Below are 55,574 nucleotides of genomic sequence, written 5' to 3'. Positions count from 1 at the left end.
ATTCTGTGGCTGGAAGATGTCGGTGTAGCTTGCGTAGGCGCTGAAGTGCTTGTTGAAATCGTAGATCAGGCCGGCGTAGGGCGTCAGCGAGTCATCGGGCTTGTAGCCGCCGCGCGTGGTGCCCAGCAGCTTGCCGGTGGTGTCGCGGTTGTAGCTCCAATTACGGGTTTCCCAGCTGCCGTAGCGCGCGCCCAGCACGGCCATCAGTGGGTCGGCCAACTGCAGGCGTGCGGCGACATACGCGGCGCGCTGCTTCAGTTCGTCCTCCGACGACAGCCAGTCATAACGATTGACCGGCAGCGGCGCGATGTCGCCGGTCCAGTTGCGCCAATCCGGCACTTTTTCGTAGCCATCTGCGTAGTCGAAATCCGAACCTGGGACTTCACCCTTGCGCACTGACTGGCCGATGCCTACCACCACCTCGTGTTCGCGACCGAACAGTTTGAACGGACCGCCGGCGTTGAGGTCGAACACCTGCATGTCGCTGCGTTCGCCGAAAGCGCCAATGAAAGCCTGCACGCCGGTGCCATCGGCGTTGGGGTAACCCGATGCGCCGTACCAGACCTCACCTTCGGTATCGCGCTTGGCGCGTGTGTAACTGGCCTTGATCGCCCAGTCGTGGCCCAGGCTCTGCTCAAGGCGAGCGAATGCGGTCTTCTCCACGATCGGCCACTGACTCCAGCGCGCCGAGAGATTGGTTGAACGCGGCAGGTTGGCCGGTTTGCCATCGGCCCCCCAGTACGGGACCACACCCCAGGTGACGCCGGAGGTTTCCGGCGACTGATACTCGTAGCCGGCTTCGAGCAGGGTGCTATCGGTCAGATCGGCCTGGACGATGCCGTAGAAGACATCTTTGTCCAAACGATACACATCGCGGAAGGAGTCGCTCTGCTGCTTGGCGGCGACAACGCGGGCACGAACGCGGCCATCCAGCGCGATCGGTCCGCCGATGTCCGCTTCCAGGCGCTGGTTGCCCCAGCGGCCAAGCACCAGGTTGGCGCTCATTGCAAATTCGTCGGTCGGACGCTTGCGCACGTAGTTGACGGTGCCTGATGGATCGCCCGCGCCGGTGGTCAGGCCGGTGGCACCGCGCACTACTTCGATGCGGTCATAGATGACACTGTCGGTGTTGGTCTTGATATAGCCACCGAAGGTGTTGAGCATGCCATCAACCTGGAAGTTGCTGATGTTGTAGCCCCGTGAAACGTAGTTGATGCGCTCGCTGTCGGTGACCGCGACATGCACGCCGGTCACCTGGCCCATGACGTCGGACATCGCATACAGGCCCATGTCATCCAGACGTTGGCGGGTGAGCACGGTGACCGATTGCGGGGTGTGACGCAGCGACAGATCCAGCTTGGTCGCGGTACGCGCCTGCTTGACGGTGTACGAGTTGGGGAGGTCGCCATCGGCAACCACCTTCACTGTATCCAGCGTGGTGGCGTTGGCCGGCGCGGCTTCCGCGTGGGCGGTGGCGGCTTGGCTGGCAAGGGCGACTGCCAGCGCGATGGACAGCAGCGAAAGCGATAGCGGGGAGGTGGCACTTGGACGAAGCATGGGCGTTTCCTGAGTGGCGAAAAGGGAGCGGCCAACAGAGGAGTGCCCACGGCTTCGCCACACGCCAAGCGTGTGCGCTGCCGGGTAGGAGTTCCCGCGTGCTGCCCGCATGCACGACGCGATCGCCTTGGGCGTCGCGCGGCAAGATTCTTTTGTGGGGGTACACGGGGCTGTGCGGGGGATGCGTTGCATCCCTGTCGCGAGAGGCTGGGCGTACGGCCTAGTTCGTAACGATAACCATTCTTATTTGTGAGGGCAAGCTAAATTGGCATGCCGCCACATTGAACTTCTGTGCAGGCAAGCATGAGTGGTTGCGGATGCAGCTGCATCCGCAATCGACAGTTGCCGCAATGCTGCTCTTTACCGAGCACTTCCTTTCTGCGAAGGGCAGAAAGGCTTTGCCTCTGCAATTGCGTGTGTGGCTTCAACCCATATGCATTTGGGCGGCGCTCGGGAGAACAGGTTGCCGGCGCGGCGAGGGCTGAGCCACGGCTTTCAGAAGTGCAGCCAACCGGTGATCGCGTGCAGCAGCAGGCCGATCAGGCCACCCACCAAGGTGCCGTTGAAGCGGATGTACTGCAGGTCGCGGCCGACACTCAGCTCCAACTGTTCGACCAGCTTCCGCTCATCCCAGGCTTTCACCGTCTGCGCGATATGCGTGGTGACGCCGCTGCGCAGGCGGTTGGTGAGCTTCTCCGCGCCGGCCAGCATGTGCTGGTTGAGTGCCTCGCGCAGTGCCGGGTCGCTGCCGATGGCTGCTCCCAGCTTGCCGAGGCTGCGTTCAAGGTGACCGGCGAGTGCCGAGTTCTCGTTGGAGAGATCGTCGCGCAGATAGTCGTGCACGCGCTGCCACAGACCCTGGACGTAGTCCTGCACGGCGGGGTGGTCGATGACCTGCTGCTTGAGCGTGTCGACCTTCGTCGCCAGTGCCGGGTCGTGACGCAGGCGTTGCATGTAGTCGCCGAGCCAGCGTGCGTAGTCCTGGCGCAACGGATGTTCGGGTTCGGACAATACGGCCTGCAGTTCTTCCAGCCCGGCGCGTGCCAGACGATCGGCCAGGGTGTCGCCGATTTCATCGATGGGCTTGACCCAATCCACGGTGCTGGCGAGCTTGGGCCATTCCTTGCGGATGTAGCGCACGATCAAGGCCGAGGCATGCTGGCGCACGCTGTCCTTGTCGAGCCAGCCGGCAACCCGCTTGAGACCTTCGTCGAGCACGCGTTGATGCCGGTTGTCGGCGGTGAGCAGGCCCAGCAACTCGCCTGCGGTTGCCGCGGCATTCCACTGCCGCAGCTGTTCGACCACAAAACCCTGGATGGCGCGGCGCACGGCCGCTTCATCGAGCAGATCCAGAGCCTGCACTGCCCAGCCACGCGCCAGCCCGGCGAGCATATGTGCCTGCTCGGGTTGTGCCAGCCATTGCCCCAGGCGGGCAGCAGGGTCGAACACCTTGAGCTTGGCCAGCAGTGCGTCCGGTTCCAGGAAGTGGTCGCGTACGAACACCGCCAGGCTGTCGGCGATGCGTTCCTTGTTGCGGGGGATGATCGCGGTATGCGGGATCGGCAGGTTCAGCGGTCGCCGGAACAAGGCAACCACCGCGAACCAGTCGGCCAGCGCGCCAACCGTGGCGGCCTCGCAGAACGCGCCAACCCAGGCCCAGACGCCACGCTCGCCGTTGAGGTGGCTGACAATGAAGCCCACCAGCATGGCCAGCAGCATCGCCAGTGCGTACAGCTTCAGGCGGCGCAGCTGCGCGCGGCGTGGGTCGTCCTGCATGTCCACGTACTACTCGTTGTCCTTTTCGCTGATCGCGCGACGGAAGCAGTGGTTACCGGCTGGGTGCGCCCATTCGTTGACAAGGCCACGGCGCTGTCCGTCAGCACTGTCGGTGGCGAATTGGGCGCAGAGCTCGTAGTGCGTGGCATCCAGCGGCCGGTAGCGATAGTCCGGGCCGCCGGCCGGGTCTTTCCACGTCAGCTCCATGCCCGGCTGCGATATCAGCGTGCCGATGTTCGGCGGCAGCGTGTCGTTTTCTCGCCAGTAGTTGCGGGCGGCGATTTCCAGCGTGCGCAGGTCCGACACGCGTGCGTCGTCCATGCGCTTGAGCCGTTGTTGCGAGGGGGAATCAATCACCCAGACGCCAGCGGCCACCGCCAGCGCGGTGACGATGCCGGTGGCCCACAACACGCGGGTACCCCAGGCGGTGCGGCTCATGCTTCCACCTCTTCCTGGCGCAGGTCCCACAGGTAGTAACCGAACACCGTTCCCGCAATGGCACCCACCACCAGCACCTTGAGCACGAAACGCAGGCTCAGATCACCGCCGAGCAGGTTGAAGACCAGCGCGGTGAGATCGCCGATCAGCACGGTGGCAGCTACGAACAGGGTCAGGTAAGTCAGCCATCGGCGTACCGGTGACAAGCGTTTGATTGGATTGCGCTCCACGTCGCGGCTGACATTGCGGGCGACGAAGACGAAAACGGGGAAGGCGATCAGCAGCGCCGAGATCGCCCAACGGATGCCGCCACCGAGGCGCACCAGTTGCCAATCCGCATCGGCCGGATCAGGCAGGGCGTACTCGATCAGCTGGAACAACAGGCTGCCCAGGTTCCAGGTGAAGAAGTACAGCGTGCTGAACAGCACCAGATAGAGAAAGGCTTCGCGTGCGGAAAGCGAGGCGCGCGGGCGCGGCACCGGCAAGGCGAAATCCACCTGCGCCCAGCCGTCGAGCACGCCGCGTATCTGCTGGTCACTCCATCCGGCCGCCAACAGGGCCTGGTTGACCTGTTGGCGGCTGTGGCCGCGCATCAATGCTTCGCGGACGAAGAGTTCCAGTTCCGGGGACGCTGAGGCCATCGCTCATTCCTTGCAGGGCGTGGCCGCAGGGTAGGGCGTGGGCGTGGGGCGATCAAGCGTCCGCGGTTTCGCTGAACTCGGCCGATGCTGCGGGCAGCAGGCGCGCGCGCAGTGCATCCAGCTCCATGCGCAGGGCCTGGTTCTCGGCGGTGAGTGAGGCCACGCGCTGACGCAGGGCTTCCACTTCCGGATGAACCGCAGCGCTATCGCCCGCCGCTGCGGCCGAATCTTCGTCCTCGAACTCGAACTCCTTGGCCGGCTTGGGCTTGCGGCGCGATTCGCGGACACGCTTGGCCGCTTCCTTCAGCTCGCTCTTGCCGCCTTGCGCGGCAGCGCGCTGCTCTTCTTCGGGCAGGCTGGCGACCACGGCGGCGGCGCTGAGCGAGATCTCGCCGGCCTTCACCGCTTCAATGACTTCCTGCGCGGCATGGGCGCTGATCTTCTCGATCAGATTCACCTGGCTGGCACTGAGCTTGGCCTCGCGTGCCAGGTCGGCCCTGGACAGCTTGGGTGCCGGGTCCCATGGTGGCGAATCACCGTCGGCTTCGCCATTGGCCAGGGCGGTCTCACCTTCGCTCTCGCGGCGCAGCTGCTCCTGCTCGGCACGGTGGCGCGCCTCGACGATTGCCCGCTTGCGCAGCGCCAGCACACCGCGCTGGAAGTCGGACACGCTGCGGCGGCCCAGGTGCTGCTCGATCATCCATAGATGCACGTCGTCCATCGACTGGAAACGGGTGTTCTGCACGGTGTTGAACGGAATGTTGTGCTTGGTGCAGATGCCGTAGCGGTTGTGGCCGTCAATCAGCACATCGCCCCAGAGCACCAGCGCATCGCGGCAGCCCTCGGCCAGCAGGCTGCGTTCCAGTGCGTCGTGTTCGTCCTGCGTGAGCGGGTCGATGTAGGCCTTGAGTTCTTGGTTGACGATGATGTCCATGCGGCTGCCGGTTGAAACGTGGGTCGGCATTGTAGTGACCCAGGGCCATGCGCGGCCAATGCCGTCCGCTCAGGAAGCGGGCCGGATTCATACCGGTTGTGTACATCCGGCGGCGTACCATGCAGGCCTGCGGCGCAACCGCCTTGCCGCATAACAGGATCCGGTCATGAGCACTCCCCACCTCCGCGAACAATGGCAGACGCTGGCCGCCAGCCTGACGCTGCGAACCCGCGCATTCATTGATGGCCGCCACGTGGATGCGGTCTCCGGTGCGACCTTTGATTGCGTCAGCCCGATCGATGGCCGCGTGCTGGCACAGGTGGCCGACTGCGGCCAGTTGGACATCGATCACGCGGTGGCCGCTGCGCGGCGCAGCTTCCAGAGCGGCCATTGGTCGAACCTGAAGCCCTCCCGTCGCAAGCATGTGCTGCTGCGGCTGGCCGCGCTGGTGGAGCAGCATGCCGATGAGCTGGCGCTGCTGGAAACGCTGGACATGGGCAAGCCCGTGGGCGAGGCGCGCAATGTCGATATCGCCGGGGTGATCCGCTGCATCCAGTGGACCGCCGAGGCGGTGGACAAGCTTTACGGCGAGGTGGCACCGACCGGCAGCAACGAGCTTGGCTTGATCACGCGCGAGCCGTTGGGCGTGGTCGGCGCCATCGTGCCGTGGAATTTCCCGCTGCTGATGGCGGCATGGAAGATCGCTCCGGCCTTGGCAGCCGGCAATTCGGTGGTGCTCAAGCCTTCGGAGAAGTCGCCCCTGAGCGCGTTGCGTTTTGCCGAACTGGTGGCCGAAGCCGGCCTGCCCGAAGGCGTGTTCAACGTGGTGCCAGGCAATGGCAAGGGCGCCGGCGAGCCGCTGGCGCTGCACATGGACGTGGATGGGCTGGTGTTCACCGGCTCCACCGCGGTGGGCAAGCGCTTGCTGCAATGTGCCGGCCTGTCCAACATGAAACGTGCCTACATGGAATGTGGCGGCAAGAGCCCGAACCTTGTGTTCGCTGATGCGCCCAATCTGGACAAGGCCGCCGAGGCGGCCGCCAGTGGCATCTTCTACAACCAGGGCGAAGTCTGTACCGCTGCTTCACGGTTGCTGGTGGAGCGCTCGATCAAGGACGAGTTCGTCGCGAGGGTCATCGAGCACGGCCGCCATATGCAGCCCCGGCATCCGTTCGAGCCTGACGCGCCGATGGGCGCCCTGGTCGACGAAGCACAGGCCGCGCGCGTGCTGGCTTACATCGAAGAAGGAACCGCTGAAGGCGCGCGTCTGTTGCTCGGAGGCAAGCGTGCCGAAGTGGTAGCCGGTGGCTGTTACATCGAGCCGACCGTATTCGATGAGGTGTCACCACAGCAGCGCATCGCGCGCGAGGAAATCTTCGGCCCGGTGCTGTCGGTCATCGCATTCGATGGTGAGTCACAGGCGCTGCAACTGGCCAACGACAGTGAGTACGGTCTGGCCGCGGGTGTCTGGACGCGCGACATCTCGCGTGCCCACCGCGTGGCCCGTGGCCTGCGCGCCGGCAGCGTCTGGGTGAATCAGTGGGACGGCGGCGACATGAGCGCGCCGTTCGGTGGCTACAAGCAATCCGGCAATGGTCGCGACAAATCACTGCATGCTTTCGACAAGTACACCGAGATGAAGGCGACCTGGATCAATCTCGCTGATTGAAGCCAAGGACCTGCAGCTGCGGGCTGGCCGGGGAGGCTGCGGCAGCTTAAGCGCGCCGCCCTTCAGCCGGCCGCTCTCCGTTTTCGGGAGAGCGGCCGGTACTGCTGCATCGCTAGTCGTTGTTCAATCCCGCTTTTCGGCGATCACGTCACCGCTCATCGGGTCCAGCCGTACTTCCACATTGCGGCCGTTGGATGCTTTGGCATCCGCCTTCCATAGGCCGTCGTCGAACTTCACGTCATGCACGTTGCTGTAGCCGGCGGTGGACAGCTTGGCGCGGATGTCGGCCTCGCTCAACTGTGAGACCGCTGTATCGGGATAGACCGTTCCGGTACGCGGGTCCAGTCGCAGCTCGGTGCGCTTGCCGTCGGCACTGGTGGCATCGGCCTCCCACATACCGCCGTCGAACTTGACGTCATGCACATTGGTGAAGCCCTGGGCTTCCAGCTGCGCACGCACCTGCGGAGCGGTCATGGTGTCCTGCGCTTGGGCAGCGCCTGCTGCAGCGAAGGTGATGGCCATGGCGAGCAGGCCGGAACGTACATGTCGGTGCATCATCGTGTTCTCCTTTCCTCTGCGGGAAGGCAATACCTGCCTTGGGTGTCCACCCTATCCATCGCCGCAGCATCGTTGCCGTGAAAGTCATGCGCATCACGGACCGGTGCTCGACCGCGGTTAATCGAAGTGCACGCGTACTGAACGTGGCGTTGAAAATACGTTCAGTACGCGTACGTCGCATTCACTCTTTGTCGTTCTTGCGCAACTGGCTGGCGAAGCGGTCGATCCACTGTGCAAAGCCCTGCAGTGCGAGCCCTCCCTTGTCGCGAAGGCTCGCCAGTTCTGATTCCAGGCGTGCGCGACGTGAGGATTCACCCTCGTTTTTTGGCAGCGGCGGCAGGATGTGGGCGAAATACGTGTCGCCCAGCAGCTTGTGCAACAACCCTTCGCCGATGAAAGGCTCGCCGCTGTTGAGCGCGCGTGCGCCCTTGAGCAGGTTGCGGATGTCGTATTGCGTAGGGCTCAGGTCCGGCACCTGCTTGGGCAGGTTCAATAGTGAATAGACCGCGATACGGGCGGTGCGCACCGAGCTTTCCATGGTGAACACCACATCGTTGGCGGTTTCCACGAACTGACCGACCAGCGCGAGATTGCTGCAGCCTGCCGGCACCACATGCGGACGATCACCGGCGGCGCGTGGCATGAACTGCGCGGTGATGTAAGGCATCAGCGCCAGGCGCACCTTGGTATGCGGAACAATCGCGTCCAGCTGGTCGGCGATGCCGAGGTGGTAGCAGAGCTCGGCCACGATCTCGCGGCCGGTGCACTCGGGCATGGTCTTCTTGACGAAGTTGCCGGGCTGGTCCATCAGCAGTGCATAGACCCACATCACCACCGTGTCCTTCGGCTGGCCGGGGAAATGCGGCTGCCGGTTGATGGTGACGCTGAGCACCCAGTTGGAATCGGTGAAGGTGATGATGCCTCCGGTTGCAGTCCGGCCGGAGGTGGGTTCGTTGACCGACAGCTCACGCAGCCTGTCCACCAGCGGTGAAGGCTTGCAGGTAAGCGTGGCCGATTCCCACATCGAGCGATCGATGTCGCCGCAGAACTTGTCCGGCTTGCCGAACACCGGCGAGTGCCTGGCCAGGTTCTGCCACAGCCCCCAGCTGCTGCCTTCGGCCGGCCCGCCATGGCGTTTCTTCAATACCGGCACGGTGTCCATGTCGCCATAGGCGGTGTCTTCGGTCATCGAGCCGGTGAGGGCGATGACCAGGTCACGTGGGTCCACTTCAATGCGGCCATCACCCCCCTTGGTGCGGGTGTGCAGGGCCGTGACGGTGCGCTGGTCGCCCTGCACGTCGAAGTCCATGTCCAGCACCTGCGTGGCCAATTTCACCTGCACGCCTTTTTCGCGCAGCAGGCGGATCAACGGCGTGACGAAGGTGTCGTACTGGTTGAGCTTGGGGAACACCAGCGCCGACATGTCGCCGAAGCCATCGATCGCATCGAGGAAGCGATGCATGTACAGCTTCATTTCCAGCAGGCTGTGCCAGTTCTCGAAGGCGAACATCGAGCGGAACAGGAACCAGAAGTTGCTGGCGAGGAAGCCTTCACTGAAATGATCCTGGATGGTCAGGTCGTCCAGCTCGTCCTTGCGCTTGAGCAGCAGGCTCACCACTTCCCATTGCTGCTTCCGGGTCAGGCCGAAGCGGGTGAAATCCGCCAGTACTTCGCCCTGCTTGTGCATCAGGCGCGCCTTGGACCAGTTCGGGTCGGCGTCGTTCACCAGCCGGTATTCGTCGAGCACGCTGTAGCCTTCAGGCAGCTCCAGCGCGGGCACGTCCTGGAACATGTCCCAGAGGTTGTCGTAATTCCAGTTCATCTCGCGGCCGCCGCGGACCAGGTAGCCGTCCTCGGGGTTGCCCGAGCCATCCAGCGAGCCGCCTTCAACGCCCAGCCCTTCAATGAGGGTGATGTTCTGTGCAGGCATGTGGCCGTCGCGGATCAGGTAGAACGCCGCCGCCATGCCGGCGATGCCACCGCCGACGATCCAGGCCTTGCGCGATGCGATTCCTTCGGTGGGAAGCGGTTTGAATCGCTGGTAGTTGCCGACCATATCCGGTGGCGGCAGCGTGTTGAGCGGTGCGTTGTGCCAATAGCGGCGCGTGGCATCGGCTTCATGCTCAAAACGCGGGGTGGGTTCGGTCATCATGATTCTCCTGTGGGGAAAGGAAGTGCTGCGAACGAAGGTGGCTGCCGTGAGCCTACTGGGCACGATGGACGCCCGAGTTACATGGGCGTGAAGCGTGGGCGATGGGCGTTATGGGACGGGGGGAAGTCATGGCCGGAACGGTGTCGGCTGCAACCAGACGTTGGCAGCAGGGAGCTGCATGGCAGACTTGGCGATAACGCTTTCCTGAAACCGAACCATGTCGACCGCCGCTACCCCTGTCCCGCTGAACTCTCCGCGTCGTGTGCTGGCTGCCAGCCTGGTCGGCACCACCATCGAGTTCTTTGATTTCTACATCTACGCCACTGCGGCGGTGCTGGTGTTCCCGCAGCTGTTCTTTCCCGAGAGCAGCAACGAAGCGGCGTTGCTGCAATCGCTGGCGACCTTTGCGGTGGCGTTCATCGCCCGGCCGGTGGGCTCGGCGGTGTTCGGGCATTACGGGGACCGCATCGGCCGCAAGGCCACGCTGGTGGCGGCCTTGCTGACCATGGGGCTGTCCACCGTGGCGATCGGCCTGTTGCCAACGCATGCCGAGATCGGGCTGCTGGCGCCGATCCTGCTGGCGCTGTGCCGCTTCGGCCAGGGCTTGGGACTGGGCGGCGAGTGGGGCGGGGCGGTGCTGCTGGCGACTGAGAACGCACCGCCGGGAAAGCGCGCCTGGTATGGCATGTTCCCGCAGTTGGGTGCGCCGCTGGGCTTCCTGCTGTCGGCCGGTACGTTCCTGTTGTTGGGCAAGCTGATGGACGATGCCAGCTTCCTTGCCTGGGGCTGGCGCGTGCCGTTCGTGGCCAGTGCGCTGCTGGTGATCGTCGGGTTGTGGGTACGTTTGAACATCCACGAGACGCCGGATTTCCAGAAAGCGGTGGACAGCGGCAAGCGGGTGCGGTTGCCGATGCGCGAGGTGCTGACGAACCATGGTTTCGCGGTGCTGGTGGGCACGTTGGCGGCGTTCGCCACCTTCGTGCTGTTCTACCTGATGACGGTGTTCACGCTGGGCCATGGCACGTCGGTGCTGAAATATGCGCGCGAGGATTTCCTGCTGCTGCAGATGATTGGAATCCTGTTCTTCGCCGCAGGCATCCCGCTGGCGGCGCTGTACGGCGACCGCCGTGGCACGGTGAAGGCGATGCTGTGGGCGACGACGGGCATCTTCGTGTTCGGGCTGCTGTTCCAGCCGTTGTTCCAGGCCGGGCATCCGTTGCAGGTGCTGCTGTTCCTGTCGCTGGGCCTGTTCCTGATGGGCCTGACCTACGGCCCGTGCGGGACCATGTTGGCCAGCCTGTATCCCGTGCAGGTGCGTTATACCGGTTCATCGCTGTCCTTCAACCTGGCCGGGATTCTTGGCGCAGCGCCAGCGCCCTATGCGGCGACATGGTTGGCCGGGAAATTCGGCATCGCCGCGGTAGGCGGTTACCTGTGCGTGACCGCATTGGTCACCGCCTGGGCGCTGTGGGCCATTGGCCAGCGGCAGAAGCGGGGGGCCGTAGGAACGCCGTAGCGCGGTGCCCTGCATCCCACACAAAGATGAAGGCAGTGCGGATCTGCGGCGTTCCTACAGCAAGGTGAGGCAGGAACGGCGAGGGAGCGAATCTTTCTGGAGGAGGGATCGCAGCCACACCGTTCCCGCACAGGCGGTTCAGTTGAACAATCGTTTCAACGTGCGGCCCAGCCAGCTGCCTTCTTCGTGTTCACGGGCAAACTGGTTGAGGTGCCGCTTGACCTGCTCGGCATAGGCCTTGTCGTCGCCACGGATATGGTTGAACAGCCAGCGCGAGAGCATGTTGCGCAGTTCATCGGTGACGTCCTCGCCGGCCTGGAAGCGCAGGCGGTACTCGCTTACCCGCTTGCCGAACACTTCATGCACGCGCTTGTGCGCAGCGCAGAACGGATAGCCGGCTTCCTCCATCAACTCCTCTTCGAAGGCGAAGTGCGACATGGTGTAGTCGACCAGTTCGTCGATCACCTCGGCCACCGCCATGCGTTCCAGGCTCTTCTGAGCCACATGCAGGTGGTTGAGCATCTCCACGATGCGCATGTGCTGATGGTCGATGACCTCGATGCCGGTGTTGAGATCATCCTGCCAAATCAGTAGTGCCATCGCCTAGATCCCCTGAGAAGTGCCATGCGACGCACTTTAGACGCGGGCTTTTCAGCGCGCGTTGATCTGGATCAATACGAAGCCGCGTTCACACCTTGTCGGCGCTGCACACGCGGTTGCGGCCGCCGGCCTTGGCCAGATAGAGCTGGCGGTCGGCCTCGGTGATGAGCTGGTGCAGGTTGCCCAGTCGTGACGGCATGCGGCACACGCCGATGCTCACTGTCATGGCCAGTGTCTTGCCGCCGAACTGCAGGCGCAGGGCCTGCACGGCTTGCCGCAGCTGCTCGAAATGCAGGGTGCTGGCGTCGTCGTCCAGGCCGCTCACCAGCAGGCAGAACTCCTCGCCGCCAAAGCGTGCGCTGATGTCCTGCGGGTGGGTATGCGCCTGCAGGATGGTGGCCACGGCACGGATGGCCTGGTCGCCGGCTTCGTGGCCGAAGCTGTCGTTGATGTGTTTGAAATGGTCGATGTCCACCATCGCCACGGCCACATCGTTGTCGGCGCTTGGCAGGGCCAGCTGGCGTTGGCTGTTTTCGAGAAAGCTGCGGCGGTTGGGCAGGCCGGTGAGGAAGTCGCGGGTCGCCAGGTCCTGCAGCGTACCGATCAACTCCAGCTGGTCCACGTTCTGCGAAACACGGCAGAAGAATTCTTCGCGCGAGAACGGTTTGCGCAGGAAGTCGTTGGCGCCGTTCTTGAGGAAGCGCGGGATCAACGACGGATCGGCATTTCCGGAAATGCCGATCACCGCCACTTTGTCGCGTGCACGCAGTGCGCGCAGTCTGCGGGTGAGTTCGACACCTTCCATGCCGGGCATTTCCTGGTCCACGATCACCAGGCGGATGGTCGGGTCGGCCTCCAGTGCGAGCAGGGCTTCGGCGCCGTCGGCGGCCTGGCTGACGTGGTAGCCGTACATGCCCAGCAGCGCAGCCGCATACGAGCGTGCCGACGGCGAGTCGTCCACCACCAGCGCGGAGATACGGCGGTTGCGTTCCATCCGCTGCACCAGCCAAACCAGGTAGTCGATGCTGCCGGGGGTGTTCTTCAATACGTAATCGATGATCTGCTGCTGCAGCACACGCTTGCGCAGGTCTTCGTCATAGACACCGCTGACCACGATGGTGGGCAGCCCGCGTTCAACGAAATAGGCCACCACCTGGTCGCGGTCACCATCGGCCAGGACCAGACCGGTCAACACCAGGAACCAGCCGTCCTCGCTGTCGAGCAACGCACCGGCTTCGGCCAGGCTCGAGGCTACGCTTACCGGCAGCTCCAGGCGCTGCTCGATGGCTTCGCGCAGCATGCTGGTGAACGTGCGCGAGTTTTCCACCAGCAGGATGCGCTGCGGAAGCGGCGCGATCGGCGGGCTGTCGAAGCAGGCCTGCGGCAGGGCGGCCATGGGTGGAAGGCTGATGGTCATCTGCAAGGAATATCGGGCAGATGTGCCGGAACTTTAGTCGCCCGGGCAGCGCAAAAGAACGGAGCACACAGCATTCCCGCCGGCGGTCATCGTCACGTCCGGCATCATCCCAGCAGGTCGCGCAGCTTGTACCAGGACATCGCCGCCACCAGCAGTGGCATGCGCAGCGCCCTGCCACCCGGGAATACGCGGTGTGGAATCTTCTCGAACACATCCAGCCGGGCTGACTGGCCGGCAATGGCCTCGGCGATCACTTCGCCGGCCAGGCCGGCGCTGGCCACGCCATGGCCGGAGAAGCCCTGTGCGAAATAGACACTTGGCGTGAGTCTTCCCCAGTGCGGGGCGCGGTTGCGGGTGATGTCGATGTAGCCTCCCCACACGTATTCCAGCTCCACGTCGGCCAGCTGCGGAAACACCCGGCGCATGCGTCGGCTCATGCTGGTGCGCAGGCCGGGCGGCGGCAGCGCGGAATAGTTGGCCTGGCCGCCGAACAGCAGGCGGTGGTCGCGGCTGAGGCGGAAGTAGTCCAGCGCCCAGTTCACGTCGGCCACGGCCATGTCGTTGCGGATCAGCGCCCTGGCGCGTTCGGCACCCAGCGGCTGGGTCGCACCGATGTAGGTGCCCACCGGCATCATCCGGGTTTCCAGTTCCGGGGCGATGCCCTGCAGCCAGGCGTTGCCGGCCAGCACCACGAAGTCCGCATCAACGCGGCCCTGGGCGGTGACCAGTGCCGGCCGCGGGTCGCGCTGCATCCGGATCACCGGTGAGTACTCATGAAGGGTCACGCCCGCTGCTTCGGCAGCACCTGCCAAGCCTTGTACGTAAGCCAGTGGATGCAGGTGGCCGCTGGCGGCGTCATACATCGCGCCGAGGTAGCGGTCGCTGGCCAGTTCCTGCTGCAGGCGGGGGCGGTCCCACCATTCCAGCGGATAGTCGTAGCGTTGTGCCATGCGCTCGATGTCCGCACGCAGGGCGCGTTCCTGGCGCGGATGGATCGGCACGCTGGCGTGGCCATCGCGCCAGTCACAGTCGATGCCGTGCCGCGCGATGCGCTGCTTGAGCTGGTGCATGCCGTCGCGTGAGAAATCGAACAGCAGGCGCGCATCGGCATCGCCGACCAGTTTTTCAAGCGTGTCCTGCTCGCAGCCGTAACCGACGATGGCTTGGCCGCCATTGCGCCCGGAGGCACCCCAGCCGACGCGTTCGGCTTCCAGCAAGGTGACCTTGTAGCCTTTTTCGGCCAGGGCCAGCGCGGCGGTCAGGCCGGTGTAACCGGCGCCCAACACCGCAACGTCGGCACGAGCCTGGCCGCGCAAGGATGCACGCGCGGGCAGTTGCGGTTGGCTGCTGGCGTACCAGCTTGGCGGGTAGGCGGGCTGTGGGCTGTCCACGGATATCAGGCAGATGGGTTTGGCAGAGGGCGGGGAGTGTAACGACCTGGCTGTGTGCGCCGAGCGCAGGCGCCGGTCGAACAGCGTCCATTGTGCCGCGTGGCGTTTGAATGACAGATGCGCTGCGGTTGCCTAAATGCAGGGCCGGGGGTAGCGTGCCCTCACGTCTTCCGAGCCAGATGCATGAGCACTTTGCCGCTGGTCGGCCTGCCAACCGACAGCAAACCGATCGGATCACACCCGTTCCTCGTGGTCGGCGAAAAGTACGTGCGGGCCGTGGTGGATGGCGCAGGCGCCACCCCGCTGGTACTGCCGCTGCTGCAGCCGCCATTGCCGGCGCAGGCTTGGCTGGGCCAATTGGATGGACTGCTGCTGACCGGCGCCACCAGCAACATCGAGCCGCATCATTACGACGGCGGCCCCAGCTGGCCGGGTAATCCACATGATCCTGCGCGCGATGCCAACGTGTTCGGGCTGCTGCCGCAGGCGCTGGCGATGGGTTTGCCGGTGTTGGCGATCTGCCGGGGGTTCCAGGAGGTCAACGTCGCGTTCGGCGGCAGCCTGCATCCCAAGGTGCATGACGTGCCGGGGCTGGCCGACCACCGTGAAGATCCGGATTCACCACTGGACGTGCAATATGGCCCGGCCCACGCACTGGAACTGGTGCCGGGTGGGTTGTTGGCCGGGATTGCCGGCAGCACCCCGGTCAGCGTCAACACCGTGCATGGGCAGGGTGTGGCGCGGCTGGGCGAGGGCCTGCAGGTTGAAGCCCGCGCGCCTGATGGGCTGATTGAAGCCTTCCGTGGTCCGGGCCCGGGTTTCCTGCTCGGCGTGCAGTTCCATCCGGAATGGCGGGTGCGTGAAAACCCGTTCTACCTGGGCATTTTCCAAGCCTTCGGCGAGGCCTGTCGTCGTTACCAGATGCAAAAACCAAAAAGCTGATCCGCCATGACTTCGCGCCCCCGTACCCGCAAGACCGTCAAGACCGTTGCCAATGTGCAGGAAGAGAGTTCGCTGCTGCGTTGGCTCAAGGAGCGGCACATCACCGAGGTGGAATGCCTGGTGCCGGACATCACCGGCAATGCCCGCGGCAAGATCATCCCGGCTGACAAGTTCCGCCACGATTACGGCACGCGCCTGCCCGAGGGCATCTTCGCCACCACCGTCACCGGTGAGTTCCCGGACGATTACTACGAGCTGACCTCGCCGGCAGACGCGGACATGATCCTGCGCCCGGACCCGGACACCGTGCGCATGGTGCCTTGGGCCACCGACCCCACCGCACAGATCATCCACGACTGCTACACCAAGGGCGGGCAGCCGCATGAACTGGCGCCACGCAACGTGCTGCGTCGGGTGTTGGCCGGCTATGACGAACTGGGACTCAAGCCCGTGGTGGCACCGGAGGTGGAGTTCTTCCTGGTGCAGAAGAACACCGACCCGGATTTTCCGCTGCTGCCACCGGCCGGTCGCTCCGGTCGCCCGGAGACTGCACGCCAGTCGTACTCGATTGACGCGGTCAATGAGTTCGACCCCATCCTCGACCTGATGTATGACTACTGCGAGGCCCTGAAACTGGATGTGGACACGCTGATCCACGAATCCGGTGCGGCGCAGCTGGAGGTGAATTTCACCCACAACGATGCGATGTCGCTGGCCGACCAGGTCTTCCTGTTCAAGCGCACCATGCGTGAGGCGGCAATGCGCCATGGCGTGTTCGCCACCTTCCTGGCCAAGCCGATGGAGACCGAACCGGGCAGTGCCATGCACATCCACCAGAGCCTGGTGCGCAAATCCGACGGCATCAATGTGTTTGCCGGTGCCAGCGAAGGCGAGTACAGCGAAACGTTCGACCATTACCTGGCTGGCCTGCAGAAATACGTGCCGCTGGCGATGGCGTTCTTCGCCCCGAACGTGAATTCCTATCGCCGCCTGGTTTTCGGCGAAGTGTCGCCGAGCAACGTGGAGTGGGGCTTCGACAACCGTACCTGCGGCCTGCGCGTGCCCATCGACACGCTGGAAAACAGCCGCGTGGAAAGCCGCTTTGCCGGCTCCGACGCCAACCCGTACCTGGCCATGGCCGCGACCCTGGCCTGCGGCCTGTTGGGACTGCGCGAGAAGCTGCAGCCCACACAGCCGATCACCGGCAACGCCAAGGAGCTGGGCTACGAACTGCCGCGCTCGCTGGGCGAGGCCCTGGACGGGCTGGAGGAGTGCGAACCGCTGCAGGAACTGCTGGGCAAGCGTTTCTGCCGCGCCTACATCTCGGTCAAGCGAAAGGAGTACGAGACCTTCTTCCGCGTGATCAGCTCGTGGGAGCGCGAATTCCTGCTGCTCAATGTCTGAAGGTGCAGCGGCAGGGCGTCGATTGGCGTGATGCCGCCCGCAAATGGGACAATACGCCCCCCACCGGCCATGCCGGTTTCCCCACATCGCTCCCGGATCAACACTGGAGAACCCATGAATCTGCGCATCCTGACCGCTGGCATCGCCATCTCCCTTCTCGCTGCCTGTGGCAGCAAGGAAGACGGCGGTAAAACGCCCGAAGGCGGCGAGGCCAAGGTCCTCAACGTCTACAACTACTCCGATTACATCGCCGAAGACACCATCCCGAACTTCGACAAGGCGACCGGCATCAAGGTCACCTACGACGTGTTCGACAGCGATGAGATGGTCGAGACCAAGCTGCTGACCGGCAACAGCGGTTACGACATCGTGGTGCCGACGCTGAACTTCTTCGGCCGCCAGATCCAGGCCGGCGTGTTCCTGCCGCTGGACAAGAGCAAGATCCCGAACCTGGCCAATCTTGATCCGGCGGTGATGGCGCGCATCGCCGGGCAGGATCCGGAGAACAAGTACGGTGTGCCGTACATGATCGGCACCACCGGCATCGGCTACAACGTGGCCAAGCTCAAGGAGCGTTTTGGCGGCAGCGCCGACATCGCCAACAGCTGGGACCTGGTGTTCAAGCCGGAGAACATCGCCAAGATGAAGGACTGTGGCGTGACCATTCTGGACACCCCGGCCGACATGATTCCGATCGCACTGCACTACCTGGGTGAAGACCCGCACAGCGGGGATCCGGCCGTGCTGCAGAAGGCTGCCGACCTGCTCAAGTCGATCCGTCCGTACGTGCAGAACTTCCACTCCTCGCAGTACGTGGGTTCGCTGGCCAATGGCAGCACCTGCCTGGTGGTGGGTTGGTCCGGAGACATCATCCAGGCCCGCGACCGTGCCGAGGAAGCCAAGAACGGCGTGGAAGTGGCCTATTCGATCCCGAAGGAAGGTGCACCGCAGTGGTTCGACATGCTGGCCATCCCGAAGGACGCCAAGCACCCGGAGAACGCCTATGCGTTCATCAACTACCTGCTGGAGCCGCAGGTCGCTGCCAACAACACCAACGTGACCCACTACGCCAACCCGGTGAAGACGGCCACCCCGCTGGTGGACGCCGCGATCCGCGATGACAAGACCATCTACCCGCCGGAAGACGTGGCGGCCAAGATGTTCACCTACGCGATCAACACGCCGGAGACGGACAAGCTGTACACCCGTCTGTGGACCGAGATCAAGACCGGACGTTGAGCTGAGGGCAACCCTCACCCCAACCCCTCTCCCGTAAACGGGAGAGGGGGCTTGAGCATGCAGCCATGCCTGAAGACACCTTCTCCCGCTTGCGGGAGAAGGTGGCCGAAGGGCGGATGAGGGCAGCTTCTGCTCCTGCGGCAAACACCAAAGCCTCCTTGCCGCACAAGGGGGCTTTGATGTTTCAACGGTGCCAGTTCGGCATCCGGCGCGCTTTCACCTGGCCTCACCCGCACGCCCCGTACTGTCCAATCAGGCCCAGCCGCCAGATGCAGCGGTGTCGCCGTTAAAACACGGGGGCTAAACTACGCCCGTTTTCCACCTGCCCGCTCCCGGAGCCCTGCATGCCCGTTGATGCCAAGCCAGACACCAGGACCGATGCCATCGCCCTCAACAGCGAGCCCGGCTATCTGTCCATCCGCGATCTGCGCAAGGAATTTGATGGTTTCGTCGCCGTCGATGACGTCAACCTGGACGTGCGCAAGGGCGAAATCTTCGCCTTGCTGGGTGGTTCGGGCAGTGGCAAGTCCACGTTGCTGCGCTGCCTGGCCGGCTTCGAAACGCCCACCAAGGGCAGGATCCTGCTCGACGGTCAGCCGATCACCACGCTGCCGCCTTACGAGCGGCCGATCAACATGATGTTCCAGTCCTACGCGCTGTTCCCGCACATGTCGGTCGAGCAGAACATCGCCTTTGGCCTGAAGCAGGACGGCATGGCCAAGGATGCGGTGACCCGCCGCGTCGGCGAGATGCTGGAGCTGGTGCAGCTGGACAAACTGGGCAAGCGCAAGCCGCATCAGCTGTCCGGTGGCCAGCAGCAGCGCGTTGCGCTGGCCCGTTCACTGGCCAAGAGCCCCAAGCTGCTGTTGCTGGACGAGCCGATGGGCGCGCTCGACAAGAAGCTGCGCTCGAAGATGCAGCTTGAGCTGGTCAACATCATCGAGCAGCTCGGCGTGACCTGCGTGATGGTCACACACGACCAGGAAGAGGCCATGACCATGGCCACCCGCATCGCGGTGATGGACCAGGGCTGGATCCAGCAGATCGGCAAGCCCGATGACATCTACGAACAGCCGGCCAATCGTTTCGTGGCCGGCTTCATCGGTTCGGTGAACCTGATCGAAGGCGTGATCGACGAAGACCTGCCCGAGTACGTCACCGTGCGCACCGCCGACTTCCCCGCGCCGATCTATGTCGGCCACGGCATCACCGGTTACGAAGGCCAGCCGGTGGCGTTCGCGCTGCGTCCGGAGAAGATCCACATCGGCAAGGACGAGCCGGAAGGCGAGACCAACAAGGCGCAGGGCGTGGTCGAGGACATCGCCTACTTCGGCAGTCATTCGGTCTACCACGTGCGCCTGCCCAGCGGCGCCAAGATCCTCTCCAACTTCGCCAACATGAAGCGCTGGGACAGCGACGGCATCACCTGGAACGATGAGGTCTGGGTGTCCTGGGACGACAACGATGGTGTGGTGCTGACCTCATGAGCACATCCGGTGCACTCCAAACCGGTTGGCGTCGCTGGCTGCCGGGTACCCGCGCCGGCGTGATTGGCGTGCCGTACCTGTGGCTGCTGCTGTTCTTCGCCATCCCGTTCCTGATCGTGCTCAAGATCTCGTTCTCGAAGATGGCCGTGGCGATGCCGCCGTATACGTCCATCGTCGCGTACGTGGACAACGCCTTCACGGTCAATCTCAACCTGGGCAACTACGCGGCGCTGTTCACCGACAGCCAGTACGTGGTGGCCTACCTGAGCTCGATCAAGATCGCGATCATCTCGACTGTGCTGACCGTGTTCATCGGTTACCCCATGGCGTACGTGATTTCGCGCATGTCGCCGTCGGCGCGCAACATCGCGATGATGCTGGTGGTGCTGCCGTCGTGGACCTCGTTCCTGATCCGCGTCTATGCCTGGATCGGCATCCTCGACAGCAACGGCCTGATCAACCGAACGTTGATGAACCTGGGCCTGATCGACGAGCCGCTGCGCATCCTCTACACCCCGGTGGCGGCGTACATCGGCATCGTTTACTGCTACCTGCCGTTCATGGTGCTGCCGCTGTACGCCAACCTGGTCAAACTCGACAACCGTCTGCTGGAAGCGGCTTACGACCTTGGCGCGCGGCCATGGCAGGCCTTCCTCAAGATCACCTTGCCGCTGTCGCGCAGCGGCATCATCGCCGGTTGCATGCTGGTGATGATCCCGGCGGTGGGTGAGTTCGTGATCCCGGAAATGCTCGGCGGCCCGGATACGTTGATGATCGGGCGCGTGCTGTGGGGCGAGTTCTTCAACAACCGCGACTGGCCATTGGCCTCGGCGGTGGCGATCGTGATGCTGCTTTTGTTGCTGGTGCCGATCATCATCTTCAACCGGTCCCAGCAGCGTGAGCTGGAAGGGAAGCTGGCATGAGCATGAGCCGGCGTACCTCCTGGTTGGGGTGGAGCATCCTGCTGCTCGGGTTCGCGTTCCTGTATCTGCCGATCCTGTTGTTGATGGTGTACTCGTTCAACTCCTCGCGACTGGCATCGGTGTGGGCAGGCTTCTCCACGCAGTGGTATGGCGAGTTGTTCCGTGATCGCCAATTGCTGCAGGCGGCGTGGATCAGCATCAAGATCGCGTTCTGGACCGCCACTGCGGCCATGGTGATCGGCACCATGGCGGCGATGGCGATGACTCGCTTCAAGCGCTTCCCCAGCAAGACCCTGTTCGGCGCGCTGGTGACGGCGCCGCTGGTGATGCCGGAAGTGATCATCGGCCTGTCGATCCTGCTGATGCTGGTGTCGATGGGCGGACTGTTCGGCCTGCCCTCCAAGGGCGTGGTGGCGATCTGGATCGCACACGTGACCTTCACCATCTCGTTCGTGACGGTGGTGGTGTCCTCGCGCCTGCAGGAGCTGGACCGCTCGCTGGAGGAGGCCGCGATGGACCTGGGCGCCAACCGGCTCAAGGTGTTCTTCCTGATCACGCTGCCGATCATTGCGCCAGCGCTGGTGTCCGGCTGGCTGCTGGCTTTCACCCTGTCGCTGGATGACGTGGTGATCGCCAGCTTCGTTGCCGGCCCGAGTTCAACCACGCTGCCGATGAAGATCTTCGCCTCGGTGCGCATGGGCGTGAGCCCGAAGATCAATGCGCTGGCTACCTTGATGGTGCTGGCGGTGTCGCTGGTGGCGGTGGTCGGCTGGTGGATATCCGCCCGTTCGGACAAGCGCCGTCAGCGCGACATGCAGCTGGCGCTGCAGGAGAACGGATAAACGAAGCCGGTGGCGCCGAGCCATGCTCGGCATGGGGCTTCCCCGGTAAAGCTCAAGCGGAGCATGGCTCCGCTCCAGAGGTGATCGTCTGCTTTACCTGTACGCAACACTCCCGGCGCTACCATTCCCGCATTCGTTGAATGCAGGTGTGTCGCCATGGCTTCGTATCAGACCATCAATCCCTTCGACGGCCGCGCTGAGCGTACGGTCGAGCTGATGAGCGCTGCCGCCGTCGAGCAGCGGCTGGCCGCCGCCGAGTCGGCGTTTCCGCTGTGGTCGGCACTGACGTTGGAACAACGTGGAGGGCTGCTGCGCAAAGTCGCCGCAGGCCTGCGTGACCGGCGCGATGACATCCAGCGCACGATGACCCGCGAGATGGGCAAGCTGCGCCGCGAGGCCTTGGCCGAGATCGAAAAGAGCGCCGCCGCCTGCGAGTACTATGCCGACCACGCGGCCGATTACCTCAAGCCGCAGATGATCCCCACCGAAGCACAGCGCAGCTACGTCATCTACCAGCCGATCGGCTGCGTGCTGGCGGTGATGCCGTGGAATTTCCCGTTCTGGCAGGTGATCCGCTTCCTCGCGCCAGGCTTGATGGCCGGCAATGTGGCATTGCTCAAACATGCCAGCAACGTTCCCGGCTGTGCCGATCTGCTGCGCGAGGTGGTGGCCGCTGCGGGTATCCCCGAGGGCGTGTTCGACGTGCTGCATATCGACAACGACCAGGCCGCCGAGGTGCTGCGTGACCGACGGGTCAAGGCGGTGACCCTGACCGGCAGCGAGCGGGCAGGGCGCTCCATCGCCGCCAATGCTGGCGACCAGCTGAAGAAGTGCGTGATGGAACTGGGGGGCAGCGACGCCTTCGTGGTGCTGGACGATGCCGACCTGGATCTGGCTGTTGCCGCGGCGGTGAAATCGCGTTTCGACAATGCGGGCCAGACCTGCATCGCTGCCAAGCGGTTCGTGCTGGTGGAGTCCATCGCCGATGCGTTCGTGCAGCGCTTCGTCGAGGCCGCCAAGTCGCGCGCGTATGGCGATCCACAGGATGAGGTGACGACGTTGGCACCGATGGCGCGTGCTGACCTGCGTGATGAGCTGCACCGTCAGGTGCAGGAAAGCATTGCCAAGGGGGCGAAGGCGTTGCTGGGGTGCGAGCCACTGGCCGGCAGCCATGCCGGTTATCCGGCCTCCATCCTCGATAACGTCAGCGCCGGCATGCCGGCCTACGACCAGGAGTTGTTCGGGCCGGTTGCAGCGATTCTGCGGGTGAAGGACGAAGCCGAAGCGGTACGCGTGGCCAACGACACCACATTCGGCCTTGGCGGCAGTGTGTGGAGCAACGACCACGTACGCGGCGAGCGCGTCGCCGCCCAACTGCAGTGCGGCGCGGCGTTCGTGAATTCGGTGGTCAAGAGTGATGCGAGGTTGCCGTTCGGTGGCACCAAACGCTCAGGCTTCGGTCGTGAACTTGCCGAGCATGGCATCCATGAATTCATGAACATCAAGACGATATACGTGGCTTGATGGCCTGCCTCCTCCCCTGCGCCGATGGCGGAGGGGAGGGGGGAGCTTTTTGAGCAATGGCAAGCTGGAAGCTTTCGCGGCTGAGACCGCTTCTGTGATGCGAAGCCCGCCCCTGCAGGAATTCGGTCGCCCTCAACCAAACGGCTGATCAATCGATGGGCTCTGCGGCGTCATCAATGCCGCACCGTCCTCGGTGACGTAGAGGATGTCTTCCAGCCGCACGCCGAATTTGTCCGGGATATAGATGCCCGGTTCGTCGCTGAAGGTCATGCCCGGCTCCAGAACATGCTTGTTGCCGCGTACCAGATAGTCCCATTCGTGCATGTCGATGCCGATGCCGTGCCCCAGGCGATGGCTGAAGTAGCGGTAGTCCGGGCCGTAACCGGCATCGCTGATGACCTTGCGTGCGGCCGCGTCCACCGATTCCATGGTCACGCCAGGGCGGGCGGCTTTCAGTGCGGCGGTCTGTGCCTGTAGCACGATGTCGAAGATGCGACGGATGTCATCGCTGGGCTGGCCAAGCACCACGGTGCGGGTGATATCGCTGGTATAGCCGCCGGCGCGGCAGCCGCCGTCAAAAATAATCGGCGTGCCCTCGACCAGATGCTGGGGCTGGTCCGAGCCATGCGGTGACGCGGTGTACTTGCCGATGTTGACGCTGGCATCGCCCTGCAGGCCGGTGCGGGCGTAAGCCATCGCAATCAGGCCGCTGATGTCCTGCTCGGTCATGCCCGGCTTGAGCGCCTTCCAGACGGCTTCATATACCGCCAGCGTGTTCTCATTGGCGAGTTTCATCAGCGCCAGTTCGGCGCCGCTTTTAACCCGGCGGCAGCCGGCTGTCACCGGCCAGGCATCGACCACACGCGCCTGTGGCAGTGCGTCCATGATGCCCTTGGCACGGAAGAACGGAACCGTCTCCTCCATGCCGACCGTGCCAGTGGCGTGGCCCATGTCGCGGACGACCTTGGCGACCAGTGCGTAGGGGTCTTCATCCTCCTGTCAGCCTCGAACGTCGTTGCCGAGCTTGATCTGCTCCAGGGTGCGTCCACGTTCGAACTCGGGGGTCACGTACACCGGGTCGCCACTGCGCGGAAGCAGCACGCCGGTCAACCGCTCGCTGTTCCACCAGTGCATGCCGGTGAAATAGCTGAGCGAGCTGCCCGCGCCGATGAACACCACGTCGATTCCGTGCCTGCCCATCAACTGCTGTGCCTTGGCCACGCGTTCGGCGCGCTCGGTATTGCCGATCGGGACCACCTGCGATGCCAGCGGCTTGAGCGCGCGCAGCGATTCAGGCAGGTCGGCATCGGCAGCCGCCGGTGCGGCCTGTGCCAGCTGGGACAGCGGCAGCGCGGCCGCACCCAGTGCCATCGAATTGCGGAGGAAGCTGCGACGCGTGCTGCTGAGAGTGGTATTGCTGCCCATGGAGTTCCCTCAAAGTCCAGGTTGGATGAAACGAAGGTGGTGGCGTTACAGCCAGCCGGAACGCTTGAACAGGCGGTACAGCACCACGCATACCGCGCCGACGCCAAGCATCAGCAGCGGATAGGCGAAGCGGCCGGCCAGCTCGGGCATATGCGTGAAGTTCATGCCGTACCAGCTGGTGACCAAGGTGGGCGCGGCCAACAGCGCTGCCCATGCGCCGAGCTGTTTGACCGTTTCTCCCTGTGCCAGCGTCACCAGCGACAGGTTGACGCTCAAGGCGGTGCCCAGCATTTCGCGCAGGGTATCGATGGCGTCGTTGACGCGGGCGGCATGGTCCTGCACATCACGCAGGTACAGCCGCACCTCTTCGCTGATCAGCTGCGCCTGGCTGCGCTGCAGCTGTGCGAGTGCGTCCTGCAGCGGGGCCACGGCCAGGCGCATCTTGTTGAGCTCGCGCTTGAGGTCGTACAGGCGGATGACGGTGCGGCGCTTATAGGTGTCGGCGAAGATGTCTTTCTCCAGCGTATCCAGCGTGTCGCGGAAGCTGTCGGTGATGGGCGAGTAGTTGTCCACCACCGCATCGAGCACCGAGTACAGGCAGAACGACGGGCCCATCGCGAGCAGCTCCGGCTCCTGCTCGAGCCGGGCGCGGACCGGTGCGTAGGACAGCGAAGCGCCATGGCGCACCGTAACCAGGAAGCGCGGGCCCAGGAAGGCGTGGGTTTCCCCGTAGCGGATGCGTTCGTCCACCACCTGCGCGGTGTGCACCACCACGAACAGCGAGTTGCCGTAGGTTTCGATCTTGGGCCGCTGGTGCGCCTTGCGGGTGTCTTCGATGGCCAGCGGATGCAGGCCGAATTCTTCTTCGACCTTGTCCAGTACCGCATCGGTGGGCTCGTACAGTCCCACCCAGACGAAGCCCTTGGCGTCGCTTTGCAGCATGTCGCTGATGCTGTCCAGATCCAGCGCACGGGGCTTGCCGTCTTCGCTGTACCAGGTACAGCTGATCACGCAGGCGGGGTTGGTCGGCAGGGGAGTAGTGATGGATTCCATGCCGGGCATCGTGCCTCAGCGCGGACGGGCCGCCAAGCTGCGTTTTGCGAACACCAGCGTCAGTGCCAGATGGATCGGCAGCAGCAGCACGATCCACTGCGTGTTGAACTGCGCCTGCAGCGACAGCCAATGCACCGGCAGGGACACTGCGGCAAGTGCTGTCACCAGCCACAGCGTCACGCCGAACCAGCGTCGTGGCTGGCGTCCACGCAGCAGCGTCCACGCACCGGGGATGAGCAGCAGCGCCAGCGGGTTGAGCAGCAACAGATTGCGGTTGGCCCAGGCTGCATAGTGCTCGCTGAAACCCCACAGATACGTCAGCAATGCGCCGCCCACACCGCAGAACAACCAGAACGGCAGAGCGAAACCGGCGACCAGGCGTGGGCGATGACGCGCGGTGATGATGGCGGCGGCAACGGCAAGCCCCAGCAGCAGCCACGGCCACCAGCGACGCAGGTGTTCCTTGGGCTCCGGCGCCAACCGCTGCGGCAGTATTTCCTGTTCTGCCTGTACCAGTGGTCGGCCTTCGCTGTTGCGCGCCTCGCGCAGACTGTCGGCCAGCCGCATCGGCACGAAGGCTTCTTCCCAGCGCGACAACGGCTGGTCCGCACTCGGCCCCAGGCCAAGGTCGAAGCCCAGCCACATCCACAACGATGGCGACGCCAGTCGCACCGATTCACTGCGGTAGGTATTGCCGCGCGAACGACCGGCCAGCTGCGACTGCAGGCCGCCGTCCATCGCCTGGTTCAGTGCATCGCGCACCATCGTGGCGCAGTTGGCAGTGAAGTAGTCATAGCGGTAACGCGCGTTCTCTGGTTTGGAGCGCTCGGCCAGACCCTCGGCCAGCGCGCGCGCCTGTGCATGCGGCAGGTCCAGCCACTGGATGCTGGCGCCACGGCCGGCGTCGCTGTACTGCGCCAGATCCTGTTCCAGCGGCAGGGCCACCAGGTAATACATCATCCGCCCACGGACGAAGTTGCCGATGAAATCCGGCTCGGACGGATCAAAGAAACCGAAGTTGTACGAGGTGGCCTGGCCCGTCACCGGGTCGGCCACCACCAGCGCGTCGTGGCCGAAGCGCTCGAAGAAGATTTCACCCGGCTGCATCGTCACCACGCCGATGCGGGGCGCAGGGGCTCCGGCATCGGCGGGTTGCGCGGCGGCAATGCCGGCGGTCAGCAGCAACAGCAATGCGAACGCGGACAGCAGCCGCGGCAACCGGAGAGTGATCAAGCGTCGTCCTGGTCTTCAGGGGGCAGGATGGTGACGTGGAACGCCTGCACGCGGCGTGCGTCGGCACGGGCCACGCGGAACACGAAGCGGTCCAGCGCCAGCTCGTCGCCGTTTTCCGGCAGGTGGCCGATGGCTTCGGTGACCAGCCCGCCGATGGTGTCGTAATCATCATCGGAGAAATCGGCGCCGAAACGCTCGTTGAAGTCACCGATGGTGGTCAGCGCGTCGACCACGTAGCGGCCATCGGCAAGGATGGCGATCTGCGCGGTGTGGTCCTCGGTCTCATCGTGCTCGTCGTCGATGTCACCGACGATCTGTTCCAGCACGTCCTCGATGGTGACCACGCCGGCAACGCCGCCGTACTCGTCCACCACGATGGCCATGTGGTTGCGCGAGAGCCGGAACTCCTTGAGCAGCACATTGAGCTTCTTCGATTCGGGAATCAGCACCGCCGGACGCAGCAGTTCGCGGATGGTGGCGTGGGTGTTGTCAGCCACCACGCCGCGCAACAGGTCCTTGGCCAGCAGGATGCCGAGGACGTCGTCCTTGTTTTCACCATGCACAGGGAAGCGCGAATGGCCGGACTCGACCACCTGCTTCATCAGTTCAAGGAACGGCGACTCGACCTGCAGCGACACCATGTGCGAGCGTGGGATCATCACATCGCCGACGGTCAGCTCGGCCACCGAAATGGCGCCTTCCATCATGCGCAGGGTGTCAGCGGCGATCAGGCCGTCCTGCTGTGCCGTCTGCAGGAGCGTTACCAGCTCGTCGCGGGTGTGGGGTTCGTTGGAGAACGCCGAACTCAGGCGCTCCAGCCAACTGCGTTTCTTTTCGCCCTGTTCAAGGGCGGTACTACTGTCGTCTTCAGACATCTCTTGGTTTGACTGCACCCGGCAGGCCGGGCGGTGCCGGGAAGTCTAGCAGGATGTGTGTTGCCGGCAGTTCAATCGGTGGGGGTTGCCGGGGCGTCTTTGGCTGCCTCGGCCGGGCTCTCGGTGGTGGGCGTGGGGCCGGCCGGGGCCTCGCCTTCGGCCGGCTGGTCCAGGCTGTAGGTGCAACCGGCCAGCGTCTTGCCGGGGTGCGACTTGACGTTGGACACACTCAGGATCACCGACTCGATCAGCGCCTCACCGGACTTGGCGTCGATGACATCGCGGCTGACCAGCTCGCGGCCGGCCATGAACTTTTCCGGGGCGTCATAACCCACTTCCAGCTCAAGTTCCTTGGCCAGCGGCCGCGGGTCGGGCATGTCGAACAGCGCAACGATGGTGCCCCCGGCCATGGCGATGTGCTCGGCACTGCGGCCGAACACCGTGATCGGCGTATTCAGCATGTACTCGTTCATGAACAGGTTGCCCTGTGGCAGCGGCCGCCAGCCAAGCGCAACGGCCTTGAGCGGATCGTTGGCAATGGGAGCGAGTGCGGCGAACTCGCTGACGCTCTGCCGGCATTCGATCAGTGCGGGCAGGTCGATGCGGGTCTGGGCTTGGGCGGTGCCGCCGAAAGCGAGCAGCAGGGGCAGGAAATAGGTAGGGCGCACGAGCGATCCGCGTGAGTGGAACGTGGCCGTCAATGATAGCGGCCGGTGGTGGGCTCAGTGCAGGGAACGCGGATGCTGTCGGGAGCCGAAAGCGCGTTGCAGCAGCTGGCTCACGCCGGACAGGAACGCCAGAATCAGCACCGATCCCAAGCTCCAATGCACCACCGTCAGCAATCCTTCCAGCCACTGCAGGGACGGTTGAGCAATCCAGGGCTGCAGGGCTTCGTGCAGGTTTGGGGCAACCAGCAAGAATGCCAAGCTCAGCACGATCAACAGGCGCATCGCGCTGGACGTGGTGCGGAAGAAGGGCAGGGATGAAACTGGCCGGGACAGCAGGCGGAAAGCGATCCAGCGCAATGCGATGGGGCCGCTGAGGGCCATTGCAACGGCGGTGCCCAGAAGCAGAGCCATGAGGTTGCCTGTCATCACTGGGCGCTGCAGTTCTGCATCGTGGGCAGCCAATACCCACCACACCGTGGCGCAGGTGGCGACAGCGATGAAGAAGATCACGGTTGCCAGAATGCAGACGACTTCACCACGCGGCGTATCGAGGCGCGTCTTCAGCGCATGGCGGACGTCTGGCATCAGCCCGACGCCCATCAATGCGATGGCAGCCAGGCCGATGATCGCGCTGACGATGAACATGGCAGGGGCGGGGGAAAGAAAGCCGACACTGACCAGAGCGAGCAGGGTCAGTGCCAGAAGCAGCAACGTTCGCTTGGGAAGAGTGCTCAGTTGCATGATTCTTTCCATCCCTTGGTTGCGGCCAACTTTATCAATACCTGAACTCGACTTACCGCTCCCCAGCATAAGGATCAGCGATACCCAGGTCGGCCAGGATCTCGCGTTCCAGCTGCTCCATCGCCTCGGCTTCCTTGTCGTCCTCGTGGTCCCAGCCCAGCAGGTGCAGCACGCCGTGCACGGTGAGGTGGGCGTAGTGGGCATTGAGGGTTTTGGATTGCTCCTCGGCCTCGCGTTCAACCACCGGGGCGCAGATCACCAGGTCGCCCAGCAGCGGGAACTTCACGCCCTTGGGCAAGCCTTCGGGCAATTCGGCCGGGAAGCTGAGCACGTTGGTGGCGTAGTCCTTGCCACGGTAATGGCGGTTGAGTGACTGGCCTTCCTTGGCATCGACCACGCGGATGGCCAGATCGGCCTCGCGGATGCGGCCCTTCAGCGCAGCGGCGACCCATTTGCGGAAGCTCACCGCTGCCGGCAGGCCGGCGCGGGGGAGGGCGTAGCTCACGGCTACATCAAGACGGGTGGGGCCCTTGGTCATGGCGGGTTCCAGCATTTCAGACGGTACAGAGGCGCACAGTATCGCGCGCAAGGCGTGTCACTGCGACTTCCATTCGTCGGCTGCATAGGTGATTTCGATGACTTCGGCAGACCTGCGTGACTGTTCGATGCCGGCTTGTTCGGCAGAGGAGTGGCAGTTGTAGCCTTGGTGTTGACGGCTCTGGCGGACCAGTTCCACAGCACCCTGCTCGGGCGTGGCATCCGGGTTCAGGTAGATGGTCGCATTGGCACATTCACCGACGTTGGCCACCTGCAGGGCGGGGATCAAGGTGCGCGCGGCAAGGTCGGTCAGGCTGTCGAACGACTCCTGCGTGATGCGCTCCTGGGCGGCGGAGGCACGCAGTTTGAAGTAGTAGAGCTGCTTGTAGAAAAGGTAACCACTGGAATACATGGGCCAGTCGCGAGGCTGCAGATTGAAGCGCATCTGCAGCTTGTGGCCGGTGATCCTGTCGGTATCGGCAATGGCTTTCATCACGGCGGCATCGATGTCGTTGGCCGGGATGCTGTCGTCAGGTTCTGCGGCAGGCAGCGGGAACGGACTGTCGTGCAGTTCCTGCACCCGCGTGTAGATGTTCTGTTTGACTGCCTGCGCGATGTCGTAGCGGAACCCCTTCATGCCGTCGTCCACTGCCGAGGCCGGGTCCAGGCGCCCGGCAGGGTAGACGTATACGTCGAAGCGGGTTTCCTGGTGGCCCTTGAGGATGTACCGGAAGCCGGCGCCGGAGTACTTCTGGTTGGCATCGTAACTGGCACCCTCCAACTCGAAATCGCCCACGTGCTTTGGCGCGATCAGGTAGCTGGTTTCAACATACGGACGCGATTGACTGGCGGGCGATTTCTTGGCGGCGACGGCAGGAAGGCTCGTCGCCAGCATCAGTGCGGCAAGGGACAGCAGCAGATATGGCCGGGGCATGGCACCTCCTGTGCGGGCGGGTGCCGGGAGTGTAAGCCTACTCGGCGCCGGGTTTTACCTGCTGCAGGTCACGCCGGTCGTAAGCGTTGACGATGCGCGCCACCAGCGGGTGGCGGACCACGTCGCGTGCCTCGAAGAAGGTGAAGCTCACGCCTTCCACATCACGCAATACCTCGATGGCATCGCGCAGGCCGGATTTGATGTGCTTGGGCAGATCGGTCTGGGTGAGGTCACCGGTGACCACCGCAGTGGAGCCGAAGCCCAGCCGGGTCAGGAACATCTTCATCTGCTCGATGGTGGTGTTCTGTGCTTCATCCAGGATCACGAACGCATCGTTGAGCGTGCGCCCGCGCATGTAGGCAAGCGGCGCGATCTCGATGACGTTGCGTTCCAGCAGTTTGGCGACCTTTTCCACGCCCATCATTTCGTACAGCGCGTCATAGAGCGGGCGCAGGTAGGGGTCGACCTTCTGGGTCAGGTCGCCGGGCAGGAAACCCAGCTTTTCGCCGGCTTCGACCGCCGGGCGCACCAGGATCAGGCGCTGTACGCGCGATTCGTTCAAGGCTTCGATGGCCATCGCCACGGCCAGGAATGTCTTGCCGGTACCGGCAGGGCCGATGCCGAGGTTGATGTCGTGGGTGGCGATCTGGTGCAGGTACTTGGACTGATTGGCGCCGCGCCCACGCACGGTGCCGCGCTTGACCTTGATCGAGACTTCCTGCGCTTCATAGGCGTGGTCCACCACCTGGTCGACGTTGGCCTGGTTCAGCCGCAGGTGGATGCCGTGGCTGTCGAACACGGTATCCGTGGCTTCGGCATACAGCGCCTTGAGCAGCTTTTCAGCCTCTGCGGAAGTCTTGCCCGGGCCGCTGATCCGGAACACGTGGCCGCGGTTGGCGATCTCCACGCCCAGCTTGAGTTCAATCTGGCGCAGATGCTCGTCGAACGGGCCGGCCAGGTTGGCCAATCGTTCGTTGTCGATGGGGGCAAGGGTGAAGTCGCGATGAGTAGTTGCAGTCATGGCTTCAAAGATGGTGTCGATGGCCGGGACATCAAGGCCGTCGTACGGTCTGTGATGGGGCTTGCATTGTCCCATCGGTAAAGGTCCGGGCGGCATGCCGGACCGGATGCTGGCTGCCCGGCCTGTGGCATCTCACGACGTGGTTGAAATTTAATTAATCAATGAATTAAATAAGGCCATGAAACCATCAGTCCCCAAACCCTCCAACGGCGCCGACCCGGCCGGCGATCCGCCCGGCACAGTGGCACCCGCCCGCAAGCCCAGGAAACGGGCTCCGGGGCGGCAGCCCAGGGGCGATGCGGCCGATCTTCGCGCCCAGTTGCTGGATGCGGCGCTGGCCTGTTTCGTGGCCCAGGGCATCGCCGCGACATCGCTGCGGGACATCGCACGTCGCGCTGGCGTGACACCGGCGCTGGTTCACTACTACTTCGGTGACAAGGCGCGGCTGCAGCATTCCGTGGTCGAAGAACGGCTGTGGCCGGTGATGGTGCAGGTGCATGCCGGCGTGCATGAGGCCGGCGATGGCGTGGAAAATCTGGTCGCGGCATTCGTGGGTGGATTGGTCCGCGCGGTGGCGGCACATCCCTGGCTGCCGACGCTGTGGGTTCGGGAGATTCTCTGTGAAGGCGGCGCGTTGCGTGAAGTGATGATCGAACGCGTCGGCCCGGTGTTGCCGCGCGTACTGGCGGAGCGTTTCACCGCCGCGCAACAACACGGGCAGTTGAATCCGCAGCTCGACCCGCGATTGATCGTGGTGTCGTTGGTGGGCCTGACGATGTTTCCGCTGGCCAGCGCGCCCATCTGGCAGCAGCTGTTCGGCGCCGGGGAACTGGGTGCCGATGAGGTGCAACGACATGCGCTGGCATTGTTGGTGCGAGGATTGGAGCTGAAGTCATGAATGATCGACGCATTCGCGTTGCGGCATCAGCGCTGACGCTGCTGCTGGCAGCCTGTTCCCACGACGCGCCGCAGGCCCTGGGCACACTGGAGTGGGACCGGGTCACGCTGCCGGCGCCCGCTTCGGAAAAGATCGTGCAGATCGACGTGCGCGAAGGTCAGCAGGTCGCCGCCGGCGACTCGCTGATGCAGTTGGAGCTGCGCTATGGCCGGTCGCAGCTGGATGCATTGAAAGCGCAGGCGGCGCAAAGCAGCGCAGTGTTGGCGGAACTGCACAACGGGCCACGCAGCGAGGACATCGCCCAGGCGCGGGCAACGCTGGCCGCAGCGCAGGCGCAGGCGCGTGAATCACAGGCGTATTACGCGCGCCTGCAGCCGTTGGGTGCGCGGCAGCTGGTGGCAGCGTCGGAACTGGATCGCGCCCGTGCCGCAGCGCAGAGCGCGCAGGCCGACGTGGGTCGCGCCGGGGCGGCGCTGGCGGAGCTGCTGCACGGCAGCCGCTCCGAGCAGGTGGCACAAGGTGAGGCGGCACTGGCTTCCGCGCAGGCGAACGTGAGTACCCAGACCGTTCTGTTGGACAAGCTTGCGCTTGTCGCGCCGCGCGCTGGCCGGGTGGACAGCCTTCCCTACAAACTCGGTGACCAGCCCGCCATCGGGGCACCGCTGGTGGTATTGCTGGTGGGGGAGGCGCCCTATGCACGCGTCTACCTGCCGCAGGCGCTGCGCAACCGTCTCAAGGTCGGCGATGCGCTGCAGGTGCAGTTGCAGGGGCAGGAGGCCGCGCAGGTTTATAGCGGGCATGTGCGGATGATCCGCAGCGAGCCGGTGTTCACGCCGTACTTTGCCCTGACCGGCCAGGACGCCGAGCGGCTGAGTTACCTGGCCGAGATCAGCCTGGGCAAGGATGCGGCCGGGTTGCCGGTGGGGGCGCCATTGAAGGTGCTGGCCGATGCCGGACATTGAACGCGTCGCATCGGTGAATGCCGCCGCTTCGCTGGACGAACTGGCGATCCGCGCGCGTGGCGTCAGCCGTCAGTTCGGCGCGTTGAAGGCGGTGGACAACATCGACCTGGATGTAGCGCGCAGGCAGGTGTATGGCTTCCTCGGCCCGAACGGGTCGGGCAAATCCACCACCATCCGGATGCTGTGCGGTTTGCTGACACCCAGCGCAGGCGAGATCGAGGTGCTGGGCCTGCGCATCCCGGAACAGGCCGAAGCGCTGCGCAGTCGTATTGGCTACATGACGCAGAAGTTCTCCCTGTTCGAGGACCTGAGCGTGCGCGAGAACCTCGAATTCCTGGCAGCGGTATATGACATGCCCCGCGTCCGCGCGCGTCAACGCATTGATCAGCTGCTGGAGCAGTACCGCTTCCAGGATCGGCAGAAGCAGCTCGCCGGCACCATGAGTGGCGGCCAGAAGCAGCGCCTGGCGCTGGCGGCGGCGGTGATCCACGAACCGGAGCTGTTGTTCCTGGACGAGCCGACCAGCGCGGTGGATCCGGAATCGCGCCGTGATTTCTGGGAGAAACTATTCGAACTGGCCGATGCCGGCACCACCCTGCTGGTGTCCACGCATTACATGGATGAGGCCGAGCGCTGCCACCGCATCGCCATCCTGGACCACGGCGCACTGGTGGCCGATGGCACGCCGGCCGAACTCACCGGCAGGTTGGCCGGGCGCACGCTGGTGGTCGACGCATCGCAGCCGCGTCAGGCGGTGCGGGTGCTCACCGGTTGCGCCGGCGTGGTCAGCGTGGCGCAGATCGGCAACAGCCTGCGCGTACTGCTGGACCGGACAGATGGCGGTGCCACGCTCGCGGAGGCTTTGCGCAATGCCGGGATCACCGCGCAGGTTCATCCACAGGCGGCCAGCCTGGAGGACGTGTTCGTCGCGGCCACGCACAACCGTAGCGGTGACGGAGAGGGCGCATGAAGCTGCGTCGGCTGCTCGGCGTGATGGTCAAGGAGCTGAGGCAGATGCGCCGTGACCGCATCACCCTGGCGATGATCATCGGCATCCCGGTGATGCAGCTGTTGTTGTTCGGGTATGCGATCAACACCAACCTGCGCGACCTGTCAGCCGGCTTCGCCGACCAGGCGGGGACCTCGGCCTCGCGCACGTTGGCGCGCGATATCGTCGCCACCGGTGTGGTCGCTCCGGTGCTGGAGGTGCAGACGCCGCAGCAGTTGATCGAGGCGATGCGGCGTGGCGAGATCAGCCTCGGCATCGTCATTCCCGCCGACTATGAGCAACGCCGCGCCGAAGGCCGCGAGGCGCTGCAGATACTGGTGGATGGCAGCGACAACGCGGTGCAGAGCGCGGCGGCGCAACTGGCACGCATGCCATTGGATGGCACCGGCTTCAAGCCATTGGCGACCAGCGCAATCAGCGTGGTCGCTTTCTACAATCCGCAACGCAGTTCGGCGGTCAACATCGTGCCCGGGCTGGTGGGGGTGATCCTGACCATGACCATGGTGTTGTTCACGGCGGTGGCCATCGTGCGTGAACGCGAGCGCGGCAACATGGAGCTGCTGATCGCCACGCCGGTCACCAGCGCCGAACTGATGATCGGAAAGGTCATTCCCTACGTGGTCATCGGCTTGCTGCAGACCGGCATGGTGCTGGCGCTCGGCACCTGGTTGTTCCATGTGCCGATCGGTGGCGCGCTGCTGGATGTGTTCATCGCCGCCGGGCTGTTGATCGTCGCCAACCTGGCGCTGGGCCTGCTGATCTCGACCCGTGCGCAATCGCAGTTCCAGGCGATGCAGATGACGTTCTTCATCTTCCTGCCGTCGATCCTGTTGTCCGGCTTCATGTTTCCGTTTGCCGGCATGCCGCGTTCGGTGCAGTGGCTGGCCGAAGTGCTGCCGTTGACGCACTTCCTGCGCCTGATCCGTGGCGTGATGCTGCGCGGGGCCAGTCTGTGGGAGCTGTGGCCGGATGCATTGGCGCTGGTGGCATTCAGTGCGGTGATGATGACCGGGGCGATCCTGCGCTTCCGCAAGCGGCTGGACTGAGCTGCGCCCGGCCGCGGTGAAGTTCTCCACAACCGGTGTGGATGCGGACGCGATGAAGCTGTGGATATCCTTCGCCAGCCCTTCTGCTGCAAGGCTCTGGGGTGGATTGGTCAAAAAAGTGTCAGCGGTGGATGCGTTGTCCACATTCGATGTGGATCGAATCTGCACGAAGGTGTGGATAACCTCGCGCAGCCCAGTACTGGCGGGGTTTTCATCAGTGTGATGAAAAAATGACCACGGTGGTGCAGGGCGCTGCGGGGGAATCCCCGTAGCCTTTCCGTGCAGCTGGAGCCAGGTGTCGGGAGCGCGCTTCGCTGCGAGCACCAACCGGCTTTGTCGTGACAAGGGCAGCCCGGGCGCGCGTGCGCTGACCCGGGCGTTGCCGGACCTCAGTCCTGCGCGACGATCCGCGCGCGCAGCGAGTTGCTCAGCGCTTCGGTGATGACCACCTCCACGAACTGGCCGATCAGACGCGGGTTGCCGGCGAAGTTCACCGAGCGCATGTTCTCGGTCTTGCCGGTCAGCTGGTTCGGATCCTTGCGCGACGGGCCTTCGACCAGCACCGTCTGCACGGTGCCGACCATGCGCTCGGAAATGCCCGCGGCATGTTCGCTGATGCGGGCCTGCAGCCGTGACAGCCGGGCGTGCTTGTCGGCATCGCTGAGCGTGTCTTCCAGATCGGCCGCCGGGGTGCCCGGGCGACGCGAGTAGATGAAGGAAAAGCTCTGGTCGAAGCCCACGTCCTCGATCAGCTTCATGGTCTTGTCGAAATCGGCATCGGTCTCGCCGGGGAAGCCGACGATGAAGTCCGAGCTGATCGAGATGTCCGGACGCACCGCGCGCAGCTTGCGGATCTTGGCCTTGAATTCCAGTGCGGTGTAGCCACGCTTCATCGCGCTGAGGATGCGGTCGCTGCCGGCCTGCACCGGCAGGTGCAGGTAGTTGGCCAGCTTCGGCACATCGCGGTAGGCGTCGATCAGCGAATCACTGAACTCCAGCGGATGCGAGGTGGTGAAGCGGATGCGGCCGATGCCGTCGATCTCGGCCAGGGTGCGGATCAGCAGGCCGAGGTCGGCGATCTCACCGTCGCCATACGGGCCACGGTAGGCATTGACGTTCTGGCCGAGCAGGTTGATCTCACGCACGCCCTGCGTGGCGAGCTGGGCGCATTCGACCACCACGTCTTCGAACGGGCGGCTGACCTCGGTGCCGCGGGTGTAGGGCACCACGCAGAACGAGCAGTACTTGGAGCAGCCTTCCATGATCGACACGAATGCCGAGGCGCCCTCGGCGCGCGGTTCGGGCATGCGGTCGAACTTCTCGATCTCCGGGAAGCTGATATCCACCTGTGGTTTGTTCTGCTCACGGCGGGCGCGGATCAGCTCCGGCAGGCGATGCAGGGTCTGCGGCCCGAACACCAGGTCCACATACGGTGCGCGTTTGATGATGGCTTCGCCTTCCTGCGAGGCCACACAACCGCCGACGCCGATGATGACGTCACGGCCGCCGGCCTTGAGCGCCTTCCAACGGCCCAGTTGGCTGAACACCTTCTCCTGCGCCTTCTCACGGATGGAGCAGGTGTTGACCAGCACCACGTCGGCTTCTTCGGGGTTGTCGGTCAACTCCAGCCCTTCGGCCTCGGCCAGCACGTCGGCCATCTTGGTCGAGTCGTACTCGTTCATCTGGCAACCGTGGGTCTTGATGTACAGCTTGCCGCGCGCGCCGCCGGCAACCTTCGGCTTGACGCCGGGCAGGGGAATCAATTCAGGAGTGGTCATTTCAACAGGCGGCGCGGCAGAGCCGGCCTTGGTCGGCAGGGAGGAGGCTGGCGTCCCGGGCATGGTGCTTATTCCAGACGGGTGGGCGGGCTGGCGGCCAGGGGCCGCTGACGAAGCGGCCTATTGTATCGGCCGGTGACGATCAGCGGCGGAATGGCCGCGTCAAATACTTGGCAAGCCCCGGTGAAGCTGGGAGACTCGCGCCCATGAAGGGGATTTTGGGGATCACCGGCATTCTGATTGCTGCATTGGTCGCCCTGCCGGCCAGTGCCGGCACGCTGTACAAGTGCATTGGCAGCGATGGAATTCCGAACTACGTCAACAAACGCGTCGGCGGCGCCAGCTGCAGCGTTGTCAGCAGCTACCGCCCGTCATCCGGGGCGTCGCACCGTGCACGCGCGGTTGCGGCACCTGTGCCGACCGTCGCTGCGGTTGTCGGCACGCCCGCCAGGTCCGAGGCCAACCCCACCACGGTAGCGGCCGGGATTGCCCCATCCGCGGTCGCCCCGACACCGGTGCAGAGTGCACCGGCCAGCCGCGCGCAGCGGGTAGTCAGCGGGCAGGTCTACTCATACATGAAGGACGGCGTGCGCCACTACACCAGCAACCGTCCCGCGCAGGTGGCCAGCATCGGCAACGTGCGCACGATCAACTACAGCTACATCGAGCGCTGCTTCGCCTGCGGGGTACAGTCCGGTGTCAACTTCGGCTCGGTGCGGCTCAACACCCAGGCCTACAACGCCGAGATCGCCGCTGCCGCGCGCGAGTTCGGGGTGGAAGAGGCGGTGGTCCGCGCCATCATCCACGCCGAGTCGGCCTTCAATCCCACCGCGCTCAGTCGTGCCGGTGCACAGGGCCTGATGCAGTTGATGCCGGCCACGGCGCGCCGTTTCGGTGTCACCGATGCGTATGACAGCGGGCAGAACATCCGGGGTGGCGTGAAGTACCTGTCGTGGTTGCTGCGTCGTTTCAACGGTGATCTGACCCTGGCTGCGGCCGGCTACAACGCCGGCGAAGGCGCGGTGGATCGCCACGGTGGCGTGCCCCCCTACCGGGAGACCCAGTACTACGTCAGGCGGGTGGCACAGCTGGCCGATCGCTATCGGGGCGAGCTGGCTTCGCGGCAGTGAGCGGTTGTTCCTGTTGCAACAGGCCGTGACAAATCGCGCGGACTGGTGTTTGATCGCGTTGTGCGGGCGTTAAGCGTTCCGCTACACTCGCGAACGATTTGTTTCAGAGCGGGCTGGCCCCCACCAGACTGCTGGCAGCCTTAAGCTACCTAATCAATATCGGAGTGCCGGATGGCAAACGATGGGGTAAACGATCCAGTCAATACCGGCCGTCGCCGGTTTTTGACAGCGACCACCGCGGTGGTCGGAGCAGTTGGCGTCGGCTTCGCAGCAGTACCCTTCATCAAATCGTGGAATCCCAGTGCCCGCGCCAAGCTCGCGGGTGCACCGGTGACCGCCGATATCAGTGCCCTGCAGGAAGGCCAACGGCTGATCCTGGAGTGGCGCGGCCAGCCGATCTGGATCGTCAAACGGTCCAAGGCCATCCTCGACGCGCTGCCAACCCTGGATGGGCGTCTGAAGGACCCCGAGTCGGGCAACACCGACCAGCAGCCGGCATACGTGCTCAAGGCCAATCCGGAATACCGCTCGATCAAGCCGGATATCTCGGTGCTGGTCGGGCTGTGTACCCACCTGGGCTGCTCGCCGGAAATGGTCGCCGAAATCCGCCCCGAGCCCTACGACGCGCAGTGGAAGGGCGGCTACTTCTGCCCCTGTCACAAGTCGCGCTTCGACATGTCCGGACGCGTGTTCCAGGACGTGCCAGCGCCGATCAACCTGCTGGTGCCGCCGCACCATTACACGGATGACAACACCATCGTCATCGGCGTTGATCCGCAGGGGGTTGCCTGAGCATGAGCAATATTCTTGTCCGTACCGCTACCGGCGTGGCCAACTGGGTCAATGAGCGTGCCCCGGGTCTGATGCCGGTGTACCGCAAGCACGTCAGCGAGTACTACGCGCCGAAAAACTTCAACTTCTGGTACTACTTCGGTTCGCTGGCGATGGTGATTCTGGTCAACCAGATCCTCACCGGCATCTTCCTGACGATGCACTTCAAGCCCAGCGCGGCGGAGGCCTTCGCCTCGGTCGAATACATCATGCGCGACGTGGAGTGGGGCTGGCTGATCCGCTACATGCACAGCACCGGCGCCTCGCTGTTCTTCATCGTGGTGTACCTGCACATGTTCCGCGGGCTCATGTACGGCAGCTACAAGAAGCCGCGTGAGCTGGTGTGGATCCTGGGCATGTTGATCTACCTGGTGTTGATGGCCGAAGCCTTCATGGGCTACGTGCTGCCCTGGGGCCAGATGTCGTTCTGGGGGGCCAAGGTCATCATCTCGCTGTTCGGCGCCATCCCGGTGATCGGCAACGGCCTGACCGAGTGGATCATGGGCGACTACCTGCCCGGCGATGCCACCCTCAACCGTTTCTTCGCCCTGCACGTCATCGCCCTGCCGCTGGTGTTGCTGCTGCTGGTGGTGCTGCACCTGGGTGCGCTGCATGAAGTGGGGTCCAACAACCCGGATGGTGTGGAGATCAAGAAGGGGCCCAAGGGCAATCGTTGGTCGTCGAATGCCCCGGCCGATGGCATCCCGTTCCATCCGTACTACACGGTCAAGGACATGGTCGGCGTTGGCTTCCTGCTCACGCTTGCTGCCTTCATCATCTTCTTCGCGCCGGCCTTCGGTGGCCTGTTCCTGGAGCACGACAACTTCACCGAGGCCAACCGCCTGGTGACGCCGGAGCACATCAAACCGGTCTGGTACTACACGCCTTACTACGCGATGTTGCGGGTGGTGCCGAACAAGCTGGGTGGCGTGATCGTGATGTTCTCGGCCATCGCCATCCTGTTTCTGGTGCCGTGGCTGGACAAGGCCAAGGTCAAGTCGATCCGCTACCGCGGCACGATTTCCAAGGTGATGCTGGGCATGTTGGTGGTGTGCTTCCTGTGGCTGATGGTGATTGGCTCGGGCCCGGGTACGGCGATCTGGGAAACCTGGGTTGGTCGCGTGCTGACCTTCCTGTACTTCGCCTTCTTCATCACCATGCCCATATGGACCAAACTCGACAGCACCAAGCCGGTACCGGAACGGGTGACGACGCATGACTGACAAGTGGATTGTGCGGCTGGTAATGGCCGCGGCGATGTTGTTCTGTGCGTCGGCTTCGGCCGCCGAAGGTGGCAGCAAGCTGCAACAGGCGGGTAACGACTTGGGGGACCAGGCGTCGCTGCAGCGTGGTGCCCAGGCTTACATGAGCTATTGCTCGGGCTGCCATTCACTGAAGTACCTGCGCTACTCGCGCATGGCCGATGATCTCGGCCTGAGCGAAGCGCAGGTGATGAGCAACCTCAACTTCACCGGTGCGGCTTTCGGCGAGCAGATCCAGGTGGCAATGCCGCATGACGAAGCCACCAAGTGGTTCGGCAAGATGCCGCCGGACCTGAGCCTGATCGCCCGGGTGCGCGGCACCGATTGGATCTACAGCTACCTCAAGTCGTTCTACCTGGACGAAACACGGCCGTTGGGCTGGAACAACTCGGTGTTCCCCAATGCCTCCATGCCCAACCCGCTATGGGAGCTGCAGGGCATCCAGCACGCCATTCATGGCAAGGCCGAGCAGGAAGGCCTGGAGCCGCCGGTGGTGGGCTTCACGATGGGCCAGCCGGGCAACGTGGATGCGCGCGAGTACGACAGGACGGTGCGCGACATCACCAATTTCCTGGAGTACGCCGGCGAACCGGCTGCACTGAAACGGCAGAGTCTGGGTGTCTGGGTGGTGCTGTTCCTTGCGCTGCTGACCTTCCTGGCTTATCTGGTCAAGGCCGAGTATTGGAAAGACGTTCATTGAGCGGGGCTGGAAGCCGGGTGAGCGGGGGCCTTGGCAACCGTGCCTGTCGATTGGCACACTCGGAGGACCGAGGCAACCACAGGCAATGGGCCGGTGGGGCCGCAAGGCTGGCGGATTCCGGCCGTTGGAGAGCCTTTGATGGCGGCGAGTGTGCGTATGCGTAATACCCTGACCCTGTTCTCTGCTAATGACGACGTTCTCTGCCACCGGGTACGACTGGTGCTGGCAGCCAAGGGCGTGAATTACGACCTGGTACCGGTTGACGCGCAGAATCCGCCTGAAGATCTGATTGACCTCAACCCATACCACTCGGTGCCGACCCTGGTTGAGCGCGAGCTGGTGCTGTATGCGGCATCGGTGGTCAGCGAGTATCTGGACGAGCGCTATCCGCACCCGCCGCTGATGCCCGTGGACCCGCTGTCGCGCGCGCGCCTGCGCTTGGCGATGCTGCGCATCGAGCACGATTGGGTGCCGCAGGTGCAGGCCATCCAGCTGGGCAACAAGACCCAGGCGGAGGCCGGTCGCAAGCGGTTGAAGGAATTGGTCGCCCAGTCGGTACCGCTGTTCAAGGCCAGCAAGTTCTTCCTCAATCCGGAAATGAGCCTGGCTGACTGCGCGATCGCACCGATCATCTGGCGGCTGGAATCGCTGGGTATTCCGTTGCCCAAGGATGGCAAGGCCATTGAAGATTACGGCAACCGCCTGTTCCGCCACCCCGGCTTCGTCCGCAGCCTGACCGACCAGGAAAGGAAGCTGCGCGAACTGCCGGTCTGACGGATTGTTCTGGCCGTCATCGTGGCGGCGGACGACATGGAAAGCATGGATGCCCGCTGTATGTCGGAGCCGTGGACGCCGCCTGAGGGCGGCGTTCGTGCATCAATGCCAAGTACACTTGTCACATGACTGAAGAAACTTTCCGTATGAGCAGCCATCGCCCGTACTTGCTGCGGGCATTGGTGGAGTGGATCAACGACAACGGCATGACCCCGCATCTGATGGTCGATGCCGGTGTGCCGGGTGTGCAGGTACCACCCACCGCGATCAAGGAAGAGCGCGTTGTGCTCAACATTGCCGAGCGGGCGGTCATGCGCCTGCATATCGACAATGATGCGGTGAGTTTCACAGCGCGTTTCTCTGGCACCAGCTTCCAGGTGCATGTGCCGATTGCAGCGGTGCTGGCCGTGTATGCGCGTGAAACCGGGCAGGGCATGGCATTGCCGGATGACATCCCGGGCGCCGAGCTGGCATCCGATGACGATCTGCCGCCCGATACCACGCCGCCGGACGCGCCGCCGCCGACGGCAGGCAAACGCCCGCATCTGCGCGTGGTCAAGTAACCCGCTCACTACCGCCACCGAAAGGTGGCGGTTTTCGTTGAGGTTGGCAGCGGAGGCAGGTGGTGTCGGCCGTTTGACCGGGCGATCTGTCCGCTCCTGCGATGTCTGCAGTGTGCGGAACGCTGGTCGCAGCTCTTTGCCGAACCGACAGCCGTCGTTCCGCCGCTTGCGCGGCCATAGCCTGGGGGGCAACAAAGGCAGTGGCGGGCTGGTTCGTTGGAAAAGCGGTGCACGCCGGTGCGGGCGCAGGTCCCTCTGTCTGCGGAACCGCCGCGCGCGCGGAGCATGCGCTCGCAGCGTCGTGCAATACCGGCCATGGCCCATAGGCCCAGCTACGGCCTTATGGTCTGCCTGATTACTGCGGCGGTCATTGGATCAGCCGTTTCTGCAGCAGCCTTTGCCTCAAACGTCTTCGGCTTCTTCCGTGCTCTGGCGAAGGCGGCCGATCTGTGCCGCTGACGGGCCGGTGAAGGAGATCAGCTGGCCGCCACGCAACACCAGGCGACCGGTGTGGCGGTCAACGCCGTCATAGGAATAGTCGAAGCGGAAGCTGCGCTCGAAGCCCAGCCAGCCGCTGGGCAGGCGGCGCAAGCGCAGGCCGGTGGCATGCACGCTCTGGTCAAGCCATTGCACGTCGGCGGCACGGCAGGCATTGCGGCCAAGTTCGGTGGCGCGGTCAGCGGCGGCGCGGGATCGATCCCAGACGGCAAAACCAATCGCACCGACGATCATCAGGATAAGCAGGGTAGGCATGCCGATACTTTAGGGCATCCCGCCGTGGCTGGTGCAATGCCGTGCCCTTCCGCTGGTGGACGCTGCGCCAGCGCTTCACCCGTGCCGGGCATCATCGATGTCGAGGTTTGGGGGATGTCAGCGCGTAGGCGGGGCTGGAACCGGCTCGCTCGACGCGGCTGGCACTGGTGCGGTGGGAGGGGCCTGTTCCGGGTGCGGTACGGGAATCGGTGCGGTGGCGGTAAGTTTAAGCAGCGCCGCCCAGTCCTGTCGGTTGAGGTTGCATTCCTCCTCATGGCCGGGCGAGCACCCTTGCTCAATGATCGGTTGCGCATTGTTGGCCTTGGGGAGCTCAAGCAGGCCGGTCCGGTCGAGCATGAGCTTGCGCATCACCACCGCGTTGGCCACGTTGCCGCCCACCAGGTACAACGTGCGGTCGCCGCCGACATTGGCACCGATCACCACTTCGCAATGCGATTTCCAGTTGCCGGCGCGGCCGCTGCCCAGTGCTTCGATCAACCCCGTGTAGTTCAGTGTGCTGCTGCGATTGCGCAGGAAGCAGAGCATGTCCCCAGGTGCCGGTTTCTCCGTGCCGGGATCAGCCATCCGGTAAGGCGAGCCGTTGGCGCCGCCCTGATAGGCGGCGCGGATGTAGTCGATATGGCGAGGGGAGCGGTTGAAGCCGGGCACGCTGGCGCGTGTCATCACCCAGGAAATGAAAGCCGCCGACCACGGGTTGTCGATCAGGAATGCACGGCAGTCGGTGTCGCTGTAACGGTTACCGGCCGGCTGCATGCAACTGGTGGCGCCGGGGATGGCGCCCATCGCCGACAGGGTGCCGCTTTCGCGCCAGTATCCGGCAACGCGTTGCCAGGCGATCAGGCCGTTGTCGGCGAGGTGCTCGGCTTCGGCTTCGGTGACGCCAAGGCTGGCAATGCGGCCGTCGCGGTCAATGAAGGGGCGGTACCACAACCGGTGTTCATCACAGGCAGCGCGGACGATGGCCTTGGCGGTGTCGCTGACCCCGTAACGCACGGGAATGTCGCAGGCCTCGACCGCCGCAGCGGAAAAGGCGGGGGCGAGCAGCGCAAGGCAGCACAACAGGTATCGGTACGCCACATCTGACTCCGCGAGGGTGCAGGGGAAGTGTTGCAGTTCAGGTCGTGTGGAAGCCGTGAGCGCCGGCACCCGCAACGAGCGCCTGGGCGCGGGCAAGGCCGTCGGCAACGATGATTCAGGCCGGCGGCGGGCCGAGTTTCAACGACAGGTCGATGGCCTGCACATGCTTGGTCAGCCCACCGATGGAAATACAGTCCACACCATCCTCGGCGATGGCGCGCAGGCCGACCAGATCAACGCTGCCTGATACCTCCAGCGGAATGCGACCGGCGGCGATGCGTACGGCATCGCGACGCATCGCGGGGCTGAAGTCGTCGATCAGGATGCGCTCGCAACCGGCCGCCAGAGCTTGCTCAAGCTGCTGCAGGTCTTCCACTTCCACCACCAGCGGCAACTGCGGCTGCTGCGCGCGCGCGGCATGCACGGCGGCGGTGAGCGAGCCGGCGGCGCGGATGTGGTTTTCCTTGAGCATCACCGTGTCGAACAGGCCAATGCGGTGGTTGTCACCGCCGCCGCAGCGCACCGCGTACTTCTGTGCCAGGCGCAGACCGGGCAGGGTTTTGCGGGTGTCGAGGATGCGTGCCTTGGTGCCGGCCACTGCGGCCACATGACGGGCGGTGATGGTCGCGGTGCCGGACAGGGTCTGCAGGAAGTTGAGCGAGGTGCGCTCGGCGCTGACCAGGCTGCGGCTGCGGCCCTGTAGCGTGGCCAGTACGGTGCCGGCCTTGACGTGGTCACCTTCCAGTACCCGCCAGTGGATCTGCACATCCGGGTCGAGCGCACGGTGGGTGGCATCAAACCAGGGTCGGCCGGCGATCACCGCATCCTGCTTGCACAGCAGGTAGGCGACATCGGCGCTGTCGGGCAACAGGGCGGCGGTGACGTCACCGCTGCCGATGTCCTCGGCCAGGGCGCGGACGACGTCGGCATCGATCTGTTCCGGCGGCGGTGCAAGCGGCGGGTGCGGCAGCATTACTTGCCCGGGAAGTCGGTGATCTGGGCGGTGTCGATGGCCTCATCGGCCAGCAGCACCGGGATGCCGTCTTCGACGCGGAATGCTTGTTTGCGGTCGCGGGTCACCAGGGCCTCGCGCAGGGCTTCGGTCTGGGCGCTGCCGTCGCTGCGGCTGACGGTGCCGGCGGCGATGGCGCGGTTCAGCGCTTCCAGGCCGGCGCTTTCCAGCTGGGCCAACGGCTGGCGGGTGTCCGGGGAGACGAGCAGGTCGAGCAGTTTGCGGTCCATCAGGTCGTGGTCTTGCGGGGAAGGCGGCTAGAATACGTCTTTGCAGCAGGTGACGGCCAATGACCCTCAACCCCTCCGTGCCGCTTGTCGGCATCGTCATGGGTTCCCGCTCCGATTGGGAAACCATGCAGCACGCTGCCCAGAAGCTTGATGCGCTGGGCGTTCCGTATGAAGTGAAGGTGGTTTCGGCGCACCGCACGCCGGACGTACTGTTCACCTATGCCGAGCAGGCGGGCCCGCGTGGCTTGCGCGCGATCATCGCCGGTGCCGGTGGCGCTGCGCACCTGCCGGGCATGCTGGCTGCCAAGACCGCCGTACCGGTGCTGGGCGTGCCGGTGCAGTCCAAGGCGCTGAACGGTATGGATTCGCTGTTGTCGATCGTGCAGATGCCGGCCGGCATCCCGGTTGCGACCTTCGCCATCGGCAACGCCGGTGCCTCCAATGCCGCGTTGTTTGCTGCGGCGATGCTGGCACCGGAGCAGCCGTCCATCGGTCAGGCGCTTGAGACATTCCGCACGCGCCAGACCGACGACGTGATGGCGGCGGACGACCCGCGCCAATGATCACCGTCGGTATTCTGGGCGGCGGCCAGCTGGCCCGCATGATGGTGTTGGCCGGTGCTCCGCTGGGCCTGCGTTTCGTGGTGTTCGACCCTGCGGCGGATGCCTGTGCCGGGCAGGTCGCGCCGCTGCAGGTAGGCGCCTTTGATGACACCGCCGCGCTGGCCGAATTTGCCGCAAGGGTGGATGTGGTCACCTTCGATTTCGAGAACGTGCCCGCTGCCAGCGCGCGCTGGTTGGCCGAGCGCAAGCCGGTCTATCCGAATCCGGTCGCATTGGCGGTGGCGCAGGACCGCCTGAGCGAGAAGACGCTGTTCCAGGAACTGGGAATCGCACTGCCGCCTTTCGCCGACATTCGCAGTCGCGACGAGCTGGCCGCCAAGGTGGCCGAGTTCGGCATGCCGTGCATCCTCAAGACGCGCCGCCTCGGCTATGACGGCAAAGGCCAGTTCCGCATTCGCAGCGAAGCCGATATCGACGCGGCGTGGCAGACGCTGGGTGCGCAGGTCGAGAAAACCGGCCTGATCCTTGAAGGGTTCGTGGCGTTCGACCGTGAAATCAGTGTGGTTGCCGTGCGCGCTCGCGATGGTGAATTCCGCGCGTGGCCGCTGACGGGCAACTGGCATGTGGACGGCGTGTTGTCGGCCAGTCTGGCGCCGGCCGTGGCTTCTTCGTCACAGCATGACACTGCCATCGACTACGCACGTCGCGTGGCCGAACGCCTCGATTACGTGGGCGTGTTCGCACTGGAATTGTTCTGCCGTGGCGATGCGCTGCTTGCCAATGAGATGGCGCCGCGCGTGCACAACTCCGGCCACTGGACCAGCGATGGTGCCGAAACCTCGCAGTTTGAGAACCACCTGCGCGCGGTGCTCGGTCTGCCGCTGGGCGACACCCGCATGCTTGGCCATGCCTGCATGCTGAACTGGATCGGGCAGATGCCTGAGGCGGGCCCGGTGCTGAACGAGTCGTCCGGTCATTGGCACGATTACGGCAAACAGTCGCGTGAAGGTCGCAAGGTGGGGCACGCCAACCTGCGTGACGACTCCGCCGTGGCCTTGGCGGACGCCCTGGAGCGGGTGGGCGAGGTCCTGGGTGTTCAGGCGCAGGTGGCGCCGGTGCTGGAAACGCTGCGCCGCTGAGGCGCAGCCGTTACATCGCCATAAGGTCCGCTGGCGTAGCGTCTCCGGTACTTCAACCGGAGACGTCCCATGTTGGATTGGAATGCGTATCGTCGTGAACTGAAAGGCCGCATCGGCGAGCTGGGCAAGCTGTCGCCCGATACGCTCAAAGGCTATCTCACGCTCAGTGGGGCTGGTGCGCAGACTGCGCATCTGGACGGCAAAACCCGCGAGCTGATCGCGCTGGCCGTGGCGGTGACCACGCGCTGCGATGGTTGCATCACCACGCATGTGGATGCGGCCTTGAAGCAGGGGGCGAGTCGCGAGGAGATCGCCGAGGCACTGGGTGTGGCCGTTGCCCTCAATGCTGGCGCGGCGATGGTGTACTCGGCCCGCGTGCTGGATGCGGTGGCCACTCACGACTGAGCCGGATTGGTGGCGCGGCGCCTGGCCCGGCCGGGCTTTGCCGCCATGCCTGTGCCGGGCATGGCGCGGTGCCGAGGGTGCTGCTCAGCGCAATTGCGAACTGACGAAATCCCAGTTCACCAGTTTCCAGAAGGCCTGCAGATAGCGAGCGCGCTCATTGCGGTAATCGCTGTAATAGGCGTGCTCCCATACATCGCAGACCAGCAGTGGCGTGCTGTCGCCGGTCAGTGGCGTGTTGGCATTGCGGGTGGTGGTGATGGCCAGCGTGCCGTCCGGGTGTTGCACCAGCCATGCCCAGCCGGAGCCAAATACGGCCATCGCGGCGCGGTTGAACTCCTCACGCAGCTTCTGCACGTCACCAAACTGCAGGTTGATGCGTTCGGCCAGTGCGCCATGGGGGTCGTCACCGGCGCGTGGATGCAGGCACTGCCAGAAGAACGCATGGTTCCAGGCCTGCGCTGCCGCCTCGAAAAGACTGCCCTGGCTGCCGCGGACGATGTCCTCCAGCGACAGTTCGTCCATCTCGGTGCCGGCGATGCGGGCATTGACCGCATCCACATAGGCGCGGTGATGGCGGCCATGGTGAAGGTCCAGTGTCTCTGCCGAAATGTGCGGTTGCAGCGCGGTGCGGGAGTAAGGCAGTTCAGGCAGTTGTACGGGCATGGGGCATTTCTTTTCGAGGCGAGGGCGTCGGGAGTGGGCCGGCTCGGCTTACAATTGGCGGCCACGGAAAGTCTATCCGACCAGGACAGGCCGTTCTTTCGCAGCAGGGAGAATTCGAATGCCGGTGATGGAGCAAATCCAGGCTGAGGTGGAACAGCATCCTCTCGTCCTGTTCATGAAGGGTACGCCGCAGTACCCGATGTGCGGTTATTCCAGTCGTGCGGTGCAGGCTCTGTTGGCCGCTGGTGCGGTCAACCTGCGCACGGTCAACGTGCTGGAGTTCCCCGAAGTGCGTGCCAATCTGCCGCGCTACTCGAACCTGCCGTCCTTCCCACAGTTTTATATGCACGGGGAGTTGATCGGCGGCTGCGACATCATCCTGGAACTCCTCGAATCCGGTGAGCTCAAGCGCATCGTTGCCGAGGCCGGACAAGCGTGAGTGCGCAGCCACGGAGTGCCGGGATGCCGGAACTGGGTGGCAGGGTGGTGTTGGTGGCGGGCGCGGCGGGTGGTTTGGGGGCTGCGGCCGCCAATGCCTGCGCGGCAGCCGGCGCCACGGTGGTATTGCTGGGGCGCAAGGTCGCCAAGCTCAATCGTGTCTATGACAGCGCCGCCCGGCTCGGGCCGGAGCCGCTGCTGTACCCGCTGGATCTGGAAGGCGCCAGCCCGGACGACTATGCGGCTTTGGCCGAGCGGTTGGAGTCCGAGCTGGGTCGGTTGGACGGGTTGCTGCATTGCGCCGCCAACTTCCCGGGGCTGACGCCGTTCGCGCTCGGTGATCCGGCAGCATTCGCGCGCGCCATCCACGTGAACCTGACCGCGCGTGCCTGGCTCACCCAGGCCTGCCTGCCGCTGTTGCGGCAACGCGAGGATGCGGCGGTCGTGTTCGCGCTGGATGACCCGCAAAGGGTTGGCCAGGCCTATTGGGGCGGCTACGGCGTGGCCCAGTACGGTTTGCGGGGCCTGCTGGACTCCCTGCATCACGAGCTCGGCAACGGGCCGGTCCGGGTCAGCGGTCTCCAGCCCGGGCCGATGCGCACCGGGCTGCGCGCGCGCGCATTCACTCATGAAGAAGATGCGGTGGCGGTCGACCCGGCGAACTACGCCGAGGCCTGCGTGCAGCTGCTGGCGGCCGGCGGCGCGCCGTGGCGGGGAAGGGTGCTGGAACTGCCTGCGTGACTGTCCTGTCGGCAGCCTTGATGCTGTTCCTGATCCTGGACCCGCTGGGCAACATCCCCGTCTTCCTGAGCCTGCTCAAGCCGCTGACGCCTCGGCGGCAGCGGGTGGTGCTGATCCGCGAGCTGCTGATTGCTTTGGTCGTGCTGATGGGCTTCCTGTGGGGCGGCCGCTATGCGCTCGAACTCATGCATCTGCGCCAGGAATCGGTGGCCATTGCGGGCGGTATCGTGTTGTTCCTGATCGGCATCCGCATGATCTTTCCCCGGCCGGAAGGTCTGATGGGGGCGGTGCCCGACGGCGAGCCCTTCATCGTGCCGATGGCCATCCCGCTGGTGGCCGGGCCCTCCGGCATGGCGGCGGTGATGCTGATGGGCAGCAACGAGCCGCATCGGCTGGGGGACTGGAGCCTGGCGCTGCTGTTGGCATGGGGTGCCACGGCCGCGATCCTGATGTCGGCACCGCTGCTTTACCGGCTGCTGGGGTCGCGCGCGCTGATCGCGCTGGAGCGGCTGATGGGCATGCTGCTTGTCGCCATTTCGGTGCAGATGCTGCTGGATGGATTGACGGCCTACCTCGCGTCGATCCATTAAGCGATTGATTTGGCGGTTTTTGTCTTGCTGCAGTGCCGCACGACTGTCTTATTCCAGTCATAAACAGTCATTACCGTGTTAACCTTATCTTAACCGTTGCGGCTGCAACCGCCTCGGTAAGGGACCCCCAGATTCAAGCCGATCAGGCGCCCGGTTGACCCCGGGGCTGAAGGATCGCGTTTTTTCTCAATCGCCAACTCGTTTCGAGGCTACCTAACCAATGAATCACCCTCATATCAGGATGTCCAAGCTTGCTCTGGGCCTGGTTGTCGCCCTTGCGGCCGCACCAGCTTTCGCCCAGAACACCTCCGCCGGCATCGGCGGTCAGGTCACCAACAACGGTGGTCAGCCGGTTGCTGGTGCTGAAGTCACCATCACCCACGTCGAGTCGGGCACGGTCAGCCGTGCAACCACCGATGCGGCTGGTCGTTACAACGCGCGCGGCCTGCGTGTCGGCGGCCCGTACACCATCACCATCAACAAGTCCGGTGAAGGCACCAAGACCGAAGAAGGCGTCTACCTGAGCCTGAGCCAGACCAACACCGTCAACGGTACCCTGGCCGGTGATCTTGCCGCGACCACGCTGGAAGCCGTGCAGGTCATGGCTGTGGGCGGCGGTTCGGACGTGTTCAGCGCCAACAAGATGGGTGCCGGTACCTCGGTGTCGCAGCAGCAGATCGAAGCGCTGCCGTCGATCAACCGCAACATCCAGGACTACGTGCGTCTGGATCCGCGCATCAGCCAGAGCGACAAGTCGCGTGGCGAACTGACCGTGGGTGGTCAGAACCCGCGTTTCAACGCGATCCGCATCGACGGCATCAACACCAGCGACACCTTCGGCCTGGAATCCAACGGCTTCCCGACCATGCGTCAGCCGGTGTCGATGGATGCCATCGAAGCGATCAACATTGACGTCTCCAACTACGACACCACCATCACCGGCGCTACCGGCGCTGTGGTCGATGCCGTGACCAAGTCGGGTACCAATGAATTCCACGGTTCGGTCTACGGCACCTACCGTGACAAGGACATGGTGGGTGATCACCCGGTCACCGACGCCAAGTTCAACGGCTTCGAAGATGAGAAGACCTGGGGCGCGACCTTCGGCGGCCCGATCATCAAGGACAAGCTGTTCTTCTTCGCCAACTACGAGAAGTACGAGCGCAGCCGCGCTGCACAGTCCTACGGTCCGCGTGGCTCCAATGCGACCAACGTGGTCGATATCGATCCGAGCTTCATCGCTGAAGCCCAGAAGATCGCAAAGGACGTCTACGGCGTTGACATCGGCACGCTGGACGCACCTGCTGAAACCAAGCAGGAAGTCGAAGAGTACGCCGTCAAGCTGGACTGGAACATCAACGAAGACCACCGCGTCTCGGCCCGTTTCTCCAAGCTGGAGCAGGTTGATCCGAACCTGGTGGGCAGCAGCCGCTCCACCTCCTACGGTGGCCACGGCATCTCCACCGCCGGTCCGGCGCTGGGTCTGAGCAGCCGTTGGTACGACATCAACAAGGAAGTGAAGACCAGCGTCATCCAGCTGTTCAGTGACTGGAACGAAAACTTCTCCACCGAGTTCAAGGTCGGCCGTCGCACCTATGATTCGCTGAGCAACGTTTACTCGAAGCTGCCGCAGATCATCATCGGCGGTGGCCCGGGCAACTCGGCAGTCGCTCCGCCGTACCTCAATGCCGGTGCCGACGAATTCCGTCACGGCAATGACATCAGCACCAAGACCACCAACGCCTACGGCGCTGCCAACTGGTACATCGGTGATCACACCCTGAAGTTCGGTTTTGATTGGGAATCGAACGAAATCTACAACCTGTACGCGCAGAACATCTGGGGCACCTACGGCTTTGCCAACCTGGATGATTTCCGTAACGGTCACTACTGGGTGTATGACCTGAATGCACCGGTCCCGGGCAAGGGCATGGATTCGGTCGCGATGCAGTACAAGCACCGCAACACCGGCCTGTTCGTGCAGGACACCTGGGCGGTGAACTACAACTTGAACCTGATGTTCGGCCTGCGCGTCGATATTCCGGACCTGGACGACGTTCCGGTGCACAACGAGCTGGTGCAGAAGATCTACGGTTATGACAACCGTCAGACCCTGGACAAGGCACTGGTGCAGCCGCGCTTCGGCTTCAACTACACCTTCGACAGCGAGCGTCCGACGCAGCTGCGTGGCGGCCTGGGCCTGTTCCAGGGTGCTGCAGCCAACGTGTGGGTGGGTAACTCCTACCAGAACAGCGGTTTCGGCCTGATCGGTTACAACCAGCGCATCACCGCCGGCATGACGCAGGCGCAGCGCGAGGCGATCTGGGCGAGCCTGCCGGTCTCGCTGGATCCGAACAACCCGACCGTACCGTCGCCGGCTTCGGGCTACAGCATGATGGTCAACCTGATGGAGAAGGGCATCCGTCAGCCGTCCGTGTGGAAGGCCAACCTGGCGTTCGATCACGAGCTGCCGTGGTACGGCATCGTGGGCTCGGTCGAGTTGCTGCATACCAAGGTCAAGGACGCCATCGCGTTCCAGCGCCTGGATCTGGGCAACGTCAATGCCGTGCGCGGTCAGGACGGTCGTGAGATGTACTGGTCCAACGCGTACGCCGGCACCGGTGTTCGTGCAGGCAGCAACACCAACGTGGGCGCCATCGCTGACACGATCCCGGGCTACGAGAACGTGACCGGCTGGCACAACGACGGTGTGATTCTGTTGAAGAACACCGACAAGGGTCGCAGCACCCAGTTCACCGCCAGCCTGAGCAAGCCGCTGACCGATGTGTGGGGCTGGTCGCTGGGTTACACCTACACCGACGCCACCGAAGTCAGCCCGCTGACCTCCTCGCGTGCCATCTCCAACTGGAACAACGTCGCCGGTCTCAACCCGAATGACGTGGTTGCCGGTACGTCCAACTACGAGATCAAGAACCGTTTCACCGGCAGCCTGCAGTTCCGCAAGGCGTTCTTCGGTGACAACTACACCACCTTCTCGATGTTCTACGAAGGCCGTTCGGGTCTGCCGTACAGCTGGCGCTTCCTGAACGATGCCAACGGTGATGGTTACAGCAACGACCTGTTCTATGTGCCGGGTGGCCGTGGTGACGTGAAGTTCACCGGCGGTGCGGCGATGGAAGACGCCTTCTTCGCATGGCTGGATGGTCAGGAAGGTCTGGCGGCATACCGTGGTGGCGTTGCTCCGCGCAACAGCCAGCGCAATGCCTGGGTCAACACCTTCGACGTGCGCATCAGCCAGGAACTGCCGACCTTCTTCAAGGGTCACAAGGCTGAGATCTGGCTGGACATCATGAACGTCGGCAACCTGCTGAATAAGGATTGGGGGCAGGTCAGCTATGCCTCGCCGTTCAGCGATCGCGGCGCTGCGACCTTCGCAGGTATCGATCAGGCCACTGGCAAGTACATCTACAACTTCGACGCGAACAAGGTCACCAAGGTCAACCTGACCGATTGGGAATCGCGTTGGTCGATGCAGGTGGGCTTCCGCTACAAGTTCTGATCGCTTGATTGATCGGATGTAAACCGAAAACGGCCGGGGCAACCCGGCCGTTTTCCTTTTCATGGGGGCAGCGCTAAAGTCGATCGCCAATGAGAAGGAGTTGAAGTGGAAATGACCAAGAGTGAAGGGGCAGCGAGGGCGCTGCCGGTGCAGGATGCGCGCATCTACCCGCGTGGTGGGCTGGATGTGCTTTCGCGTACGGAAGTGGCGCGGCTGCGCGACGCCTCCGGTGGCGGCATGCATGAGTTGCTGCGCCGTTGTGCGCTGGCCGTGCTGACCAGTGGCAGCGCGTCGGATGACCCGCGTGCTGCGCGCGATCTTTATCCGGATTTCGATGTGCAAGTAACGCAGCAGGACCGCGGTGTCCGCATCGACCTGAGCAATGCACCGGCGGCGGCCTTCGTCGACGGTGAGATCATCCGCGGTATCGCCGAGCTGCTGTTCTCGGTGGTGCGCGACCTGGCCTACATGGCCATCGAGCTGGGCCCGGAATATGCGTCGGACCTGGAAACCTCCGACGGCATCACCAACGCGGTGTTCGGCGTACTGCGCAATGCGCGCATCCTGCAGCCGAGCGATCCGAACCTGGTGGTGTGCTGGGGTGGTCACTCGATTTCGCGTGACGAGTATCTGTACACCAAGCAGGTGGGTTACGAGCTCGGCTTGCGCGGACTGGATATCTGCACTGGTTGTGGGCCGGGGGCGATGAAGGGGCCGATGAAGGGCGCCACCATTGCCCATGCAAAGCAGCGCAAGACCAATACGCGTTATATCGGCATCACCGAGCCGGGCATCATCGCCGCCGAATCGCCGAATCCGATCGTGAATCACCTGGTGATCATGCCGGACATCGAGAAGCGGCTGGAGGCGTTTGTCCGTCTGGGTCACGGCATCATCGTGTTCCCGGGTGGCGTGGGTACCGCCGAGGAAATCCTGTATCTGCTCGGCATTCTGCTGCGCGAGGAGAACAAGGAACTGCCGTTCCCGTTGATCCTCAGTGGCCCGGCCATCGCGGCGCCTTACTTCGAGCAGATTGATCGTTTCATCCGCCTGACGTTGGGTGACAAGGCCGCTGAGCGGTACGAGATCGTCGTCGGCGATCCGGTTGGCGTTGCCCGCAGGATGGCGCAGGGCATCAAGCGCGTGCGCGAGTTCCGCTTGGCTCAACGCGATTCGTTCTTCTACAACTGGCAGGTGGAGATTCCGCTGGAGTACCAGCAGCCGTTCGTGCCGACCCATGAAGCCATGGCTGGCTTGAACCTGCACAAGGGACGCCCGGCGCCGGATCTGGCGGCCGACCTGCGACGTGCGTTCTCCGGCATCGTTGCCGGCAACGTCAAGGAAGAAAGCATGCGTCGCATCGAGGAGTTTGGGCCGTTCAAGATCCACGGCGACACCGAGATGATGCAGGCCCTGGATGAGCTGCTGCGTGCATTCGTCGAACAGCGCCGCATGAAGATTTCCGGTGAGTACCACCCCTGCTACCAGGTGGTGGCTTGATCGTCGGCGCCTGATCGCGCCTGGATGCCCCCTTCGTGCAATGCGAAGGGGGCTGCGCTACTCAGGTTGGCAGGGTGACGGTGGTGATATGCCGTCCGTTCTCAATGCGAGTGACGACGTCGCCCTCGCCGTTGGTCATGGCCTGGATGCGGGCCCTGGTGGATTTCAGCCCAACCTTGTGACCGTTGCGCAGCGGCCGCGTACCTGCTGCAGGCAGGTCGTTCTCGATCGTGACGATGATCTGCTGTTTGCCCTGTGCGACGGAGATGCGGATTTCACCGCCTTCGGGCGATGGCTCGATGCCGTGATGGATGGCGTTCTCGACCAGCGGCTGGATGGAAAGCGTGGGTACCTGCAGTTGCGGGAGTGGCGAGGGCAGCTCCCAGTGGACGCGCATGCGCTCGCCGAAACGCAGTGCCTCGATCTCCACATATCGACGGGAGAGCGCGATTTCCTCGGCCAGCGGGATTTC

Annotated in this window: 54 protein-coding genes (2 of these 54 cut by a window edge); 27 read left to right on the top strand and 27 right to left on the bottom strand. The window is 64.1% G+C overall.

The window, feature by feature from the left end; genetic code table 11:
* From ABB26_RS15700 to ABB26_RS15680, 5 genes are all read right to left on the bottom strand, one after another.
* Nucleotides 1–1,557, bottom strand: the 5' portion of a protein-coding gene (locus ABB26_RS15700; RefSeq protein WP_057635644.1) for a TonB-dependent siderophore receptor. Its footprint begins 675 nt before the window's first position; only the first 1,557 of its 2,232 coding nucleotides appear in the window; it begins with the start codon at nt 1,555–1,557; the stop codon falls past the left edge of the window.
* A 495-nt stretch (nt 1,558–2,052) separates the two neighbouring features.
* Nucleotides 2,053–3,333 (bottom strand): DUF445 domain-containing protein, encoded by a 1,281-nt coding sequence (locus ABB26_RS15695; protein WP_057635643.1) that lies wholly within the window; start codon nt 3,331–3,333, stop codon nt 2,053–2,055.
* Between the two features lie 9 nt (nt 3,334–3,342).
* Nucleotides 3,343–3,771, bottom strand: a complete 429-nt coding sequence (locus tag ABB26_RS15690) for a hypothetical protein (protein WP_057635642.1) — start codon at nt 3,769–3,771, stop codon at nt 3,343–3,345.
* Complete coding sequence (locus ABB26_RS15685; RefSeq protein ID WP_057635641.1) at nt 3,768–4,412, bottom strand: DUF5671 domain-containing protein; 645 nt, start codon at nt 4,410–4,412, stop codon at nt 3,768–3,770. The genes ABB26_RS15690 and ABB26_RS15685 overlap by 4 nt, the downstream gene beginning before the upstream one ends.
* Before the next feature lie 52 nt (nt 4,413–4,464).
* Nucleotides 4,465–5,346 carry a hypothetical protein gene (locus ABB26_RS15680; protein ID WP_057635640.1) on the bottom strand — a complete coding sequence of 294 codons (882 nt, stop codon included), beginning with the start codon at nt 5,344–5,346 and terminating at the stop codon, nt 4,465–4,467.
* Between the two features lie 166 nt (nt 5,347–5,512).
* Here ABB26_RS15680 and ABB26_RS15675 point away from each other — a divergent pair, with 166 nt between their 5' ends.
* Nucleotides 5,513–7,015, top strand: a complete 1,503-nt coding sequence (locus ABB26_RS15675) for an aldehyde dehydrogenase (protein WP_057635639.1) — start codon at nt 5,513–5,515, stop codon at nt 7,013–7,015.
* 123 nt (nt 7,016–7,138) lie between these two features.
* Here ABB26_RS15675 and ABB26_RS15670 read toward each other — a convergent pair whose 3' ends face one another.
* Together ABB26_RS15670 and ABB26_RS15665 are read right to left on the bottom strand one after the other, a co-directional pair.
* The gene (locus tag ABB26_RS15670) at nt 7,139–7,570 is read right to left on the bottom strand and encodes a PepSY domain-containing protein (RefSeq protein ID WP_245626240.1); all 432 of its coding nucleotides are present in this window, start codon (nt 7,568–7,570) and stop codon (nt 7,139–7,141) included.
* Between the two features lie 184 nt (nt 7,571–7,754).
* The gene (locus ABB26_RS15665) at nt 7,755–9,722 is read right to left on the bottom strand and encodes an oleate hydratase (RefSeq protein ID WP_057635637.1); all 1,968 of its coding nucleotides are present in this window, start codon (nt 9,720–9,722) and stop codon (nt 7,755–7,757) included.
* Between the two features lie 220 nt (nt 9,723–9,942).
* Here ABB26_RS15665 and ABB26_RS15660 point away from each other — a divergent pair, with 220 nt between their 5' ends.
* Nucleotides 9,943–11,241 (top strand): MFS transporter, encoded by a 1,299-nt coding sequence (locus tag ABB26_RS15660; protein ID WP_057635636.1) that lies wholly within the window; start codon nt 9,943–9,945, stop codon nt 11,239–11,241.
* Nucleotides 11,242–11,379: 138 nt separating this feature from the next.
* On the opposite strand, the gene ABB26_RS15655 is transcribed toward ABB26_RS15660, so the two are convergent.
* From ABB26_RS15655 to ABB26_RS15645, 3 genes are all read right to left on the bottom strand, one after another.
* A complete protein-coding gene (locus ABB26_RS15655; protein ID WP_057635635.1) occupies nt 11,380–11,841 on the bottom strand; it encodes a bacteriohemerythrin in 462 nt (153 codons plus the stop codon).
* 88 nt (nt 11,842–11,929) lie between these two features.
* Nucleotides 11,930–13,237, bottom strand: a complete 1,308-nt coding sequence (locus tag ABB26_RS15650; protein WP_057635660.1) for a GGDEF domain-containing response regulator — start codon at nt 13,235–13,237, stop codon at nt 11,930–11,932.
* A gap of 125 nt (nt 13,238–13,362) precedes the next feature.
* A complete protein-coding gene (locus tag ABB26_RS15645; RefSeq protein WP_275452822.1) occupies nt 13,363–14,658 on the bottom strand; it encodes an NAD(P)/FAD-dependent oxidoreductase in 1,296 nt (431 codons plus the stop codon).
* Nucleotides 14,659–14,832: 174 nt separating this feature from the next.
* Between ABB26_RS15645 and ABB26_RS15640 the strand changes: the two genes are divergently transcribed.
* The 7 genes from ABB26_RS15640 to ABB26_RS15610 all read left to right on the top strand — a co-directional run bounded on the left by ABB26_RS15640 (nt 14,833) and on the right by ABB26_RS15610 (nt 23,010).
* Nucleotides 14,833–15,591 (top strand): gamma-glutamyl-gamma-aminobutyrate hydrolase family protein, encoded by a 759-nt coding sequence (locus tag ABB26_RS15640; protein WP_057635633.1) that lies wholly within the window; start codon nt 14,833–14,835, stop codon nt 15,589–15,591.
* Between the two features lie 6 nt (nt 15,592–15,597).
* Nucleotides 15,598–16,995: a glutamine synthetase family protein gene (locus ABB26_RS15635; RefSeq protein WP_057635632.1), complete on the top strand. Its 1,398-nt coding sequence runs from the start codon at nt 15,598–15,600 to the stop codon at nt 16,993–16,995.
* A 114-nt stretch (nt 16,996–17,109) separates the two neighbouring features.
* Nucleotides 17,110–18,234 (top strand): polyamine ABC transporter substrate-binding protein, encoded by a 1,125-nt coding sequence (locus tag ABB26_RS15630; RefSeq protein WP_057635631.1) that lies wholly within the window; start codon nt 17,110–17,112, stop codon nt 18,232–18,234.
* A gap of 344 nt (nt 18,235–18,578) precedes the next feature.
* A complete protein-coding gene (locus ABB26_RS15625) occupies nt 18,579–19,721 on the top strand; it encodes an ABC transporter ATP-binding protein (RefSeq protein ID WP_057635630.1) in 1,143 nt (380 codons plus the stop codon).
* Nucleotides 19,718–20,644, top strand: coding sequence for an ABC transporter permease subunit (locus ABB26_RS15620; protein WP_057635629.1), 927 nt, complete (start codon nt 19,718–19,720; stop codon nt 20,642–20,644). Before ABB26_RS15625 ends, ABB26_RS15620 begins: the two co-directional genes overlap by 4 nt.
* Nucleotides 20,641–21,486: an ABC transporter permease subunit gene (locus tag ABB26_RS15615; RefSeq protein ID WP_057635628.1), complete on the top strand. Its 846-nt coding sequence runs from the start codon at nt 20,641–20,643 to the stop codon at nt 21,484–21,486. The genes ABB26_RS15620 and ABB26_RS15615 overlap by 4 nt, the downstream gene beginning before the upstream one ends.
* A 156-nt stretch (nt 21,487–21,642) precedes the next feature.
* Nucleotides 21,643–23,010, top strand: a complete 1,368-nt coding sequence (locus ABB26_RS15610) for an NAD-dependent succinate-semialdehyde dehydrogenase (protein WP_057635627.1) — start codon at nt 21,643–21,645, stop codon at nt 23,008–23,010.
* Nucleotides 23,011–23,142: 132 nt separating this feature from the next.
* Here ABB26_RS15610 and ABB26_RS19325 read toward each other — a convergent pair whose 3' ends face one another.
* The 10 genes from ABB26_RS19325 to ABB26_RS15565 form a co-directional block, all read right to left on the bottom strand.
* Nucleotides 23,143–23,961, bottom strand: a complete 819-nt coding sequence (locus tag ABB26_RS19325; RefSeq protein WP_211261978.1) for a M24 family metallopeptidase — start codon at nt 23,959–23,961, stop codon at nt 23,143–23,145.
* A 48-nt stretch (nt 23,962–24,009) separates the two neighbouring features.
* Nucleotides 24,010–24,435 carry an aminopeptidase P family N-terminal domain-containing protein gene (locus ABB26_RS19320; protein ID WP_211261977.1) on the bottom strand — a complete coding sequence of 142 codons (426 nt, stop codon included), beginning with the start codon at nt 24,433–24,435 and terminating at the stop codon, nt 24,010–24,012.
* A 45-nt stretch (nt 24,436–24,480) separates the two neighbouring features.
* Nucleotides 24,481–25,488 carry a magnesium and cobalt transport protein CorA gene (locus ABB26_RS15600; protein ID WP_152982710.1) on the bottom strand — a complete coding sequence of 336 codons (1,008 nt, stop codon included), beginning with the start codon at nt 25,486–25,488 and terminating at the stop codon, nt 24,481–24,483.
* Between the two features lie 15 nt (nt 25,489–25,503).
* Nucleotides 25,504–26,721: a lipoprotein N-acyltransferase Lnb domain-containing protein gene (locus tag ABB26_RS15595; RefSeq protein ID WP_083490877.1), complete on the bottom strand. Its 1,218-nt coding sequence runs from the start codon at nt 26,719–26,721 to the stop codon at nt 25,504–25,506.
* Entirely contained in the window at nt 26,718–27,596 is an 879-nt protein-coding gene (locus tag ABB26_RS15590; protein ID WP_057635624.1) for a CorC family transporter, read from the bottom strand. The genes ABB26_RS15595 and ABB26_RS15590 overlap by 4 nt, the downstream gene beginning before the upstream one ends.
* A gap of 71 nt (nt 27,597–27,667) precedes the next feature.
* Entirely contained in the window at nt 27,668–28,264 is a 597-nt protein-coding gene (locus ABB26_RS15585; RefSeq protein WP_057635623.1) for a hypothetical protein, read from the bottom strand.
* A gap of 54 nt (nt 28,265–28,318) precedes the next feature.
* The gene (locus ABB26_RS15580; RefSeq protein ID WP_152982709.1) at nt 28,319–29,074 is read right to left on the bottom strand and encodes a hypothetical protein; all 756 of its coding nucleotides are present in this window, start codon (nt 29,072–29,074) and stop codon (nt 28,319–28,321) included.
* Complete coding sequence (ybeY, locus tag ABB26_RS15575) at nt 29,058–29,543, bottom strand: rRNA maturation RNase YbeY (protein ID WP_057635659.1); 486 nt, start codon at nt 29,541–29,543, stop codon at nt 29,058–29,060. Before ybeY ends, ABB26_RS15580 begins: the two co-directional genes overlap by 17 nt.
* A 57-nt stretch (nt 29,544–29,600) precedes the next feature.
* On the bottom strand, nt 29,601–30,476 hold the full coding sequence (locus tag ABB26_RS15570) for a hypothetical protein (RefSeq protein ID WP_245626239.1): 876 nt from the start codon (nt 30,474–30,476) through the stop codon (nt 29,601–29,603).
* A gap of 37 nt (nt 30,477–30,513) precedes the next feature.
* Entirely contained in the window at nt 30,514–31,497 is a 984-nt protein-coding gene (locus tag ABB26_RS15565) for a PhoH family protein (RefSeq protein ID WP_057635657.1), read from the bottom strand.
* 178 nt (nt 31,498–31,675) lie between these two features.
* On the opposite strand from ABB26_RS15565, the gene ABB26_RS15560 reads away from it, so the two are divergent.
* Genes ABB26_RS15560 through ABB26_RS15545 form a run of 4 tightly spaced genes read left to right on the top strand, consistent with a single transcriptional unit; the run spans nt 31,676 to nt 35,412 of the window.
* The gene (locus tag ABB26_RS15560) at nt 31,676–32,395 is read left to right on the top strand and encodes a TetR/AcrR family transcriptional regulator (protein WP_083490876.1); all 720 of its coding nucleotides are present in this window, start codon (nt 31,676–31,678) and stop codon (nt 32,393–32,395) included.
* Nucleotides 32,392–33,357: an HlyD family secretion protein gene (locus ABB26_RS15555; RefSeq protein ID WP_057635621.1), complete on the top strand. Its 966-nt coding sequence runs from the start codon at nt 32,392–32,394 to the stop codon at nt 33,355–33,357. The genes ABB26_RS15560 and ABB26_RS15555 overlap by 4 nt, the downstream gene beginning before the upstream one ends.
* Nucleotides 33,344–34,327: an ABC transporter ATP-binding protein gene (locus tag ABB26_RS15550; RefSeq protein WP_425477269.1), complete on the top strand. Its 984-nt coding sequence runs from the start codon at nt 33,344–33,346 to the stop codon at nt 34,325–34,327. Before ABB26_RS15555 ends, ABB26_RS15550 begins: the two co-directional genes overlap by 14 nt.
* Nucleotides 34,324–35,412 carry an ABC transporter permease gene (locus ABB26_RS15545; RefSeq protein ID WP_057635620.1) on the top strand — a complete coding sequence of 363 codons (1,089 nt, stop codon included), beginning with the start codon at nt 34,324–34,326 and terminating at the stop codon, nt 35,410–35,412. Before ABB26_RS15550 ends, ABB26_RS15545 begins: the two co-directional genes overlap by 4 nt.
* Before the next feature lie 389 nt (nt 35,413–35,801).
* On the opposite strand, the gene miaB is transcribed toward ABB26_RS15545, so the two are convergent.
* The gene (gene miaB / locus ABB26_RS15540) at nt 35,802–37,253 is read right to left on the bottom strand and encodes a tRNA (N6-isopentenyl adenosine(37)-C2)-methylthiotransferase MiaB (protein WP_083490875.1); all 1,452 of its coding nucleotides are present in this window, start codon (nt 37,251–37,253) and stop codon (nt 35,802–35,804) included.
* A 143-nt stretch (nt 37,254–37,396) separates the two neighbouring features.
* On the opposite strand from miaB, the gene ABB26_RS15535 reads away from it, so the two are divergent.
* The 6 genes from ABB26_RS15535 to ABB26_RS15510 all read left to right on the top strand — a co-directional run bounded on the left by ABB26_RS15535 (nt 37,397) and on the right by ABB26_RS15510 (nt 42,450).
* Complete coding sequence (locus ABB26_RS15535; RefSeq protein WP_057635618.1) at nt 37,397–38,320, top strand: lytic transglycosylase domain-containing protein; 924 nt, start codon at nt 37,397–37,399, stop codon at nt 38,318–38,320.
* Between the two features lie 171 nt (nt 38,321–38,491).
* Nucleotides 38,492–39,112 carry a ubiquinol-cytochrome c reductase iron-sulfur subunit gene (gene petA, locus ABB26_RS15530; protein ID WP_057635617.1) on the top strand — a complete coding sequence of 207 codons (621 nt, stop codon included), beginning with the start codon at nt 38,492–38,494 and terminating at the stop codon, nt 39,110–39,112.
* A 2-nt stretch (nt 39,113–39,114) separates the two neighbouring features.
* Entirely contained in the window at nt 39,115–40,374 is a 1,260-nt protein-coding gene (locus ABB26_RS15525; protein WP_057635616.1) for a cytochrome b, read from the top strand.
* Nucleotides 40,367–41,113 carry a cytochrome c1 gene (locus ABB26_RS15520; protein ID WP_057635615.1) on the top strand — a complete coding sequence of 249 codons (747 nt, stop codon included), beginning with the start codon at nt 40,367–40,369 and terminating at the stop codon, nt 41,111–41,113. Before ABB26_RS15525 ends, ABB26_RS15520 begins: the two co-directional genes overlap by 8 nt.
* Nucleotides 41,114–41,251: 138 nt before the next feature.
* A complete protein-coding gene (locus tag ABB26_RS15515; RefSeq protein WP_057635614.1) occupies nt 41,252–41,887 on the top strand; it encodes a glutathione S-transferase N-terminal domain-containing protein in 636 nt (211 codons plus the stop codon).
* 125 nt (nt 41,888–42,012) lie between these two features.
* Nucleotides 42,013–42,450, top strand: coding sequence for a ClpXP protease specificity-enhancing factor (locus ABB26_RS15510; protein ID WP_057635613.1), 438 nt, complete (start codon nt 42,013–42,015; stop codon nt 42,448–42,450).
* Between the two features lie 402 nt (nt 42,451–42,852).
* Here the strand turns inward: ABB26_RS15510 and ABB26_RS15505 are convergent, their stop codons facing one another.
* The 4 genes from ABB26_RS15505 to ABB26_RS15490 form a co-directional block, all read right to left on the bottom strand.
* Nucleotides 42,853–43,203, bottom strand: a complete 351-nt coding sequence (locus ABB26_RS15505; protein ID WP_057635612.1) for a DUF3301 domain-containing protein — start codon at nt 43,201–43,203, stop codon at nt 42,853–42,855.
* A 117-nt stretch (nt 43,204–43,320) separates the two neighbouring features.
* Nucleotides 43,321–44,301 (bottom strand): DUF2272 domain-containing protein, encoded by a 981-nt coding sequence (locus ABB26_RS15500; RefSeq protein ID WP_057635611.1) that lies wholly within the window; start codon nt 44,299–44,301, stop codon nt 43,321–43,323.
* Between the two features lie 115 nt (nt 44,302–44,416).
* Entirely contained in the window at nt 44,417–45,274 is an 858-nt protein-coding gene (gene nadC / locus ABB26_RS15495; protein ID WP_057635610.1) for a carboxylating nicotinate-nucleotide diphosphorylase, read from the bottom strand.
* Entirely contained in the window at nt 45,274–45,543 is a 270-nt protein-coding gene (locus tag ABB26_RS15490) for a Trm112 family protein (RefSeq protein WP_057635609.1), read from the bottom strand. The genes nadC and ABB26_RS15490 overlap by 1 nt, the downstream gene beginning before the upstream one ends.
* Nucleotides 45,544–45,602: 59 nt before the next feature.
* Here ABB26_RS15490 and purE point away from each other — a divergent pair, with 59 nt between their 5' ends.
* From purE to ABB26_RS15475, 3 genes are all read left to right on the top strand, one after another.
* A complete protein-coding gene (purE, locus tag ABB26_RS15485; RefSeq protein WP_057635608.1) occupies nt 45,603–46,106 on the top strand; it encodes a 5-(carboxyamino)imidazole ribonucleotide mutase in 504 nt (167 codons plus the stop codon).
* Entirely contained in the window at nt 46,103–47,245 is a 1,143-nt protein-coding gene (locus ABB26_RS15480; RefSeq protein ID WP_057635607.1) for a 5-(carboxyamino)imidazole ribonucleotide synthase, read from the top strand. Before purE ends, ABB26_RS15480 begins: the two co-directional genes overlap by 4 nt.
* Before the next feature lie 69 nt (nt 47,246–47,314).
* Nucleotides 47,315–47,650: a carboxymuconolactone decarboxylase family protein gene (locus ABB26_RS15475; RefSeq protein WP_057635606.1), complete on the top strand. Its 336-nt coding sequence runs from the start codon at nt 47,315–47,317 to the stop codon at nt 47,648–47,650.
* An 84-nt stretch (nt 47,651–47,734) separates the two neighbouring features.
* Here the strand turns inward: ABB26_RS15475 and ABB26_RS15470 are convergent, their stop codons facing one another.
* Entirely contained in the window at nt 47,735–48,313 is a 579-nt protein-coding gene (locus ABB26_RS15470; protein ID WP_057635605.1) for a superoxide dismutase, read from the bottom strand.
* Between the two features lie 118 nt (nt 48,314–48,431).
* Between ABB26_RS15470 and grxD the strand changes: the two genes are divergently transcribed.
* The 5 genes from grxD (at nt 48,432) to ppnN (ending at nt 55,102) form a co-directional block, all read left to right on the top strand.
* Nucleotides 48,432–48,752, top strand: coding sequence for a Grx4 family monothiol glutaredoxin (gene grxD / locus ABB26_RS15465; RefSeq protein WP_057635604.1), 321 nt, complete (start codon nt 48,432–48,434; stop codon nt 48,750–48,752).
* Nucleotides 48,753–48,775: 23 nt separating this feature from the next.
* Entirely contained in the window at nt 48,776–49,492 is a 717-nt protein-coding gene (locus ABB26_RS15460) for an SDR family NAD(P)-dependent oxidoreductase (RefSeq protein WP_057635603.1), read from the top strand.
* Nucleotides 49,489–50,082: a YhgN family NAAT transporter gene (locus ABB26_RS15455; protein ID WP_057635602.1), complete on the top strand. Its 594-nt coding sequence runs from the start codon at nt 49,489–49,491 to the stop codon at nt 50,080–50,082. Before ABB26_RS15460 ends, ABB26_RS15455 begins: the two co-directional genes overlap by 4 nt.
* Before the next feature lie 220 nt (nt 50,083–50,302).
* Entirely contained in the window at nt 50,303–53,602 is a 3,300-nt protein-coding gene (locus ABB26_RS15450) for a TonB-dependent receptor (RefSeq protein ID WP_057635601.1), read from the top strand.
* Nucleotides 53,603–53,713: 111 nt separating this feature from the next.
* Complete coding sequence (ppnN, locus tag ABB26_RS15445; RefSeq protein WP_057635600.1) at nt 53,714–55,102, top strand: nucleotide 5'-monophosphate nucleosidase PpnN; 1,389 nt, start codon at nt 53,714–53,716, stop codon at nt 55,100–55,102.
* Nucleotides 55,103–55,163: 61 nt separating this feature from the next.
* Here ppnN and ABB26_RS15440 read toward each other — a convergent pair whose 3' ends face one another.
* On the bottom strand, nt 55,164–55,574 hold the 3' end of the coding sequence (locus ABB26_RS15440; protein ID WP_152982707.1) for a sensor histidine kinase. Its footprint extends 609 nt past the window's final position; only the last 411 of its 1,020 coding nucleotides appear in the window; its start codon lies beyond the right edge, outside the window; the stop codon is at nt 55,164–55,166.

Source organism: Stenotrophomonas humi (assembly GCF_001431415.1).
GTDB classification, from domain to species: domain Bacteria; phylum Pseudomonadota; class Gammaproteobacteria; order Xanthomonadales; family Xanthomonadaceae; genus Stenotrophomonas; species Stenotrophomonas humi.
The sequence above is the reverse complement of the archived record's forward strand: the minus strand, read 5'-3'. Positions and strand labels throughout refer to the sequence as shown.

What these genes read in the sequence shown, in the direction of transcription:
- ABB26_RS15695 (WP_057635643.1), bottom strand. Translation starts at nt 3,333, where the DNA reads ATGCAGGACGACCCACGCCGCGCGCAGCTGCGCCGCCTGAAGCTGTAC.
- ABB26_RS15690 (WP_057635642.1), bottom strand. Translation starts at nt 3,771, where the DNA reads ATGAGCCGCACCGCCTGGGGTACCCGCGTGTTGTGGGCCACCGGCATC.
- ABB26_RS15685 (WP_057635641.1), bottom strand. Translation starts at nt 4,412, where the DNA reads ATGGCCTCAGCGTCCCCGGAACTGGAACTCTTCGTCCGCGAAGCATTG.
- ABB26_RS15680 (WP_057635640.1), bottom strand. Translation starts at nt 5,346, where the DNA reads ATGGACATCATCGTCAACCAAGAACTCAAGGCCTACATCGACCCGCTC.
- ABB26_RS15675 (WP_057635639.1), top strand. Translation starts at nt 5,513, where the DNA reads ATGAGCACTCCCCACCTCCGCGAACAATGGCAGACGCTGGCCGCCAGC.
- ABB26_RS15670 (WP_245626240.1), bottom strand. Translation starts at nt 7,570, where the DNA reads ATGCACCGACATGTACGTTCCGGCCTGCTCGCCATGGCCATCACCTTC.
- ABB26_RS15665 (WP_057635637.1), bottom strand. Translation starts at nt 9,722, where the DNA reads ATGACCGAACCCACCCCGCGTTTTGAGCATGAAGCCGATGCCACGCGC.
- ABB26_RS15660 (WP_057635636.1), top strand. Translation starts at nt 9,943, where the DNA reads ATGTCGACCGCCGCTACCCCTGTCCCGCTGAACTCTCCGCGTCGTGTG.
- ABB26_RS15655 (WP_057635635.1), bottom strand. Translation starts at nt 11,841, where the DNA reads ATGGCACTACTGATTTGGCAGGATGATCTCAACACCGGCATCGAGGTC.
- ABB26_RS15650 (WP_057635660.1), bottom strand. Translation starts at nt 13,237, where the DNA reads ATGGCCGCCCTGCCGCAGGCCTGCTTCGACAGCCCGCCGATCGCGCCG.
- ABB26_RS15640 (WP_057635633.1), top strand. Translation starts at nt 14,833, where the DNA reads ATGAGCACTTTGCCGCTGGTCGGCCTGCCAACCGACAGCAAACCGATC.
- ABB26_RS15635 (WP_057635632.1), top strand. Translation starts at nt 15,598, where the DNA reads ATGACTTCGCGCCCCCGTACCCGCAAGACCGTCAAGACCGTTGCCAAT.
- ABB26_RS15630 (WP_057635631.1), top strand. Translation starts at nt 17,110, where the DNA reads ATGAATCTGCGCATCCTGACCGCTGGCATCGCCATCTCCCTTCTCGCT.
- ABB26_RS15625 (WP_057635630.1), top strand. Translation starts at nt 18,579, where the DNA reads ATGCCCGTTGATGCCAAGCCAGACACCAGGACCGATGCCATCGCCCTC.
- ABB26_RS15620 (WP_057635629.1), top strand. Translation starts at nt 19,718, where the DNA reads ATGAGCACATCCGGTGCACTCCAAACCGGTTGGCGTCGCTGGCTGCCG.
- ABB26_RS15615 (WP_057635628.1), top strand. Translation starts at nt 20,641, where the DNA reads ATGAGCATGAGCCGGCGTACCTCCTGGTTGGGGTGGAGCATCCTGCTG.
- ABB26_RS15610 (WP_057635627.1), top strand. Translation starts at nt 21,643, where the DNA reads ATGGCTTCGTATCAGACCATCAATCCCTTCGACGGCCGCGCTGAGCGT.
- ABB26_RS19325 (WP_211261978.1), bottom strand. Translation starts at nt 23,961, where the DNA reads ATGGGCCACGCCACTGGCACGGTCGGCATGGAGGAGACGGTTCCGTTC.
- ABB26_RS19320 (WP_211261977.1), bottom strand. Translation starts at nt 24,435, where the DNA reads ATGGGCAGCAATACCACTCTCAGCAGCACGCGTCGCAGCTTCCTCCGC.
- ABB26_RS15600 (WP_152982710.1), bottom strand. Translation starts at nt 25,488, where the DNA reads ATGGAATCCATCACTACTCCCCTGCCGACCAACCCCGCCTGCGTGATC.
- ABB26_RS15590 (WP_057635624.1), bottom strand. Translation starts at nt 27,596, where the DNA reads ATGTCTGAAGACGACAGTAGTACCGCCCTTGAACAGGGCGAAAAGAAA.
- ABB26_RS15580 (WP_152982709.1), bottom strand. Translation starts at nt 29,074, where the DNA reads ATGCTGGGGAGCGGTAAGTCGAGTTCAGGTATTGATAAAGTTGGCCGC.
- ybeY (WP_057635659.1), bottom strand. Translation starts at nt 29,543, where the DNA reads ATGACCAAGGGCCCCACCCGTCTTGATGTAGCCGTGAGCTACGCCCTC.
- ABB26_RS15570 (WP_245626239.1), bottom strand. Translation starts at nt 30,476, where the DNA reads ATGCCCCGGCCATATCTGCTGCTGTCCCTTGCCGCACTGATGCTGGCG.
- ABB26_RS15565 (WP_057635657.1), bottom strand. Translation starts at nt 31,497, where the DNA reads ATGACTGCAACTACTCATCGCGACTTCACCCTTGCCCCCATCGACAAC.
- ABB26_RS15560 (WP_083490876.1), top strand. Translation starts at nt 31,676, where the DNA reads ATGAAACCATCAGTCCCCAAACCCTCCAACGGCGCCGACCCGGCCGGC.
- ABB26_RS15555 (WP_057635621.1), top strand. Translation starts at nt 32,392, where the DNA reads ATGAATGATCGACGCATTCGCGTTGCGGCATCAGCGCTGACGCTGCTG.
- ABB26_RS15550 (WP_425477269.1), top strand. Translation starts at nt 33,344, where the DNA reads ATGCCGGACATTGAACGCGTCGCATCGGTGAATGCCGCCGCTTCGCTG.
- ABB26_RS15545 (WP_057635620.1), top strand. Translation starts at nt 34,324, where the DNA reads ATGAAGCTGCGTCGGCTGCTCGGCGTGATGGTCAAGGAGCTGAGGCAG.
- miaB (WP_083490875.1), bottom strand. Translation starts at nt 37,253, where the DNA reads ATGCCCGGGACGCCAGCCTCCTCCCTGCCGACCAAGGCCGGCTCTGCC.
- ABB26_RS15535 (WP_057635618.1), top strand. Translation starts at nt 37,397, where the DNA reads ATGAAGGGGATTTTGGGGATCACCGGCATTCTGATTGCTGCATTGGTC.
- petA (WP_057635617.1), top strand. Translation starts at nt 38,492, where the DNA reads ATGGCAAACGATGGGGTAAACGATCCAGTCAATACCGGCCGTCGCCGG.
- ABB26_RS15525 (WP_057635616.1), top strand. Translation starts at nt 39,115, where the DNA reads ATGAGCAATATTCTTGTCCGTACCGCTACCGGCGTGGCCAACTGGGTC.
- ABB26_RS15520 (WP_057635615.1), top strand. Translation starts at nt 40,367, where the DNA reads ATGACTGACAAGTGGATTGTGCGGCTGGTAATGGCCGCGGCGATGTTG.
- ABB26_RS15515 (WP_057635614.1), top strand. Translation starts at nt 41,252, where the DNA reads ATGGCGGCGAGTGTGCGTATGCGTAATACCCTGACCCTGTTCTCTGCT.
- ABB26_RS15510 (WP_057635613.1), top strand. Translation starts at nt 42,013, where the DNA reads ATGACTGAAGAAACTTTCCGTATGAGCAGCCATCGCCCGTACTTGCTG.
- ABB26_RS15505 (WP_057635612.1), bottom strand. Translation starts at nt 43,203, where the DNA reads ATGCCTACCCTGCTTATCCTGATGATCGTCGGTGCGATTGGTTTTGCC.
- nadC (WP_057635610.1), bottom strand. Translation starts at nt 45,274, where the DNA reads ATGCTGCCGCACCCGCCGCTTGCACCGCCGCCGGAACAGATCGATGCC.
- ABB26_RS15490 (WP_057635609.1), bottom strand. Translation starts at nt 45,543, where the DNA reads ATGGACCGCAAACTGCTCGACCTGCTCGTCTCCCCGGACACCCGCCAG.
- purE (WP_057635608.1), top strand. Translation starts at nt 45,603, where the DNA reads ATGACCCTCAACCCCTCCGTGCCGCTTGTCGGCATCGTCATGGGTTCC.
- ABB26_RS15480 (WP_057635607.1), top strand. Translation starts at nt 46,103, where the DNA reads ATGATCACCGTCGGTATTCTGGGCGGCGGCCAGCTGGCCCGCATGATG.
- ABB26_RS15475 (WP_057635606.1), top strand. Translation starts at nt 47,315, where the DNA reads ATGTTGGATTGGAATGCGTATCGTCGTGAACTGAAAGGCCGCATCGGC.
- ABB26_RS15470 (WP_057635605.1), bottom strand. Translation starts at nt 48,313, where the DNA reads ATGCCCGTACAACTGCCTGAACTGCCTTACTCCCGCACCGCGCTGCAA.
- grxD (WP_057635604.1), top strand. Translation starts at nt 48,432, where the DNA reads ATGCCGGTGATGGAGCAAATCCAGGCTGAGGTGGAACAGCATCCTCTC.
- ABB26_RS15460 (WP_057635603.1), top strand. Translation starts at nt 48,776, where the DNA reads ATGCCGGAACTGGGTGGCAGGGTGGTGTTGGTGGCGGGCGCGGCGGGT.
- ABB26_RS15450 (WP_057635601.1), top strand. Translation starts at nt 50,303, where the DNA reads ATGAATCACCCTCATATCAGGATGTCCAAGCTTGCTCTGGGCCTGGTT.
- ppnN (WP_057635600.1), top strand. Translation starts at nt 53,714, where the DNA reads ATGACCAAGAGTGAAGGGGCAGCGAGGGCGCTGCCGGTGCAGGATGCG.